At 48.7% G+C, this 57,671-nt stretch carries 53 protein-coding genes and 1 tRNA gene (1 of these 54 running past the window's edge); 22 read left to right on the top strand and 32 right to left on the bottom strand.

Features of this window, described 5'->3' with window-relative positions:
- The 10 genes from PK629_08695 to PK629_08650 all read right to left on the bottom strand — a co-directional run.
- A protein-coding gene (locus PK629_08695) for a methyltransferase (protein HOP11556.1) crosses the window boundary here: on the bottom strand, nt 1-72 show its beginning. Its footprint begins 522 nt before the window's first position; only the first 72 of its 594 coding nucleotides appear in the window; the start codon lies at nt 70-72; its stop codon lies off the left edge, out of view.
- Between the two features lie 319 nt (nt 73-391).
- Nucleotides 392-1,234 carry a YhfC family glutamic-type intramembrane protease gene (locus tag PK629_08690; GenBank protein HOP11555.1) on the bottom strand — a complete coding sequence of 281 codons (843 nt, stop codon included), beginning with the start codon at nt 1,232-1,234 and terminating at the stop codon, nt 392-394.
- Between the two features lie 20 nt (nt 1,235-1,254).
- On the bottom strand, nt 1,255-1,719 hold the full coding sequence (locus tag PK629_08685) for a cupin domain-containing protein (GenBank protein HOP11554.1): 465 nt from the start codon (nt 1,717-1,719) through the stop codon (nt 1,255-1,257).
- Entirely contained in the window at nt 1,706-2,338 is a 633-nt protein-coding gene (locus PK629_08680) for a methyltransferase domain-containing protein (protein ID HOP11553.1), read from the bottom strand. The genes PK629_08685 and PK629_08680 overlap by 14 nt, the downstream gene beginning before the upstream one ends.
- Nucleotides 2,339-2,377: 39 nt before the next feature.
- Nucleotides 2,378-2,980: an N-acetyltransferase family protein gene (locus tag PK629_08675; GenBank protein HOP11552.1), complete on the bottom strand. Its 603-nt coding sequence runs from the start codon at nt 2,978-2,980 to the stop codon at nt 2,378-2,380.
- Nucleotides 2,981-3,000: 20 nt separating this feature from the next.
- Entirely contained in the window at nt 3,001-5,112 is a 2,112-nt protein-coding gene (locus tag PK629_08670) for a hypothetical protein (protein ID HOP11551.1), read from the bottom strand.
- A gap of 2 nt (nt 5,113-5,114) precedes the next feature.
- Nucleotides 5,115-6,173 (bottom strand): uroporphyrinogen decarboxylase family protein, encoded by a 1,059-nt coding sequence (locus tag PK629_08665; GenBank protein ID HOP11550.1) that lies wholly within the window; start codon nt 6,171-6,173, stop codon nt 5,115-5,117.
- Between the two features lie 43 nt (nt 6,174-6,216).
- Nucleotides 6,217-8,211 carry a hypothetical protein gene (locus PK629_08660; GenBank protein ID HOP11549.1) on the bottom strand — a complete coding sequence of 665 codons (1,995 nt, stop codon included), beginning with the start codon at nt 8,209-8,211 and terminating at the stop codon, nt 6,217-6,219.
- 66 nt (nt 8,212-8,277) lie between these two features.
- The gene (locus tag PK629_08655) at nt 8,278-8,766 is read right to left on the bottom strand and encodes an HD domain-containing protein (GenBank protein HOP11548.1); all 489 of its coding nucleotides are present in this window, start codon (nt 8,764-8,766) and stop codon (nt 8,278-8,280) included.
- 73 nt (nt 8,767-8,839) lie between these two features.
- The gene (locus PK629_08650) at nt 8,840-10,279 is read right to left on the bottom strand and encodes a sulfatase-like hydrolase/transferase (protein HOP11547.1); all 1,440 of its coding nucleotides are present in this window, start codon (nt 10,277-10,279) and stop codon (nt 8,840-8,842) included.
- Nucleotides 10,280-10,546: 267 nt separating this feature from the next.
- Here PK629_08650 and PK629_08645 point away from each other — a divergent pair, with 267 nt between their 5' ends.
- On the top strand, nt 10,547-10,954 hold the full coding sequence (locus PK629_08645; protein HOP11546.1) for a hypothetical protein: 408 nt from the start codon (nt 10,547-10,549) through the stop codon (nt 10,952-10,954).
- On the top strand, nt 10,954-13,395 hold the full coding sequence (locus PK629_08640) for a hypothetical protein (GenBank protein ID HOP11545.1): 2,442 nt from the start codon (nt 10,954-10,956) through the stop codon (nt 13,393-13,395). The genes PK629_08645 and PK629_08640 overlap by 1 nt, the downstream gene beginning before the upstream one ends.
- A 112-nt stretch (nt 13,396-13,507) precedes the next feature.
- On the opposite strand, the gene PK629_08635 is transcribed toward PK629_08640, so the two are convergent.
- The 5 genes from PK629_08635 to PK629_08615 all read right to left on the bottom strand — a co-directional run bounded on the left by PK629_08635 (nt 13,508) and on the right by PK629_08615 (nt 18,230).
- Nucleotides 13,508-14,383: a hypothetical protein gene (locus PK629_08635; protein HOP11544.1), complete on the bottom strand. Its 876-nt coding sequence runs from the start codon at nt 14,381-14,383 to the stop codon at nt 13,508-13,510.
- A gap of 100 nt (nt 14,384-14,483) precedes the next feature.
- Nucleotides 14,484-15,383 (bottom strand): hypothetical protein, encoded by a 900-nt coding sequence (locus tag PK629_08630; GenBank protein HOP11543.1) that lies wholly within the window; start codon nt 15,381-15,383, stop codon nt 14,484-14,486.
- A 211-nt stretch (nt 15,384-15,594) separates the two neighbouring features.
- A tRNA-Ser gene (locus tag PK629_08625) sits at nt 15,595-15,686 on the bottom strand.
- A 94-nt stretch (nt 15,687-15,780) separates the two neighbouring features.
- The gene (locus PK629_08620; GenBank protein HOP11542.1) at nt 15,781-16,419 is read right to left on the bottom strand and encodes a TIGR03936 family radical SAM-associated protein; all 639 of its coding nucleotides are present in this window, start codon (nt 16,417-16,419) and stop codon (nt 15,781-15,783) included.
- Nucleotides 16,416-18,230 (bottom strand): TIGR03960 family B12-binding radical SAM protein, encoded by a 1,815-nt coding sequence (locus PK629_08615; GenBank protein ID HOP11541.1) that lies wholly within the window; start codon nt 18,228-18,230, stop codon nt 16,416-16,418. The genes PK629_08620 and PK629_08615 overlap by 4 nt, the downstream gene beginning before the upstream one ends.
- A 221-nt stretch (nt 18,231-18,451) precedes the next feature.
- On the opposite strand from PK629_08615, the gene PK629_08610 reads away from it, so the two are divergent.
- The 3 genes from PK629_08610 to recG are packed head-to-tail and all read left to right on the top strand — an operon-like array spanning nt 18,452 to nt 24,186.
- The gene (locus PK629_08610; protein HOP11540.1) at nt 18,452-20,629 is read left to right on the top strand and encodes a transglycosylase domain-containing protein; all 2,178 of its coding nucleotides are present in this window, start codon (nt 18,452-18,454) and stop codon (nt 20,627-20,629) included.
- Nucleotides 20,630-20,648: 19 nt separating this feature from the next.
- The gene (locus PK629_08605) at nt 20,649-22,148 is read left to right on the top strand and encodes an ABC transporter substrate-binding protein (protein ID HOP11539.1); all 1,500 of its coding nucleotides are present in this window, start codon (nt 20,649-20,651) and stop codon (nt 22,146-22,148) included.
- Complete coding sequence (gene recG, locus PK629_08600) at nt 22,138-24,186, top strand: ATP-dependent DNA helicase RecG (protein HOP11538.1); 2,049 nt, start codon at nt 22,138-22,140, stop codon at nt 24,184-24,186. Before PK629_08605 ends, recG begins: the two co-directional genes overlap by 11 nt.
- Before the next feature lie 265 nt (nt 24,187-24,451).
- Here recG and PK629_08595 read toward each other — a convergent pair whose 3' ends face one another.
- Genes PK629_08595 through PK629_08580 form a run of 4 tightly spaced genes read right to left on the bottom strand, consistent with a single transcriptional unit; the run spans nt 24,452 to nt 31,879 of the window.
- Complete coding sequence (locus PK629_08595; GenBank protein HOP11537.1) at nt 24,452-28,162, bottom strand: phosphoribosylformylglycinamidine synthase; 3,711 nt, start codon at nt 28,160-28,162, stop codon at nt 24,452-24,454.
- A gap of 17 nt (nt 28,163-28,179) precedes the next feature.
- Nucleotides 28,180-29,463, bottom strand: a complete 1,284-nt coding sequence (gene mtaB / locus PK629_08590) for a tRNA (N(6)-L-threonylcarbamoyladenosine(37)-C(2))-methylthiotransferase MtaB (protein ID HOP11536.1) — start codon at nt 29,461-29,463, stop codon at nt 28,180-28,182.
- Nucleotides 29,460-30,596, bottom strand: a complete 1,137-nt coding sequence (gene ytvI / locus PK629_08585) for a sporulation integral membrane protein YtvI (GenBank protein HOP11535.1) — start codon at nt 30,594-30,596, stop codon at nt 29,460-29,462. The genes mtaB and ytvI overlap by 4 nt, the downstream gene beginning before the upstream one ends.
- A 29-nt stretch (nt 30,597-30,625) precedes the next feature.
- On the bottom strand, nt 30,626-31,879 hold the full coding sequence (locus tag PK629_08580; GenBank protein ID HOP11534.1) for a Gfo/Idh/MocA family oxidoreductase: 1,254 nt from the start codon (nt 31,877-31,879) through the stop codon (nt 30,626-30,628).
- 428 nt (nt 31,880-32,307) lie between these two features.
- Between PK629_08580 and PK629_08575 the strand changes: the two genes are divergently transcribed.
- The 10 genes from PK629_08575 to PK629_08530 all read left to right on the top strand — a co-directional run bounded on the left by PK629_08575 (nt 32,308) and on the right by PK629_08530 (nt 39,333).
- The gene (locus PK629_08575) at nt 32,308-34,143 is read left to right on the top strand and encodes a polysaccharide biosynthesis protein (protein HOP11533.1); all 1,836 of its coding nucleotides are present in this window, start codon (nt 32,308-32,310) and stop codon (nt 34,141-34,143) included.
- 53 nt (nt 34,144-34,196) lie between these two features.
- The gene (locus PK629_08570; GenBank protein ID HOP11532.1) at nt 34,197-34,844 is read left to right on the top strand and encodes a MazG family protein; all 648 of its coding nucleotides are present in this window, start codon (nt 34,197-34,199) and stop codon (nt 34,842-34,844) included.
- Between the two features lie 124 nt (nt 34,845-34,968).
- Nucleotides 34,969-35,241 (top strand): HU family DNA-binding protein, encoded by a 273-nt coding sequence (locus PK629_08565; GenBank protein HOP11531.1) that lies wholly within the window; start codon nt 34,969-34,971, stop codon nt 35,239-35,241.
- A gap of 95 nt (nt 35,242-35,336) precedes the next feature.
- The gene (locus tag PK629_08560; protein ID HOP11530.1) at nt 35,337-35,585 is read left to right on the top strand and encodes an RNA-binding S4 domain-containing protein; all 249 of its coding nucleotides are present in this window, start codon (nt 35,337-35,339) and stop codon (nt 35,583-35,585) included.
- A gap of 79 nt (nt 35,586-35,664) precedes the next feature.
- Entirely contained in the window at nt 35,665-35,961 is a 297-nt protein-coding gene (gene yabP, locus PK629_08555) for a sporulation protein YabP (GenBank protein HOP11529.1), read from the top strand.
- On the top strand, nt 35,958-36,494 hold the full coding sequence (locus tag PK629_08550) for a spore cortex biosynthesis protein YabQ (GenBank protein ID HOP11528.1): 537 nt from the start codon (nt 35,958-35,960) through the stop codon (nt 36,492-36,494). Before yabP ends, PK629_08550 begins: the two co-directional genes overlap by 4 nt.
- A gap of 148 nt (nt 36,495-36,642) precedes the next feature.
- Nucleotides 36,643-36,870 carry a septum formation initiator family protein gene (locus PK629_08545; protein HOP11527.1) on the top strand — a complete coding sequence of 76 codons (228 nt, stop codon included), beginning with the start codon at nt 36,643-36,645 and terminating at the stop codon, nt 36,868-36,870.
- 36 nt (nt 36,871-36,906) lie between these two features.
- Nucleotides 36,907-37,332 carry a S1 RNA-binding domain-containing protein gene (locus PK629_08540; GenBank protein ID HOP11526.1) on the top strand — a complete coding sequence of 142 codons (426 nt, stop codon included), beginning with the start codon at nt 36,907-36,909 and terminating at the stop codon, nt 37,330-37,332.
- Nucleotides 37,333-37,336: 4 nt separating this feature from the next.
- Nucleotides 37,337-38,173, top strand: coding sequence for a fumarate hydratase (locus tag PK629_08535; GenBank protein HOP11525.1), 837 nt, complete (start codon nt 37,337-37,339; stop codon nt 38,171-38,173).
- 32 nt (nt 38,174-38,205) lie between these two features.
- Nucleotides 38,206-39,333 carry a class I SAM-dependent RNA methyltransferase gene (locus PK629_08530; protein HOP11524.1) on the top strand — a complete coding sequence of 376 codons (1,128 nt, stop codon included), beginning with the start codon at nt 38,206-38,208 and terminating at the stop codon, nt 39,331-39,333.
- Nucleotides 39,334-39,379: 46 nt separating this feature from the next.
- Here the strand turns inward: PK629_08530 and PK629_08525 are convergent, their stop codons facing one another.
- From PK629_08525 to PK629_08505, 5 genes are all read right to left on the bottom strand, one after another.
- Nucleotides 39,380-40,048: a DNA alkylation repair protein gene (locus tag PK629_08525; GenBank protein ID HOP11523.1), complete on the bottom strand. Its 669-nt coding sequence runs from the start codon at nt 40,046-40,048 to the stop codon at nt 39,380-39,382.
- On the bottom strand, nt 40,041-40,400 hold the full coding sequence (locus PK629_08520) for a glyoxalase/bleomycin resistance/dioxygenase family protein (GenBank protein ID HOP11522.1): 360 nt from the start codon (nt 40,398-40,400) through the stop codon (nt 40,041-40,043). Before PK629_08520 ends, PK629_08525 begins: the two co-directional genes overlap by 8 nt.
- A 184-nt stretch (nt 40,401-40,584) precedes the next feature.
- On the bottom strand, nt 40,585-41,757 hold the full coding sequence (locus PK629_08515; GenBank protein HOP11521.1) for a hypothetical protein: 1,173 nt from the start codon (nt 41,755-41,757) through the stop codon (nt 40,585-40,587).
- Nucleotides 41,758-41,886: 129 nt separating this feature from the next.
- Nucleotides 41,887-42,999 carry an aldo/keto reductase gene (locus PK629_08510; GenBank protein ID HOP11520.1) on the bottom strand — a complete coding sequence of 371 codons (1,113 nt, stop codon included), beginning with the start codon at nt 42,997-42,999 and terminating at the stop codon, nt 41,887-41,889.
- Nucleotides 43,000-43,101: 102 nt separating this feature from the next.
- Complete coding sequence (locus PK629_08505) at nt 43,102-43,653, bottom strand: GNAT family N-acetyltransferase (GenBank protein ID HOP11519.1); 552 nt, start codon at nt 43,651-43,653, stop codon at nt 43,102-43,104.
- A gap of 175 nt (nt 43,654-43,828) precedes the next feature.
- On the opposite strand from PK629_08505, the gene PK629_08500 reads away from it, so the two are divergent.
- The gene (locus PK629_08500; protein HOP11518.1) at nt 43,829-44,353 is read left to right on the top strand and encodes a GNAT family N-acetyltransferase; all 525 of its coding nucleotides are present in this window, start codon (nt 43,829-43,831) and stop codon (nt 44,351-44,353) included.
- A gap of 29 nt (nt 44,354-44,382) precedes the next feature.
- On the opposite strand, the gene PK629_08495 is transcribed toward PK629_08500, so the two are convergent.
- The 6 genes from PK629_08495 to PK629_08470 form a co-directional block, all read right to left on the bottom strand.
- Nucleotides 44,383-45,135, bottom strand: coding sequence for a nucleoside phosphorylase (locus PK629_08495; GenBank protein HOP11517.1), 753 nt, complete (start codon nt 45,133-45,135; stop codon nt 44,383-44,385).
- A 3-nt stretch (nt 45,136-45,138) separates the two neighbouring features.
- Complete coding sequence (locus PK629_08490; GenBank protein ID HOP11516.1) at nt 45,139-45,618, bottom strand: GNAT family N-acetyltransferase; 480 nt, start codon at nt 45,616-45,618, stop codon at nt 45,139-45,141.
- A 37-nt stretch (nt 45,619-45,655) separates the two neighbouring features.
- Complete coding sequence (locus tag PK629_08485) at nt 45,656-46,459, bottom strand: class I SAM-dependent methyltransferase (protein ID HOP11515.1); 804 nt, start codon at nt 46,457-46,459, stop codon at nt 45,656-45,658.
- A 355-nt stretch (nt 46,460-46,814) separates the two neighbouring features.
- The gene (locus PK629_08480) at nt 46,815-47,903 is read right to left on the bottom strand and encodes a 2-dehydropantoate 2-reductase N-terminal domain-containing protein (protein ID HOP11514.1); all 1,089 of its coding nucleotides are present in this window, start codon (nt 47,901-47,903) and stop codon (nt 46,815-46,817) included.
- 6 nt (nt 47,904-47,909) lie between these two features.
- The gene (locus PK629_08475) at nt 47,910-48,698 is read right to left on the bottom strand and encodes an MBL fold metallo-hydrolase (protein ID HOP11513.1); all 789 of its coding nucleotides are present in this window, start codon (nt 48,696-48,698) and stop codon (nt 47,910-47,912) included.
- A 220-nt stretch (nt 48,699-48,918) separates the two neighbouring features.
- On the bottom strand, nt 48,919-49,989 hold the full coding sequence (locus PK629_08470; GenBank protein ID HOP11512.1) for a uroporphyrinogen decarboxylase family protein: 1,071 nt from the start codon (nt 49,987-49,989) through the stop codon (nt 48,919-48,921).
- 259 nt (nt 49,990-50,248) lie between these two features.
- Between PK629_08470 and PK629_08465 the strand changes: the two genes are divergently transcribed.
- From PK629_08465 to PK629_08455, 3 genes are read left to right on the top strand one after another with little or no spacing between them, the layout of a single operon-like run.
- A complete protein-coding gene (locus PK629_08465) occupies nt 50,249-50,836 on the top strand; it encodes a hypothetical protein (protein HOP11511.1) in 588 nt (195 codons plus the stop codon).
- On the top strand, nt 50,826-51,386 hold the full coding sequence (locus PK629_08460; protein ID HOP11510.1) for a hypothetical protein: 561 nt from the start codon (nt 50,826-50,828) through the stop codon (nt 51,384-51,386). Before PK629_08465 ends, PK629_08460 begins: the two co-directional genes overlap by 11 nt.
- Before the next feature lie 16 nt (nt 51,387-51,402).
- Entirely contained in the window at nt 51,403-51,993 is a 591-nt protein-coding gene (locus PK629_08455) for a histidine phosphatase family protein (protein HOP11509.1), read from the top strand.
- Here the strand turns inward: PK629_08455 and PK629_08450 are convergent.
- On the bottom strand, nt 51,986-54,280 hold the full coding sequence (locus PK629_08450) for a CapA family protein (GenBank protein HOP11508.1): 2,295 nt from the start codon (nt 54,278-54,280) through the stop codon (nt 51,986-51,988). The genes PK629_08455 and PK629_08450 overlap by 8 nt on opposite strands.
- A 141-nt stretch (nt 54,281-54,421) precedes the next feature.
- Between PK629_08450 and PK629_08445 the strand changes: the two genes are divergently transcribed.
- From PK629_08445 to PK629_08435, 3 genes are read left to right on the top strand one after another with little or no spacing between them, the layout of a single operon-like run.
- Nucleotides 54,422-54,844 (top strand): GNAT family N-acetyltransferase, encoded by a 423-nt coding sequence (locus PK629_08445; GenBank protein ID HOP11507.1) that lies wholly within the window; start codon nt 54,422-54,424, stop codon nt 54,842-54,844.
- Nucleotides 54,845-54,903: 59 nt separating this feature from the next.
- Entirely contained in the window at nt 54,904-55,893 is a 990-nt protein-coding gene (locus PK629_08440; protein HOP11506.1) for a linear amide C-N hydrolase, read from the top strand.
- Nucleotides 55,894-55,948: 55 nt separating this feature from the next.
- Complete coding sequence (locus PK629_08435) at nt 55,949-56,815, top strand: serine hydrolase (protein HOP11505.1); 867 nt, start codon at nt 55,949-55,951, stop codon at nt 56,813-56,815.
- A gap of 57 nt (nt 56,816-56,872) precedes the next feature.
- Here PK629_08435 and PK629_08430 read toward each other — a convergent pair whose 3' ends face one another.
- The gene (locus tag PK629_08430; protein HOP11504.1) at nt 56,873-57,481 is read right to left on the bottom strand and encodes a DUF2202 domain-containing protein; all 609 of its coding nucleotides are present in this window, start codon (nt 57,479-57,481) and stop codon (nt 56,873-56,875) included.
- Nucleotides 57,482-57,671: the final 190 nt, after the last annotated feature.

Raw genomic sequence — 57,671 nt, 5'->3', positions numbered from 1 at the left:
TGAAAAGCAGCTTTCATCGGTACGGAAGGTGAATTTATCTCCGCAGATAAAAGCACAAATTAAGTTTTCCAAAACAGCAGCTTCCTTTCCGAAAGCCGCATAATTGAACCGACAAAACGAAAAGCGCTCCATTCCAAAAATCAAGGAATAAAGCGCTACGATACATGACATAAACGAGGCAAGATGCTTGCTTCATTTACGAAGGTCTGTTTATGCAGCTTTGCTTAATTTTTGAAATCCGCATAATCGAAACCAAAATAAGCGACAGACCAATGAAAGGTTGTCGGGAATTTGATTTGCTATGCGTTGATTAGAAAAATTAAGCGTTAGCCGGCATACGGTGACCTCCATTATGGAATTAAGTGGATTATATCACAGTGAGAAGACGAAATCAAGAGGGCAGGGCTTCTGCGGGCTGCGTCTCTGCAGGTTCGTCTTTTTTCGCGTTTTTATTCCAAACGATAATAGCGAGGATCACGAACAGTCCGGTGAACATATAAATCGCACCTTCGACAAGCCAGACGTTCAAGCCGGAACTCGCCAAAAGTACGGCGGCGAAGTTCAACAGCGCATGGATCACAATCGCCAGCGGAAAGAGCCAAAATTTCTTTGCTCTCTTTACTGCAAACCAAACCAGTACCGAGAACGACAAATGTGCCGCAACCGCCGCAATGCGTTCGACGACGCCTACGAAAAACGTCGCAGGCGGGGTGGTTGCAAGCGTCTCCAAACTGGATTTCAAGGCCGCAAGGGTGGCCTCGTCGGTAATGCCTGCGGAGAGTGAGTCATAATACCCGGCGTTCAGCATCAGAGAGATCACAATGTTGCTAACCATGCCGATATAAAGTATGTAAATCACTTCAACCCCGCCGTGGCCCGCACCGTACATCAGTGCGTTGCGGTCGTTGCCCATCTTCTTGTGCAAGACTGTATTAAACGCTACGAATCGGCCTGTCTCCTCAAAGATTCCCGCCATCAGTCCGGCGACCGCCGCATAAATCCAGAGATTGCTCTTGATGGCGGGACCGAGTGAAGAACTGAAAATCAACAGATTGATTCCGCCTTCAAGCAGCAGCGCAAAGACGATGAAAACCGCGCAGCCGATGAAGAACGGCATGATGTCCGCTTTGTATTTTTTGCGCAGCACCAAAAACAATACGAGCGGAATTGCGATGCCGAACAATGATGCGATGCCCATGGAGATTACGGATAAAATCGGAACGGTATAGTCCATCAAATCACTCCTTTGCTTTTTTATTTTTGATTGGGGTCGGACGTCCAGTTTTCAAGCAGAGATTGCTTTGAAAAGATATGACGCTCACCGTTTGATTTATGTAAATAGGCCCCCTCGTCGGGATAAAAGCAGGTATCTTCCGGCTCGTTGGTGCCGACATCGAGAATCACCATGACTTCACTGCCGGAGTTATAAAATTGGTGTGCGAGGTTTTGTCCGCCGGGCTTTGAAATGAAATCGCCTTTTCTGACCGGGTATTCCCTGCCGTCAAACCGCAGGGCACCGCTGCCCTCCAAAATCAAAAAGAACTCTTCCTGCTGAGAGTGACTGTGATATTTGGTGCTGTAAGCGTCTGGCTGGACCCGGTCGATGTTCACATAGAATTTTCGGCTTCCGGCGGCTGCGCCGAGCGACTGCGTGATCAGGCCGACCTGATCCTGCCAGACGAATTGTTCATCTAAATGATCGGTATTACTGATCATCATGCCATACCTCCGTTAATTCAATCTGTCCTTTTGCCCTTGCCAAAAACAGCGAATAGGGAATGAGTTTTCCGTCAACGGGCCTTTCTGCGGAAAAGACAGGCCGGACGGATACATTAGCGAATCCGCAGTTTTTCAGCGTTTTCTCGACCTCCGCCTCCGAAAATCCGTTGTGGCCGTTAAAATCGGGTTCGTTTTGATGAAAAGAACCGTCATCCTCATATAAATCAATCCAAATGAACAGCCCGCCGGGTGCGAGTTGTTTTTTTAGCGCTGCGATCTGCGTCTGAACATCGACGATGTGATGAAAGACCATCGAGCTGAAAATGACGTCGAATGTGTGATTTTTCAATTCATCAGCATCGATAAAATATACATTGCCGGTTTTAGAAAGCGCTGTTTTCTCTTCGAAGATTTTCCTCATTTCAACCGATGTGTCAAAACCGTAAATCCTGCCCGCAAAAGGGCTGAGCGCAAACGTCAGCAAGCCGGTTCCGCAGCCGAAATCGAGCACATCCCTCGGTTTTTCTCCCCAGCTTTTTCGAATCGCCTCTGCCAGAACCTTTGCGCGTTCAATCCGTCTCGGACCGTCCCAGGCCGCCGCCGCTCTGTCAAAATCCATTGCGATACTCCCCGCATGAAGCCCTTTCTAATTATTATATCAAAATTGTCCCGGCAGCACAAATGATATTTCGTTTCCGATTTGGGTGATGGGGATAAACGGCTCGGGTTTATCGGGGTGTTCGCCCAACATCTTCTCCATCCAGACCATATCGTACCAGTTGCCGAATTTGTAGCCGCATTTGGTGAAATGCGCGACTTTTTGATAACCGAAATATTCATGAAAACGAATGCTGGATTGATCGAGATGTTCGTCTTCTTTTTCGGTATAAGCGATACTGGCGTTCAGATTGATCACATGTTGGCGTTTCAAAATATCCTCAAGCGCCTGATACAGCGTTTTCCCGATGCCTTTGCCCCGGCAGTCCCGCTTGATATAGATCGAGGTCTCGACCGCCCAACTGTAAGCGATGCGCGCCTTGAACATCGACGCATACGCATATCCCGCGATCTGCCCGTTTTCTAACGCAACCAGATAAGGATATTTCATCAGCGTGTTTTCGATCCGCTTGGCGAATTCCTCGAGCGAGGGAACATCATATTCAAATGTGATTGCGGTGTTTTGCACATAGGGCGCGTAAATCCGAAGGATTTCCTCTGCGTCCTCTGTGGTGGCCATTCTGATGGTGATGTCTTTGTCCATTATCGTACCGGCTTTCTTTTTTATCCGATTTCTATTGAAATTTCGTGCGGCGCATCGATTATAGGCGGGTGGTTTTCTTTCAGTTCGCAGCGCAGCATTCCGAATGGCGTCGGCATAGTGATGTTCGCAAACTTCAGACCGAACAGATTCGGAGATAATGAGATTTTTTTGAATCCCGGTTCGAGCATCCGGAAACCGAGCAGTTTTGACGGCAGCTGATAGGTCGGCGTCGCGCCCCAGGCGTGGCTGAAATCGCAGCCGGGGCCGAGATCGTCTCCCCAGGCCTCCTTCATGCCCTTGCCGCACTCGTCGACTGCGGCTTTCCAGCGGCGGATTTGCTGCAGCCCGTATTTTTCGAAAAGCCCGGTCTTGTCGATGGCCTCCAATACAAAATGCAGGAAATAGGGCTGCGCGTCGATCAGAGAATCGTCGTTGACGACCTTTTCCATGATCTCGTTTTGCAGGTTTTCGGGACACAGGTCATATAGCACCGCCAAGGTGTTGGCGTGCTTGCCGTAATAGCGCTTTTTCGGGTTTTCCGGGAGCCAACGGTTGACTTCCGTCGGAGTGTTAAGGCCGCCGATATAAAGCCCTTTTTCCGCGTCGTAAAAGCAGCGGTGGAATGCGGTTTTAATGTCAACCGCACGCTGCTCAAAGATGGTCTTCCGTGCGGGTTCGCCGATGAGTTCGCAGATTTTTACTGCAGTGGTCAGGGCTTTGTAATAAAAAGCGGTCAGCGCTGACTGTCCGATGGCTTTCGGCGGGTGGTGCAGGGTATAACCGTCGATCAGAACCCAGTCGATGAACATATAGTTCGGCGGGATTTCGAGTACGCCCGTCTGGCCGACATACCCGTCAAATCGGTCGAGCAGAATGGTTAAAACATCGAAAACCTCATTTAAAACGGCGATATCGCCGGTAAACTGAACATAGTCATACAGCATCTGTACCCAGATTAAAGAGTAGCTCGTGTGGAACATATAGCCACCGGAAAGGCGTATATAATCCGCCGTTCGGATAAGGTCGAGACGGGTCAGACGGGCGTCGCCGAAGGTAAAGTAGTTGATTAAACTCTCGATAAAATAGTCGCCGGTGCAGCCCAGATTTTCCTGATGCAGCGGGCTGTCGAGTTCGATGGTCTGGCGGCAGATCTGCAGCGTCCATTTCCCGACTTCATAGATCTTATTCAACGTCTCGTCCGAGCAGGAAAAACTACCTTCCTGCGCCACGGGATAATGGGTAAACGCCAATGAAGCGTCGTTTATAACCACATCGCTTTGACTGTGATTGTTGATGGTGACCGTATAACCCCCGATGCTGTACATGCGCAGGGAACGGTGAGATGTAAAGCTGTTTGACTTGATAGAATCTTTTGAGCGGTAATGGCGGCCGTTTTCAAAAGTTTGTATCATGACTTCATATGCGCCGTCAGCAAGGATTTCCAGCATCGGATAGCCCGAATAGATTTTATCAAACTCGACAGAAAAGACCTTTTCCTCACCTGGTTTTACGACGACAGGTGAAAAGTCAATCGGCTTGACAGTTGTTTCTGCCGGCATGGGAATCGGCGATTTTTTCAGATTCCAGACCGATTCAATCGCTTCCGCTTTATGCCAGTCGTGCGGAGATAACATATAGTCGGTCTCGGCGGCATTGATAAATTGCGGCTCCAACCGCGCCGACCAGCTGCCATCCGTCATGAAAACTTGATCGGTGCCGTCTTCAAAAGTGACTTTGCAGGACAAAATAAACCCGCCTCTGCCGCAGGAGGTGTCGGCCTGTACTTCGGGGGACAGTTGAACGCGCGCATAAAAATTCAATGTGTTGCAGTTCAAATCCGACGAATAAAAATTATAATATTGTATGGGCATTTTTAATGTGCTTCCGTAATCGCCGCCCGAACAGACCGGCCCCATACCGACAAATTCATTGTTCATCCACAGCCAAAATTTCGTATCACCAAACACTTCGATTTCGGCTTTGACCGCTTTTTTGTTCAGTTGATAGGTTTTTTCAAATCCGGCGACGCAGAAATGATACCCGGTCTTGTCCGCGAATTGGGTACAGAATGTCTCTTGATATTCGGGATAAAGGGCTTTGTCAAGCCAAATCCATTTTGCGCTTTCCAACATCGTTATCTCCTGCTCAATTCCTCATAGACCTCGTTGTAATAAAGGGCGTTTTCGACCGGGGTATTCGCCGGAATGTGGTTGCCCACGGCCATAAAAAAGCCCGGGCAGTTTTTCCCGATATCCATACAGCGCTTGACCTCGTTTCGGATATCCTCTTTGCTACCCAACAGTAAAATGCGGGTGTCGGCGTTGCCGATAAAGGCGTGGGTTTTGCCGTATTTTTCGGCGATATACTTCATGTCGGTAGTCGGCTCCAGCACGAATCCGTGGACGCCGCAGCCCGCGATATCGTCGATAAATTCGGTGTAGCTGCCGTCTGAGGTATACATGATCTTTTTGCCGCTCTCGATCAAAGGCGAAAACATCTTTTTGTAATTCGGGAACATATATTTCCGATACCAGTCGGGGTGCAGAAACGCGCCTTCGGTCCAGACGATGTCGTCGTGAATCATCACGACCGGCGCGTCCGATTCGGCCAGCGCATCGAAAAACTGCTTGACCCAAACGCAGTAACGAGTTGTGAATTCACCGAATTTGCGAGGATCGAGACCCGCCGCGGACAGCAGCGTGTCCCAGCCGAGCATCGCGATCAGCCCCGACATGCAGGTGACATAGATGCCGGTCATATTGACCAGATCGGTATAATCACCGCACATTTTGGCGTATTGCTTGTTAAAATTTCCGATCCATTCGCGCTTGTCGATGGTTCCGTAGGCCTCCATCGGGTCGAACTTGAACACGTCCTCGGGGTCGGAGAACAGGGAAGTGAGTTTGTCGTCGTAGTCCACGCCGCCGGCGGCATAGACGGCGTGTCCCATTTTGGTTCTTTTATCGCCGAAAATATCCTCGCCGATTAAAATATTCCAGAAAAAATCATAATTCCACGCCTTGATAAAAGTTTGGCTCGCCCGGTTTTTCAATTCATCCGGGCTGTCGGAGCTGACATCAAGTCCGGTCACGGCCTTGATCAGATCCCAATGCCCGTGGGCGGAATATTCGGTGCGCGGTACGCGTGCCGGCATCTCCAGATTGATTGCGGCCATCCCGTCGGCAAGTGACATAGTCGTCATCCTTTCAAAAGAGCGTTTTATGACAGGGGGTTTATTACTGAATCACGCCGTATATCTTGATTGGCGAGAGATCCGCGCTGATTTTGATTTTGTTCTCTCCGAGGGTTTCGATTTTAACGGGCTGCTTTTCATCGCCTGTTTCGGGACTTAACAGATACGCGGTTTTCCAAATCGGGCAGGCGGTTTTTGAGAAATCAAGAATGTATTCGACATGGTGATCGGTGATATTTGATTGGATACTTTCAAGGATTTTTTCATTCATCATGGCGTTTTTCAGTTCTGAACTCGGAACGGCTTCCAACGCACGGTTCAACAGATGTAAAATCAAATTTCCCTGATGCTGGCGAACCCTGAGCGCCCAACGCGGATCGCCGCAAAACTGTGTGATGACGGGATTGATGAGACCTGTTTTGATCAGGTGCGGCAGCATTGTTTCTGCTTTGTCTTCCGCGATGATCAGATTTTGATACCCGGCGGTCAAAAGTTCGTCCGAAAGCGGCATTTCGCGTATGAAACCGTTCTCGTCATGCGTGCCGAACGGCAGACGGACAACGGCTTTTCCGCCTAAACGAAGAAATTCGCAGATGGCTTGATACTGCGCGTTCGAGACGCAGCCGACGCCGTCGAGAATCAACGGGGTGTCCTCCGACAGAAGGGTTTTCGTCTCGGTCAGCTCGTTGGCGCGCACAAAACGGTAACCGATGTTGTGTTCCACACAGGCGCGCGACCATTCGGAGATCTTGGTCCAGTGTTCCTCGCCGTTTTCGTCCCTGAAGCCGTTTTCGCGGCAAAGGATGTTACTTGCGATGCGCAGTTCGGGAATATCGCCGCCGAGGTCGAGTTCGCTGTGTTTTTGTTCCCAGATATTATAAGGTCGGATCAGATCATGTGTCGCAGCCGGTTCGTCGGGTTCTCTTTCCAGACGTCCGAACAGGGTGCTGCTCCAGTTGGCGACGCCCCAAAACCGGGATAATGCCCAACCCAAATAGGCACCCGGCTCAAAGATGAAATAGCTCAGAGCGATTGCGGGCGCATGTCCCATCTTCTCGGCGATATCTTTTTGCTGAAGGGCTTCGGCGTCCATCCGAACCCAGTTGACCGTTCCCGCGCCGGTGCCGCAGTTTTCCAGCATGACCAGATCGAGGTCACCGGAAATCCGCTCAAGGTTGAGGCCGATGGCGTTTAATCGGATCGGTCCGGTGCTGGAACAGCAGGTCATCAGCGGGATATCGCCGAGGGTTTCTTTCATCACTTTCAGGTGTTCGACCGGCGTATCCGCTTTAAATCGAATCCAGTCCCTGAAAACGGGGTTATCGTAATTGCCCCAAAGGGATGGGTGGGCGTCGGTATTGCCCCAGAAGGATTGATCCGAAAGCGGCGGGAGGTCGTGTCCGTAGGTTTTTCTGAATTTTTCGCGGCAGTATTCGCATCCGCAGGTCGCAAGAAAGGCGTAATCGCACATGTTGTCAATCATAATGCCGTCCATCGGGACGTCTTCGATCAGGCGTTTGAGATATCTGCGGTTCATCTCGATGAAATCGGGATTGTTGTGGCAGAAAATCTCTCCTTGATAGATATCGGTATAGCCGCGTGAACCGTCGCGGAGGTCCACTTCGCAGAGATCGCGGTAGAAAAAGCCCTCGTACTGCGCGAATGCGGCGGCTCTTTCATCCGGCGGCAGCAGGACATGATGCCTTTGAGCGGCGTGCAATTTATAAAATTCCGCTTTTGTGCGCGGGCGTTCGACGACATTGCAGGAGTAATGGCCCATATATCGGATGCCGTTTTGGTGAAGTTCTTCGCAGACGTCGTGATAATATCCGTGCAGGGAATCAAAATAGTTGGAAAAGTCGAAACGGTTGTGAAAGCCGAAATTGACCGCCGTATCAATGCCGGACTCGGCGAATTCCGCCGCCCGCCGTTTGATTTTTTCAATCACTTTGGTCTGCGGCCAATGCAGATCCTCCAGCGTGCACCACCAGCTGGCCATTCTTTTCGGTCTGATACCACGATATTCTCTGTTCGGCACGGGCGGTTCAACTCCTTTTTGCGGTTTTCAATATGATGTTTAAGACAGTGCGAAGCGTAATTAAATTTAAGGAAACATTTTTTGATACAGCGCCGAGCCGCTTTTTGTCCGAAAAACATTGTGAAAAGCGGCTTCCCGTGCGGATTTATTCATGTCGTCTTCGTAAAAATTCACAAGAAAATCCGCTTCGACGAGGATTTGATAATCCAAGCCGTTGATGGCGGAATAGGTGTGGTGGTGTCCCACCAGATAACAGACGCGCTCAATGACCGAGGTGTCATAGTTCAGGCGTTCCAGCAGTTCTTTCGCAACGGCGGGGCCTTCGGTTTCCTGCTGTTTTCCGTTACAGCTGCCGTATTTTTGTTCGCACAATTTGATGCCGATATCATGAACGACGGCGGCGGTTTCAAGAGTGAACAGGGTATGCGCATCTAAATTTTCAAGAGCGCCGATCAGCTTTGCAAAGCTGTGTACTTTGATAAAATGCTGAATGCGTTTCGGATCGCCTGCGTAATAACCGATCATCTCCGAAATCAATCTGTTTGTGTTTTCCATAACCGATCTCCTATAGTGTATCCCGTTTTGTCTTTTTGATGGGATTATCGTACATATTGTTTGTTCGAAAAACCTACGGACGCCCGTCCACAATCAGGCCGTCGGCGCATACGAATTGGTTGGAAAAAGGATATTCATGCTTGTGCGTCGGCATGATCGGCGTGCGTTTGAACCGGTCGAGTTGTTTGTCCGGTTCCCAAAATGCAATCACTTTTTCCCGGAATTCCGTTAACAAGTCCTCATGCGCTTTGCTTCGGCTTAAATTTTCATTTTCGTCCGGGTCTTTTTCCAGATCGTAAAGTTCCTGTTCGCCGTCCAGATAATAGCAATATTTCCATTTTCCTGTACGGAGCATGCATCCGGCGTGTTCCGGCCGGTCGATGACAACGCTCTCGCTGAAGATTTCTTCCCGCTCGGGGGTCTGTCCGTCCGAGAGATAGCCGGACAAATCGATTCCGTCACAGCTTTCGGGGATTTTGATTCCGGCGAAAGAACAGATTGTCGGCATCAGGTCTACGAGACCGGTCAAAAATTCGCTCTTCCGAGCGCCTGTAAACCGCTGCGGTGCGCGGAAGATCAGCGGCACTTTCGCGGACTGCTCGAAGAACACCGTCTTTTGCCAGAATCCCTTTTGATAGGCCATCTCGCCGTGATCGGACGCATAGATGACGATGGTATCCTCACCAAGCCCCAGATAATCCAAAACTTCGACAATGCGCCCGACCGCGTCGTCGACCCATTCCACGCAGCCGCAGTACGCTGCAAGCGTTTGAAGATGCAGTTCTTCATCCTTGCCGTAATGCTCCCAGACACCGTTGACTTCGGCTGCTTCCCGCACGAAAGGCGTTGCCTTTTCACGCACATAGTCGCAGGTTTGCTTCGGCAGCGAAACCCGATCCCGGTAACGGTCGTAATACTTCCGGGGCGGATTGATGGGGAAATGGGGTTTATCAAAGCCCACATACAGAAAAAACGGATTTTGGCAGTCGGTTCCTTTGTAGAGTTGAAGCCATCGGGCGGCCTCCGACACGCAGATTTCGGTCTGGGTCAATGCCGGCGGAATCCCACTCGGTCCCGATTCGGCCACGATATCGCCCAATCCGGTCTCTCCTTTTTCGGGGGTTCGCGCAGGGTCGGGCTGATGCGCCTGTCCCCACAAATCCCCGTAAGGCCGCTGGGAAAATCCCTGATACTGCTCGCCGTTGACATGGGTTTTGCCGATCGCACAGGTTTTATATCCGTGTTCGGTCAGGACACGCGCAATCGTCTGTGACTGGTGCGGTATAATATGCCTGTTTTCATACAGCCCGATGTTTTTGGAATATAAGCCGGTCATCATGGACGCTCTGCTGGGCACGCAGAGCGGATTTTGACAGTAGGTTTGATCAAAAAGAACCCCTTCGGCGGCCAATTTGTCCAGATTTGGGGTGGAGATCAGCGGATGACCCTGACACCCCAGATAGGCGGGATTGTGCTGATCCGAAAAGAGAAAAAGAAAATTGGGCTTTTTCATGGTGTGGGGTCCTTTCAAACAATTCATTTGGAAAGCGGCTTCAAGCACGGGTTATGAATTTCGGATTTATAAAAATAACCGTTTACCGAATTATTTATTGTGTTTTATTATAGTAAAACGGCTTGTTAAAGTCAAGGAATATCACACGGGCGGCAGCGGATTTCGGGCATGGCCGGATTTGTTTTTACAGCTTGAATTTTTTGCATTTCCTGATATACTGAAACTATGATTCGCAGGCATATGAAATAACAGGGAGGATGAGCCGTGATGTCCGATACCAAACAAGCGCGCACTTTTTTGCTAAAACTGATGTATGCGGTGACCATTGCCGTTGCGGGCGGCCTCGGGATCGCAATGCTGGCGGTACCCGGAACGGTGCAATGGATATTCGGCGTTGATTGCCCGAAAGTGATTTCCGGACTGGTCGGCAGTGTGTTTCTGGCGTTCGCGCTGTTATCGGTTCCGGGCTTGAGAGATCCGATGAAGTTTGTGCCTGTTTTATTGATGCAGCTGCTTTATAAGACGGTCTGGCTTTGCTTTGTCGCGCTTCCGCTTCTGATTGCCGGAGAAATTACGGTTGATCTGATACCGGTCATCGCGGTTTTTGCAGCGGTCATCATCGGCGACCTGTTCGCCATCCCGTTTAAAACAATTTTCAGCAGGAGGTCCGCATAATGTCCGATTTGAATCCCAAACGAAAAAATCCTTTGATCCCCATGGGCGCCATTACCGGAAAACCGGATCGGGCGCGCATGGAACAGGTGCTCAGAGATTACAAATCGGTGGGTATCGAGCAATTTTTGATCTATCCGCGCAGCGGATTGGAATATGACTACATGTCGCCGGATTGGATGAACCTATGCCGCAATACGGTTGAAATCGCAGCCGAGTTGGGGATGGATATCTGGCTTTACGACGAATACAACTGGCCGTCCGGCAACTGCCGCGGTCAGGTCACAAAAGGACACGAGGAATTTTACCCGCATGCCTTGGTGTTCGAAAGAACGGAAAGCGGCATCGAAAGCCGTGTCATCCGCAATAAAATCGGCGCGGATATTCTCAATCCGGATGCGGTCGCACGCTTTCTGGCACTGACGCATCAGCGTTATTACGACGAACTGCACCCCTATTTCGGTAATGTAATCAAGGGCATTTTTACTGATGAGCCCAGCTTCGGCTATTTCACGCGCAACAACGACGGAACCTTCTCCGGCTCTTTCGGAGAAGACACCTTTTTGCTTGCCTGGTATGACGACCTTGAGGAGGATTATCACGCGGTTCGCGGCAGCGATTTGAGAACGGACGTCGAGGCACACATGGCGAATCATACACCCGCGCATTTATGGGAGGATTATTACCGGTTGATGGGAAACCGCATGCGTACGGTGTATGTGGGCGGCATGAACAACTGGTGCGTGGCGCACGGCATTCTGCTGACGGGACACCTGATGTGGGAAGATGCGCCAAAAAGCGTTCGGTTTAACGGAGAGACCCTGAAGATGTTATCCGAATTTTCACTGCCCGGTATGGATGAGATTCCGACACGGGTGACACTGGACGGAGACGGTCACGGTATGGAGTTATCTGCGATGTCGCTGGTACAATATGCCGGACAAAACAAACCCGGTCAGCTGGCCGAATTGTTTGCGTTGGGCCCGACCGACATGACGATGAGCACCATGCGGCAGATGATCTGGATTACGGCATGTTTCGGTGTGGATCATTATGTACTGGCGGTGGCGGCGCTCGACCCGAAAGGCAATGTGGAAAAAGGCGTGTATTATTTCCCGACGAGCAAGACACAACCCTGGTTTGAGTATTATCCCATCTTGTCCGAATCGGCGATTCAAGCTGCGGAGACAGCCCGAAAGCTCTATCAGCCGGCGGTGCGGCTGCGTTACCCGGCGACATTATTCATGCGTGCGGCTTACACCGAACGGGAAAATCAAATCGGGAATCTGTATCGGGATTTGCTGGTTGCGCTGGTCAGGCATCAGATTCAATATCTCTATCTGGACGAGGGAGAAAAGACCGATTTGCCGGTTATCGCGCAGGATGAAGGCGGGCTGTTTTTAGAGGGCGAAGAAAAGCGCTTCGAAAACGCCGATGAAATGGCTGAATATGTGAATGCAAAAATTCCCCGGCGATGTGTGGTATATGACGAAAACGGCGCGGAGACGCGTGATGTGCTGACCCGCATCTGGGCCGACGATACGGTGACGCTGGTGGACCTGACAAAGGATAAACCGATGGATCGCCTGCTGACCGTCAAAATGGGCGACCGATACGGCAAAGTCCGGCTGTGCGGACAGGATGTGTTCTGCGGGACGATGGACGATATGGCCGAGTCGAAACCGCATCGGCTTGAAGATGTGAAGATGGGTGCCTTGTCCCTTGCGCTTGAACAGGACAATTTAATGCGCTGTCTGTATACCCGCGCCGATCCCGTGGTCAAGTTGAATATTGCGGAGCGGCTTGAAAATTTGCGTCTGATCGTCCGAAAAGACCCCGACCCGGTAGCGCTCAAGCTGGATGGGAAAACGGTCGTTGCACAAGAGCGGGATATTCGTCTGCCGGATGGATTTACTCAACTTTTCAACGCCACGGAGCCGTTTGCCTTGGAAAAAGGGGAACACACCTTGGAGATTATCAATCAAGCAGTCGATTATCGATTCCTGCCGGGCGTATTTTTGAGCGGCGATTTTTTGAAACGGGAAGACGGATTCCTGTATTCGTTTGACGGTGCGACCCAACTTGGCGAAGTGCCGGGTATAAAGGATTACGTCGGTTCTTTTCGGCTTTGTGCAGAGATAGAGATTCCCGCAGAACAGGGGTTGATTCTCTCGCTTGATACGAAAGGTGCGTGCACGCAGGTATCTCTCGACGGCGAACCGCTGGGAACACGCTGCCGGGTACCGTTCGAATGGGAGATACCCGAACAGTTCACGGGCGGGCGGCACGAGCTGTGTCTGCGCATCACCACGTCGGTTGCGCCCATGTTCGGCGATATGGAACGTTTGGATGAAGAGCAGCCCTATCCGGCCGGATTCAGCATCAAAAGTGGCGCTTATGCACATACAGGTTTGATGAAAACCCCCGTGTGGAAAGTTAAATAACAAACAGAATAAGCGGTATATTTCGATGTCCGGGTTGTCTATGAAACCTTTGTAAACAGCAAAGAAACTCTCGAAATCAGCAAGCACTTTCGGAGATGTGAAACAAATATTTTTAACGATTACAAACCAAAGCCAAAATGACCGTCATCAATATAAATATAAACAGAGTTGCAGTGTTGGCGGCAATTGTAAATATTACGATTTCCGATTTTGGGCTTGATTTATACAAAAATCGGTATGCAAAAAATTCTGAAACATAAAATAAAATTTCACCGAGGATCAAAGCAGTCAAAATCAATAAGCTTCTGAATCCGATAAATAAAATAATAATATAAATAAACTGCGTAATGATATTCACAACAGAAATTTTCCATATCGGGCGCAGTTTAAAAGGGATTGCGATAAGTGTCTCAATTCCGGCGGCAAGCACTATGCGGAGAAATATTGATAAATACAGAAAAGCAAATGGATGTTTCGTATAATGTTCAAATTCAATCGTTATATTATTTTCGGCGGCGTCATATGTAAGCTTATATGCAAATTCTGATTTTCTCGGCGTGGTGCTGATCGCTTCTGATATCTGCAAAATGTTCCCGTCTTTATCAAGCAAAACCGCTTTGATGGTCGGGCTTATCATATAAATCGAAAGATCGGAGTTATTGAAATAAAACCAAGATTTTGATATTTCCATACCCGCGGCTTCTATATTATTATAATGAAAAAACAAACTCATATAACCGTCTTTGTTATAAAGTGCGATCTCGGAATTAGCGGAGATGGTTGTTTCCCGGTTGTTAAACGACGAATATTCTTTATCCTGTGGAGTTAATTTAATTAAAATATCAATATATACGGTATCATCAGGCGCGTTTTGAATGATGCAGCTAAAATAATTATACGGAATAGAGGGGGGTGTTGCTGCGGAAACCGGAATTGCGGTGATGCATAACAAAAAGATGACATAACCGAATAAAAGGACTTTTTTCATCGAGGCAAACCTCCTTTGCAATACATTATCCAAATTATAACACAACGTTTGTAGAACGAGTATTCGCCGCTTTTGTTTTTTCGTCCGGTGGCTTAATAAACTAAACCAGTATATTATAAGCGTTCATCAATAAACCCATAGCCAGAGTCACAGTGTTCGCAACGACTGTATAGATTGCGATTTTCCACTTTGGGATTGATTTATACAGATAAATGTAAGCAACAAATTCCGCAATATAAACGAAAATTTCACCGATAATCAATGCGGTAATATAGGAGATACCACTGCATAAGACAAAGACAATGAGAATCAATTGGGTAACTGAATTCACAACGGGGACTTTCCATAAGGGGCGCATTTTAAAAGGGATTGCGATCAGCGTTTCAATCCCGACAGACAGCGCTAAGCGAATGATGACGAACAGTAAAAATATTAATAATTGATTTGGATACAGCAATTTTAAAAGATTTAAAGAACTCGAAGAACTCTCATCGGATTGAAAAAACTGCAGCGTTGCGATATTTCCGGCGGCATCATATGTTAGTTGATATGCATATGCATCAGTCGTTTCCGGTGCAGTGCTGATTGCCTCTGAAATTTGCAATATATTCCCGTTTTCATCAAGTATCACCGCTTTGATGGTCGGGCTTATCTGATCAATGGAAAGGTCAGAATCCTTTATTTCGAACGACGGAGACAGAATTTTGTTGTCTGCGTATTCGAGGTTCTTATAATGAAAAGTCAAACTCATATATCCGTTTTCATTATATGAAGCTATCGCCGAATCTACGGATTTAATATTACTTTCAGTTTCTTTATAAGTTGCGTCCTGTGGGGTGATTTCGATCAGAATATCAAAATACACAGCATTGTCGGGCGCGTTAAGAACCGTGCAGTAAAAATAATTGGGCAAAGGAGGCGGAGCTGAATTTGCGGAAACTGTCATGGCCGCAACAAATATTAAAAGCGTTGAAAACAAAAATAATAAAGTTTTTTTCAAAACAATAACCTCCTTTGCTGCAACCATCCAAATTATAGCACGGCATTCGTTTAAAAACAATGTTTGATAGAGAGGGATTTTATCGCGGTCGGCTTTGCCTCCCTTGGAGGGGCAAAAAACAGTCCACAGGACTGTTTTTACCTGGACGCCCCTGGTTCGAATCCCTTTCTTAAATTAAAACGGGCACCCCATGACGGGGTGCCTGTTTTAATGGCGGAGAGAGAGGGATTCGAACCCTCGATGGGGTATTAACCCATACACGATTTCCAGTCGTGCGCCTTAGACCAGCTCAGCCATCTCTCCGCATCACTGTGTCCAATTCGAAATCCTATTCAGGTGTTCCGGGTTGGGGCGCTCGAACATACTATCATAAAATGACCCGTCTGTCAAGAAAAAATCAGACAAATTTCTCGCCGTTTTTCATACGGACTTCCATGCGCGTGATGCGAACTTCGGCTTCGGGTGCGCACTGTTCGCGAAACGCGTCGGTCAACAGCATCGGGTTGACGTTTTCGGTCACACCGGTCGGCAGGATGGCTTCAAATTCGCATTTCCCGTTATCTCCGGAAATTTCGCCGATTTTCACCAACGGCTTCAAATCAAGTTCTTTACTGCCGGATTTGGTCTTTTTAGTCACCGTCACCGTTTCCGCATTCCAAAACTGTTCGAATTTCGGTTTCGCTTCGGGGCAGGTAAATGAAATCCGATAGGTCGCCTCCGCGATGAGTTTCGGGTCGTTTACAACCGGCGTACTGTTTATCATATGCAGTTCGCGCGGCAAAAACCGATTCAGCTTTTCCACGGTCTCTTCGCAGTTGATCTCATTTTCTGTGGTAATATCCATGCTCTCGCATTCGCTCTCGATGCCGAGTGACAAGGGTAGGGCAAACGTCAGCAGCGGGCGCGGATTGAATCCCTGCGAATAAACCATCGGCACCTCGGCATAACGCAGTGCGCGCATCATGGTGCGGTTGACGTCGAGGTGGGAGATAAAACGCAAAACGCCTTTTTTTACGAACCAAAAACGGTATTTCATACGCTTTTCTCACCTCCGCAGACCCCATAGACCGAGGCGCCGCAGCCGACGCATTTTGCACGGCAGTTCGGTGTGGTGACGCCTTCGAGCGCCCGTTTGTATTCACGCAGGAAATGCGCTTTGGTCACGCCGATATCAAGGTGTTCCCACGGCAAAATTTCGTTTTCACCCATGGTGCGCGTGGCAAAAAAGTCCATATCGATGCCGCAGGTCTTGAACGCGTCAAGCCACAGATCATATTTGAACCACTCGTTCCAGCCGTCGAGGCGGCATCCGCTTTTGAAAGCCGTTTCAATGACGTTCGAAAGCGACCGGTTTCCGCGTGCGAAAACCGCTTCGAGGCGGCTGGTCTGCATATCGTGATAGTTATATGTGATCTTGCGGCTTCTGATTGAAGAGGCAAGCAGTTTTTGTTTTCTCACAATCTCTTCTTCGCTGTCCTGACCGACCCACTGGAACGGGGTGAACGGTTTCGGGATAAAAGTCGAGACGCCGATGCTGACGTTTACGCCGCGGCCTTTCTGTTTACCCGCGCTTTGATAATACAGATCGACCGCGCGCTGTGCCATGTCGGCAATCGCAACAATATCCTCGTCGGTTTCGGTCGGCAGCCCGAGCATAAAATACAGTTTCAGCGACGTATAGCCGCTGCTGAAAACGATTTTGCAGGTCCGTATGAATTCCTCTTCGGTGACCTGCTTGTTGATAACGTCGCGAAGGCGCTGGCTGCCGGCTTCCGGGGCAAAGGTCAAGCCGCTTTTGCGCACCGCAGAGACCTTATCCAACACTTCGGACGAGAAATTATCGACCCGCAGCGACGGCAGTGAGAGGTTGATTTTCTTTTGGTCGGTTTCGGCTGTGAGATTTTCGAGCAGCGGCACGATTTCGGTATAATCACTGGTTGAGAGCGACGAAAGCGCCATTTCCTCATAACCCGAAACGGTGCATTCGTCGAGCAGAATGTCTTGTACGGTATCCGCTTTCCGTTCGCGCACCGGGCGGTAAATATAACCCGCCTGACAGAATCGGCAGCCGCGGATGCACCCGCGAAAGAGTTCCGTCGCGGCTCGGGACTGGACGACCTCGATATAGGGAACCGGTCCGGGCGGCGGCGCATACATCGTATCAAGGTCTTTGACAATACGCTTTTTTACGGTTTTCGGCGCGCCGTTTTTGGGTGTGACCGATTGAACCGTGCCGTCATGATTGTAAACTATATCATAAAACGACGGGACATAGACGCCCTCGATTTTGACGGCTTCCCGCAGCAGTTTTTCTTTATCCCAACCCTCGGCTTTGGCCTGCTTGCAGACGTTCATGACCTCTGGCAGCGTTTCTTCGCCGTCTCCGAATACGGCCAGATCGATGAAATCTGCGATCGGCTCCATGTTGCAGACGCAGGGGCCGCCGGTGATCACCAGCGGGAAGGCGTCTTTGCGGTCTTTTGCGCGCAGCGGCAAGCCTCCGAGATCAATGATATTCAGAATATTGGTATAGGATAATTCATATTGAAGCGTAAACCCGATCACATCGAATTCGGAAAGCGGGTCTCCGCTCTCGAGTCCGTAAAGCGGGAACTCGTGATCGCGCAGTACTTTCTCCATATCCGGCCAGGGCGCATAGGCTCGTTCACACCAAATTTCGGGGTCGTTATTGAGCAGGCCGTATAAAATCTTCTGGCCCAAATAGGACATGCCGATGTCGTAGATATCGGGAAAGCAGAAGCAAAAACGGAGTTTAACGTCCGCTTTGTTTTTGATGACACAGCCGGTTTCATGTCCGATATAACGCCCCGGTTTGGTGACGCCCATTAAATATTTCTCTATTTCAGGATACAAAAATAACCTCTCCAATCACAAAATCGTGACAATGCCCGTATATTATACCTCAAAAGGGCGCAGTCTTCAAGTACGTGACAAGCGGCAGAGGGCTATTACTTGTTCGCGTTGCAAAAAGCAGGTGGGTGTGCTATAATTGCGGAGACGACAATTTGAAGTCGTTTTCGAACAGTGAATTGACTTCGGAGGAGAATATGGCCGACAAAAAATCGGGAACCGATGTTAAGGGAATCGGCGGACTGACCGCGAAAATGAAGGCAAAAAGGGCGGAACAGAGACCGAATAACAAAGAAAAAACTACCGGCTGGGCAAAGTTCTGGAAATTTTGTGCCGGTTTTGTCATGATGCTGATTATCGCGGGCTGTGTATTCGGCGCCGTGATGACCGTCTATGTCATCAAATACGTCGATCCGACCGCAACCATCGACATTTCCGGCTTGAAATATACCACTTTAATGTTGGCGCAGGACCCGGATACCGGCGAATACATCGAAACAGCCAAAGTTTACAGTGACGAAAACCGCATCTGGGTTGATATCGGCGACGTGCCCAAATATGTGCAGCTTGCGGTGGTTGCTTCGGAAGATAAGCGTTTTTATGAACACAACGGTGTCGACTGGATCAGAACAGGCGGCGCGGTGGCAAATTTGGTTTTTCATTTTTGGGGCGGGAAACCGGGCGGTTCTACGATCACGCAGCAGCTGATTAAGAACGTCACGGGAGATAAGGAAGTTACCATCGAGCGTAAGGTTCAAGAGATTATGCGCGCGTTAAACCTCGAAAAAACGGTATCGAAGGACATTATTCTCGAGGCTTATATGAATACGATGTATCTCGGATACAGCTGCAACGGCATTCAGTCAGCCGCTAATTTCTATTTCGGCAAAGATGTCTCCGAATTGACGGTCGCTGAGGCGGCAAGCATCGTTGTCATCACGCGTTATCCGACCGCAAACAACCCGATTCTGCATCCGGAAAAGAATAAGACGGCCTATATGTATGTGCTTAAGGTCATGTACCAACAGGGTTGGCTGACCAAAGACGAATATGAAGAAGCAATCAATCAAGAGCTGGTATTCGTCGGCGAGGCCGGAACGGTTACAACGCAGCAAGTTTATTCCTGGTATGAGGATCAGGTTTATAACGACGTCTTAAGTGACCTGCAGACCGAACTCGGCTATACGGCGACAACGGCAAAATATATGCTGCAAAACGGCGGTCTTCGCATTTACATGGCGGTTGATCTGAATGTCCAGAAAGCGATGGAAGATCAATATTATAACGAGGCAAACTTCATCAAGGAATACCGCGATGAGCAGCCGCAGTCGGCCATGGTCATTATGGACTATAACGGCAGAGTGCTAGGACTTGTGGGCGGCAAGGGAGAAAAAACCGCGAATCTGCTGTGGAGCAGGGCGACCGATTCCACACGCTCACCCGGTTCCGCCATCAAACCGCTGTCTGTCTATGGCCCCGCGATTGAACTCAACCTTATCTACTGGTCGGAAAAGCTGCTTGATGAACCGATCCAGATGTACGACAATTACGGGGAGCCGTACGACTGGCCGAATAATTATTACAGCAGTTTTAAGGGATTGGTGACGCTCGATTATGCGATTCAGCGCTCTACCAACACCGTTGCGGCTCGTGTGCTGCAAATGGTTACGCCGGAGGTCAGCTTTAATTTCCTGTATAATAAACTGCATATGACGTCTCTTGTAAAGTCAACCCGGATTAACGGCGTTACCTTCTCAGACATGAACCTTGCGCCGCTCAGTGTCGGCTCTTTAACCAATGGTGTCACGGTATTGGAGATGGCGGCTGCCTATCAGATTTACGGCGGAGAGGGCGGTCTTTATACCGATCCGTATACCTATACACGTGTTGAAGATGCAAACGGAAATGTGATTTTATCCAATAATCCCACCGCAACCCGGGTGATGACTGAGGAGAGCGCTTTTATCATGAACCGGCTGATGCAGCGGGTTGTTGAAGGGCCGAACGGCACAGGCCGCAAAGCATCACAATTGGGGTATCCGGTGGCTGCTAAAACCGGTACCACTACCGATTACAACGACCGCTGGTTTGTCGGTCTCACACCGTATTACGTCGGTGTCGTCTGGACCGGTTACGATACGAAGCAGGAGATGGACGAAAGTTTGTCCAACCCGTCGCTTGACGCTTGGCTCAAGGTGATGAAAGTGATCCATGAGGGCAAAGAGGATATTGAATTCTTTGATTCGGATCTGGTTGAGCGGCGGCTTTACTGTACGGTCTCCGGACTGATGGCGGGTCCGGACTGTCAGAACACCGCTTACGGCTGGTATAAAAAATCGCAATACATCGAGACCTGCGATGTCTGCGGTAATTGATCAATCCGGGAGCAAGGTGATGAAAAGAGGGCTTGCGTGTCTGCTTGCGGTAATTCTGCTGTTTTTGCTGTGCGCCTGCGGAACCGAACCCGAACAGCTGCTCGGGTCCGATGACACGAATGACGGGAAAACAATCACGGTAGACGCCGACGAGCTCATCATGGCCTATCATTCCGCCTATTCACTCGACCCGTTCGGAGAGATCACCGATCTCAACCGCGAGATCTCTAAACTCTGCTTTGAGCCGCTTTTTGCACTGGACAACAACATGCTGACTTATGCGGTTTTGGCTTCTTCCATTCAAAAAAATTCCGATTTGGAATACCGAATTATATTAGATACCGAGCGTACCTTTTGGGACGGCTCTGCAATCACTGCAAAAGACGTTGTATTCTCATATTTAAAGGCTGTTGCAAGCACCAACTATGCCTATCTGTCTGCCATTATCGCCGATGTTCGGGAAAGCGGAAGCGATGTGATTGTCAAATTGGTTCAGGAAAATGTCAATTTTCCCAATGCGATGACTTTTCCGATCATTAAAAAAGCCAATTACGGCACCCCCACTTCCGAGCGAATTGATTATGTCGGAAGCGGTCTGTATATCCCCTCTTATAACGAAGGGGTCAAGTTGACTTTGAACGCCTTTCATCCGAGGGCCAATACGGCTAAAGTACACACGATTTTATTGAAAACGGTTCCGGACTTCGAGGCAATGAACGATTCTCTTACAGCGGATATTATTAACGCCGGTTACAGTGAGATGGTGGGCGATACGCTGCCTTCTGTCTCCGGTAATGTCTATCAGGTGCCGCTTAATCGGATGGTCTACGTCGGTTTTACCTCGGCAGGTGTCTGTACTGATCCCAACCTGCGGGCGGCGATTTCGTTGGCGATTGACCGCACCCGGGTCAATGCGTTTTTCGGCGGTTATTCAGAGGTCACGCAAACGCCGTTTAACCCCAATTATTCTAAAATCGAAACCGGCTGCACCAATTTGATTCAAAATGTCGAGGCGGCCAAAGCCAAGGCCCAGACGGCGGCTTTTTCGGGGACGCTTCGGCTTGCGGTAAACAAGAATAATGCATCCAAAGTCAGTCTGGCCGGCGAACTGCAGCGGGAACTCGAGGCGGTCGGTATTTCGGTGAAAGTTCTGTCTTTGGATTTTGACGCTTATAAAGATGCGGTGCTCTACGGCGGCTGCGATCTGTACATCGGGGAGATCAAGCTCTCATCCGATTATAACTTTTTTGAATTGATGGATTCCCTCACGCCGAAACAGGGGATTTTATGCTCGCAATATCTGTGCGACGCCCGCAGTGCCTTTCTGAGAACCGGCGACTGCACCCGGTTTCTTGCGGCGTTCGATGCGGAACTGCCGTTCATCCCGTTGGTCTATCGGGACGGCGTCGTCGCCTATTCTTCCAATCTCGTCGTGACCCAGTCGGACACCTTTGAAAATGCTTTTTATAATTTGGCATATACACAGGAGATAACGACGGTGAGTCAAAATGCTGAATAGTTTTTACTGCCCCAAAGCTAAGGAGACCGGTATCCAGTTTATGAAAGGTGTCGGCCCTGCAAGAGCTACGCAGTTTTCCAAACTGGGTATTAAAACAGCCGCCGATCTGATCGATTTTTACCCGCGCACGCACATGGATTTTTCCGCCGGCTCGACATTTGAAAACACGGTCAAAGGCGAGGTCTGTTCGGTCAACGCTACGGTGACCGGAAAAGCGATGCGGGTTCCGACGAAAAAAAAGAATATCACACTATATAACGTACGGGTGGTCGACGCTGACGGAGCGGTCGGTCGCTTGATCTTTTTCAATAATCAATATGCCGCCGAAGCGCTCAAAGATGGCAAGGAATATTGCTTTACGGGCAAAATCGATAAATACAGCGGCAGGGTGGAGATGACCTCGCCGAAATATGCGGCTTTGGAAGATAACGAAAATTTAATGGTTCCGGTTTATTCTCAGACAAAGGGATTAAACAGCACTGCCATCGCAAAAGTCGTCAAAGTAGCGCTGGATATGTTTTTGCCGTTGATCGAGGAACCGTTGACCGATGAAATCCGAAAAGAGTACGGGCTTTGCTCTTTGAGTTATGCACTTCGAAACATTCATTTTCCGATTGACTGTCAAGCATATGAGCTTGCCAAGCAGCGGCTGGTTTTCGGAGAACTGCTGACGTTTGATTTGATTATGGAGGCCATGAAAGCGAGTGCGCGGGAAGGGGAAGCGATCAAAATCCCGCGCTGCGATATGCATCCATTCGTCAACGCGCTGCCGTTTAAACTCACAGAGTGCCAAATCAATGCGGTCAAGCAGGCCTTTGAGGACATGGCAAGTGACAAACCGATGAGCCGTCTGCTGCAAGGCGATGTCGGCTCCGGGAAAACCGCTGTTTGCGCCGCGCTGTTGTACCGAACCGCACAAGCGGGTTATCAATCGGCTTTGATGGCGCCTACGGAACTGCTGGCAAATCAACATTACAATACGCTGAACGGTTTATTATCCGGTATTGGTGTTCGCTGCGAATTGCTGACCGGAGCGACCAAGCAAGCCGAACGCAAACGAATATTAGACACATTGGCATTAGGTGAAATTGATATTTTGATAGGCACCCACGCGCTCTTTTCCGACAACGTGATTTATAAAAACCTGGCTTTGGTAGTAGCCGACGAACAGCACCGATTCGGCGTCCGCCAGCGTTCCAAATTGGCTGCAAAGGGCCTATCACCGCACTTCTTCGTCATGTCTGCCACCCCGATTCCGCGCACGCTTGCGCTGATGCTCTACGGCGATCTGGATATTTCAATTTTGGACACGCTGCCCAAAGGCCGCCGAGAGATCAAGACCTACATTTACAAAGACAAAAACCGGATCCGGTTATTCGATTTCATTAAGAAAGAATTTAACGCGGGACGACAAGCCTATATCGTCTGTCCGGCCATCGACGACAACGAATCGGGTAAACTGGCTGCCGCAGTCTATTACGAAAAAGCGATTTTGCCCGAGTTCAAACAATACAAGACCGCGCTTCTGCATGGCCGCATGGCAGCTGCCGAGAAAAACGCGGTGATGGATGATTTTATCGCGGGGAATACGCAACTGTTAGTCTCAACGACGGTAATCGAGGTCGGCATCGATGTGCCGAATGCAACGGTTATGGTCATCGAGGATGCGGATTCATTCGGGTTGGCGCAGATGCACCAGCTGCGCGGCCGAGTCGGCCGTGGTACGCATGAGTCGTATTGCGTGCTGGTCGCACGGGCATGTTCCGACACGGCCTATGAGCGGTTGAATATCATGAAGGACAGCTCCAACGGTTTCGAAATTGCCGACAAGGATTTAAAACTGCGCGGCCCGGGTGATTTTCTTGGCGAAAGGCAGAGCGGTCTTCCGATTTTACGTTTAGCAGGTGGTTTAAGCGACTTTTCCGCTATCGCCGCAGCCAAAAACGCCGCCGTAAAGCTCTCCGAAAATATCCCGCCGATTTTAGAAAAGATGATCGCCGAAATCCGCAATGAGATTGCGGGCGGCGGGTTGAATTAAGTAGAGCAAGGGTTGGTATTCTCGATAACTCGGAGGGTGAATAGCCGTAATATCTGTAGGGGCGACCCCATGTGGTCGCCCGTCTGTATTTAAAAAGAAACGATAAAAACCACCCCGTCATGAACATCCGTATCGTTCATGCCACCCCTCCAAGGGAGGGGAATTTAAGCAGTTAAGTGCGAAGGGTTTTGCGGAGCGCCGGGGTCGTCGCTTCTTACGAGCGGGCGGCCACATGGGGCCGCCCCTACGGTATAGATATTAACGTTTATTTAAAGTAATCTACGCCGGCTCTGAACAGATCAATCGTGGAACCGCCGACATTGCGCAGCAGGTTTTTGCCGCAGCGCTCGTCATGTCCCATTTTCCCGAACACTCTGCCGTCAGGTGAGGTAATGCCCTCGACCGCCGCCATCGAGCCATTGGGGTTGTGGGGCATTTTCATGGTCGGATCGCTGTTTTCGTCGACATAAACTGTGGCGATCTGCCCGTTTTGCGCCAACTGCTCGATCAGCGCGGGATCGGCGACAAACCGACCCTCACCGTGCGAAACCGGAATCGTATAGACCTCACCGGGCGTTGCATATTTCATCCACGGCGACTTGACCGAGACGACTTTGAGGCGCACCGGAATCGACTGGTGGCGTCCGATGGCGTTAAAGGTCAGTGTCGGGCTTTCGGCAGTCATCGGGCGGATGTCGCCGAACGGTACAAGCCCGAGTTTAATCAACGCCTGAAAGCCGTTGCAGATGCCGAGTGCAAGCCCGTCGCGCTTGTAAAGCAGGCCGTTGATTGCTGAGGAAATATCGGGATTATTGAAAAACGCGGTGATGAATTTGCCGCTGCCGTCGGGTTCGTCGCCGCCCGAAAAGCCGCCGGGGATCATCAAAATTTGCGACTTTTCAAGGTGTTTCACCATGTTTTCCACGCTCTCGGCGACATCGGCAGCGCTGCGGTTTTTGATCACAAAGATGTCGGCTTTCGCGCCTGCCTCGTCAAAGCGGCGGGCAACGTCGTATTCGCAGTTGGTGCCGGGGAATACCGGGATAAACACGGTCGGCTGTGCGGTTTTGATTGCGGGTGCAGCGTTACCGCGTTCGGTATAAAGGGTGTATTTGCGGATTTCCGAAGGAGTGTTGACCTTGGTGCGATAGACCGATTCCAGCGGTTTTTCCCAAGCGCTGCGCAATTTACCGATTTCAATATTTCCGTCCGGCGTTTGAATGACGCCGTCGGCGGTCGTAGTGCCGATCAGCAGTTCGTCGAGTTCGCTTTCAGCCTCGACCAAAAATCCGCCGGGCAGGGGATCGAAGAAGAATTTTTGTTCGGGCACACAGGCGAGTTTGACGCCGATGTCGTTGCCGAATCCCATCTTGCAAAGCGCCTCGGCGGCGGAACAGTCGGTCAACGAATAAGCGGAGAGGATCTTCTTTTCGCCGATCAGTTTTTCAACTTTATTAAATGTCTCGGGGATGGACTCGGTCAGGTCGCTTCCGGCTTTCGGGGCGATCAGATACACCGGATGGTTAGCGTCTTTGAACTCGCAGCTGATGACCCGGTCTGCGGTGGTTTCGGAGACCGCGAACGAGATCAATGTCGGCGGGACGTCGATGTTTTCAAAACTGCCGGACATCGAGTCCTTGCCGCCGATGGCGGCGAATCCGAGCAAAACCTGCGCTTTTAAAGCACCCAACAGCGCACAGAACGGCAGCGCCCAGCGCTCCGGGTCTTTGCGCGGCGACGGGAAAAATTCCTGTAATGAGAGCCAGCAGTTTTCTGCATCTGTTTTGAGTGGAGCGCCCGCCGCGACGAGTTTGCCGACCGAGGACACCACCGAAGAAAACGCGCCGAAAAACGGGTTTTGTGCGCAGATGTCGGCGTTAAAACCGTAGGCCATCATCGAGCAGTCGTCGGTCTGTCCGCCGAGTACCGGCAGTAAAGCGACCATCGCTTGTTGGGGCGTGGTGCGGGTCTTGCCGCCGTACGGCATCAACACCGTACCCGCGCCGATGGTCCCGTCAAAACGCTCGCCGAGACCCTTTTGAGACGCGGCGTTCAGTGACGAAATCGCCGCATTGAACTGATCGGGCAGCCCGCCTTTTTTGGGTGCAAAACGGGGCTGTTCGAATTTTTTTACGCGCACGGAAGCGTTTTTGGAAGCGCCGTTGGAGTTGAGAAAATCTCTCGAAAGCGAAGCGACGGCTTGTCCTTTAGAAATCATCGTCATACGTGCGTCATCCGTGACAACCGCTACAAGAGTCGCGTCGAGATTCTCGGCGGCGGCGTATTCGATAAACTTGTCCATATCGGCTTGGGCAACGACTACCGCCATGCGCTCCTGCGATTCGGAGATCGCAAGCTCGGTGGCGTCGAGGCCCTCGTATTTTTTCGGAACCGCGTCGAGGTTGATGTTCAGCCCGTCGGCCAGTTCGCCGATGGCGACCGAAACGCCGCCTGCGCCGAAATCGTTGCAGCGTTTGATCATTGCGGTGACTTTCGGATCGCGGAACAGCCGCTGAATTTTACGCTCCTCGGGCGGGTTGCCTTTTTGCACCTCCGCACCGCAGGTCTGCAGCGATTCGACATTGTGGGCTTTCGATGAACCCGTAGCGCCGCCGCAGCCGTCGCGTCCGGTTTTTCCGCCGAGTAAAATAATCACATCGCCGGATACGGGCGTTTCGCGGCGGACGTTTTTCGCAGGTGCAGCGGCGATAATCGCACCGGTTTCAAGGCGTTTCGCGGCATATCCCGGGTGATAAATTTCCGAGACCATACCCGTTGCAAGGCCGATCTGATTGCCGTAGGAACTGAATCCCGCGGCGGCTTCAAGGCAGATTTTGCGCTGCGGCAGTTTATTGGGCAGCGTCTTTTCAAACGGCGTGTTGGGGTCGGCCGCGCCGGTCACGCGCATCGCCTGATGGCAGTAGGCGCGTCCCGAAAGCGGGTCGCGGATGGCGCCGCCCAAACAGGTCGCGGCACCGCCGAACGGTTCGATTTCGGTCGGGTGGTTATGGGTCTCGTTTTTAAACATCAGCAGCCAATCCTGCGGTTTGCCGTCGATTTTCGGCGTAATTTTCACGCTGCAGGCGTTGATCTCTTCGGAAGCGTCCAATCGGGTCAGTTTGCCGATCTTTTTTAAATATTTCGGAACGATCGTGGCGATGTCCATCAAGGTGATCGGGCGGGTTTTGGCCTTTTCGCCGTAGACGGTTTCGCGCATTTTTAAATATTGCTCAAACGCGGATTTGACTTCTTCATCCTCGATTTTGATGTCGTTTAATACCGTTAAAAACGTCGTATGGCGGCAGTGGTCGGACCAGTAGGTGTCGATGATCCGGATCTCGGTGATAGTCGGGTCGCGTTTTTCTTCCGACGAAAAATACTTTTGGCAGAATGCGATATCGTCAAAATCCATGGCCAGTCCGAGCTTTTTGCGCAGCGTTTCCAGCCCGGCTTGATTCAATTTGCAGAAGCCGGTCAGCGTTTCGGGCGGAGCAGGGGTGTCGAATTTTTCATCGAGCGTTTTGAACGGGTCGAGTGAGACCGCGCAGCTGTCCACCGGGTTAATCAGATAGTTTTGGATGGCCGTCTTATCGGCGTCGGAAAGCAAACCCGAAAAGATATAAATTTTCGCGCATTTCACTTTCGGGCGGAGGCCTTTGGTGATCAGCTGCACGCACTGTTCGCAGGAGTCGGCGCGCTGGTCGAACTGCCCGGGCAGATAGGCGACCGCAAGCACAAAATCGCCGTCGGTGAAATTGAGCTTGTCCGAAATGTCGTCGACAGCCGGTTCTCCGAACACCTTGGTGCGAACGGTTTCAAGCAGCGTTTCTTCAATGCCCTCAATATCGTAGCGGTTGACAATTCGAACCGTCTCGATGGTACGCAGAGACAATTCGTTTGCCAAATCGGCGTGCAGCCGCTCACAATCGGCGCGAAAACCGGGTTTCTTTTCGGTGTAGCTTCTGAAAACAGACATAATAATGGCCATCCTTTTTATAAAATTACCGTTCCGATACAGGTTTCGCCCTCGCTTACAGTAACAAACACGGGTAAAATCTGTTTTCGGAGGTCGTTTTTACTCTCAACCACAACGGGGGTATAATTTTCGGCTCTGCCGAAGTATTTGTTGTTTTTTACGGTTTCGAACAGCACCGAAAAGGTTTGTCCGATTTGTGAAGCGGCAAAATCGGCAGCCAGTTTGTCTCCGATTTCGGCCATATAAGTCGCACGCTGCTTTTTAATATCCGGCGCTATCTGCGGCATCTTTGCGGCGGGTGTACCGGGTCTTGCGGAATAGGCAAAGACGTGCAGCCTGGAAAAGCCGACCTTCTGCACAAAATGAATGCTCTCGGAAAATTCCTCGTCCGTTTCGCCGGGAAATCCGACCATGATATCGGTCGTAAACGAGGGGTTTTGAAACAACGTCTTAAGCTTTCGGGTGAGCTGATAATATTGCTCGGTCGTGTAATGGCGGTTCATGCGCGTAAGCACCGTGTCGCTGCCGCTTTGAAGCGACAGATGAAACTGCGGGCAGAACTGCGGAATATCCGCAAGCGTCTGTAAAAAATCGTCGCGCATCAAGTCAGCCTCGACCGAGCCCAGTCGGATCCGTTCGGTTCCGGCCTTGGCCGTTTCTTTTACGGCGTCGGCAAGCGTGCAGTCCAGATCCTGTCCGTAAGCCGCGAGATTGATTCCGGTCAAAACAATTTCCCGGTGTCCCGCAGCGATAAGATTTTTCACATGTTCGCTGATTTCATCAAGAGGCATCGAGCGGACCCGTCCGCGGGCATAGGGAATGATGCAGTAGGAGCAAAACCGATCGCATCCGTCCTCGATTTTTAAAAATGCACGGGTTTTATGCTCAAAACAGACAGGGGAGAGCGCTTCAAAAGCATCGTTCGGGAGATGCGGATTGATTTGAACGATTTTCTTTTTATCCTTTAAAAAGCGTTCGACAAGCACCGGAATCTCTTTGCGTCCCTTGGAACCGACAATGATGTCGGCGTCATAGGAAGCGGAGTTTTCTGCCACCTGCGGCATGCACCCGCATAATACAATGACGGCATTCGGATAAGTTCTGCGCATTTTGGAAAGCGCCTGACGGCTCTTATGCTCGCTTTCCATGGTGACGGCGCAGGAATTCACGATGCAGACGTCGGGTGTTGTTTTAGAATGCTGTGATAAAACCAAATGGCCGCCACGAGAGAATAGCTCCCCGACGGCCTGACTTTCACTCTGATTCACTTTACAGCCCAAAGTGGCAATTAAAATATTCATTGGTTTTTGTCACCGTCCTCCGGTTTAATCGGTGGCTTCTTCGTTCTCCTTTTGCCGATCTTTTCAAGTAGTGAATCGGATTTCGGCAACGGTTTCCACAGCGAGATATAACCGTTGTCCTGTAGATTTTTGATGATGACAATCGAGATCGGAAACACGAAAAATCCGATACCGCCCATGATCTTGGCGCCGATATACATTGCCATCAGCGTGACGATCGGGTGGACTTCGATGGACTGTCCGACCAGTTTGGGTTCAATGATTTGGCGTATAATTAAAATCACAAAGTAAAGAATCATCAGACCGAGTGCGAAAAGATATCGTCCGTTGATCAGTGAAATTACCGCCCACGGCCAGAGTATAAAGCCGGTGCCGAAGACGGGCAGAATATCGATAAATGCGGTGATTGCAGCGATGGCGATAGCATATGGTTCCCCGAGAATCGTCAATCCTATAGTCAGTTCGGTAAACGTAATCAGAATAATCAGCAGATAGGCGCGAAACAGCTTGCCCAGAGAGGTCTTCATCGATGTGTTGAGACCCGGTATGATCTGCTTGATCCGATCCGGCAGCTGCAGTTTGATAAAGTCGGTAACTCTTCCGTAATCACCGCTGAAAATAAATGAGGCAATAATGGTAATTACAGTTCCGAGGGAAATACCCGGTGCAGCACCGACCGCACTGGTGACAAATTTAGTCAGGGTAGAACCAAATCCCGAGACAAAACTGACAACCAGAGAATTGGCTGAGGATTGAAATTTCTCGGGGATTTTTGCGATCAGGTTGGAGAAGGTGAGTGTGATTTGACTGACCAAATCACCTTCGATGACCCGGTCGGTGATAAATTTTGCGATTTGTTTGTAGATCTCATATCCAAGCAGAGTCGTAATCGCCGCAAAGATAATCAGCACCAGCAACGTCACAATCGCAGAACCGAGTTTCAACGGTATTTTGACCAGTTTCAACAGTTTCTTTGCGAAAAAATTGGCGATCGAAGCCAACGAAAAGCCGATCAGAAACGGCAGAATCCATGGGAGGACATATTTGAACAGCACAAAGAGCATACCGATCACAACCGTCCAGAACAGACAGGTGAGAATAAAACTCTTTTTGCGTTCGTCGGTGAGACTCACCCAAATACCTCCTTTACCGTATATTGGTTTTAGATCTCACAGATTTCGTCGAGGCAATATTTCCAAAGAACCGGCGGTTCACGGTCGATCCATTGGCCGTTGGTGAAATCGGGAATCGGAACCTGGTGACCGCCCATGGCGATGGAATCCTCGGAAAGGCAGGTGATGGCCATCCAAGCTGCCATATCGTATATATCAATCGGGGTGTTGGTGCCGTTTTGAATGGATTCGACGAAGGCGCGCAGCACGAGATAATCCATGCCGCCGTGACCGGCTTTCTCGACGCCTCGTTCGTGGTACCAGTTCCAAAGCGGGTGACGGTAACGGCCGTAATAATCCTCGATGCTCTCCCATTTATGATCCCAGCCTTCTTTGGGGCTGATTCCATCGAAGAAGACGCCGTTTTTGTCTTCCATCCAAATGCCCTTGGTGCCCTGCAGGCGATTTCCCCGGGAATACGGGCGGGGCAGTGAGGTGTCATGCGTCAATACAATCGTCTCGCCGTGTGCGCATTTGATGACGGTGGTCACGACGTCGCCCAATGCAAAAGTATATTCGGCGTTTTCAAAATCATTTCCGCGATTTTTCTTAATCCATTCATTGATGCCGCGGGATTTGGAAGCAAAGGCGGCCAGCGAGACCATGCGGTTGCCGCGGTTGATTGAAAGCCATTTGGCGATCGGGCCGAGTTCATGGGTCGGATAGACCTCGCCGTTGCGGTTTTTGTAGTTGTTCAGGCGGTAGTGGCGCTGTTCATGTCCGAGCGCAACTTGTTCGCGCAAATCATGCTGATAACCGCCCTCGGCATGAATGAGCTCCCCGAACAGCCCCTTTTTTACCATATTCAAAACGGTCATCTCGGTCTCCCCGTAACAGCAGTTTTCGAGCAGCATGACCGGCACTTTGGTCTCTTCATAGGTTTTCACCAGATCCCAGCACTGCTGGATGGAATAAGCGCCGCCGACTTCGGTTGCAATGGGCTTTCCGGCTTTCATGGCGTCTAAACAAACAGGGATATGCGATTCCCAGTTGGACGGGGTGATGACCGCATCCACTTCGGGCAGTGCAAGCAGATCGCGATAATCCGTAAAGCCCTTAGGCGTATTGCCGCGTTTGGTAATAACATGGTTTTTGGCTTCTTCAACGCGGTCCATATATCTGTCGGAAAGGGCGACGATATTGATATCGGGCATGGTGTCGAGCATCAGGTCCATCAAACCGAGACCTCTGTGACCCAGACCTGCAAAAGCAATATTAAGAGATTTCTTGACTGATTCGGGCATAAATAAACACCTCAAAAACAATATGGCGAAACGCACGTTTCACCTGCGTTTATCTTACCAAAGCCTACCGCTATTGTCAAGGTGAAACGAAGTGTAAAACCAAAAGAAAAACGTAAAGAGATAGACACGTGACAGCGCAGGGGAAAGGTAAGTATGTAGGGCGTGACGACTCCGGCACGCCGCATGGATTCCCACAGGTCTGGATTGCCGCGGGGCAAAGGCCCCTCGCAATGACGGAAAGCATTTTAATGCGGAGCGACGAGGGCGTCGCTCCGTACGGGATAATTGCTTGTCGAAACCGAGTAAAATCTTTGACAACTGAGGTTGGAAATGGTATTATGAAGCGGTCACGGTTGTATAATAGTGGGTAAGTAAAAACGACGGATAAAAAGAGAGATAAAAATCGCAAAGAGAAGGGAGCGGTTCAGATCACACGCAAGGATACAAAGCAGAGCTTTTTAAGCGGCGCTTTCACGCTTGTGATTGCCACTGTAATCGTCAAGATCATCGGTGCGATCTATAAAATTCCGCTTTATAATATTCTGACGCCGCAGGGGACGGCGTATTTTTCAACGGCTTATAATGTCTACCTGCCGATCTATGTCCTGGCGACTGCGGGTCTTCCCGCTGCCGTTGCCCGAATGGTCTCGGCGCAGTATTCGACCGGCAATTACAAAAACATCCGGCGGATTTTAAAAATTGCATTGGCGTTTTTCCTGTGTACAGGTTTTGTCGGCATGCTCGTTATGTTTTTCTTCACCGACATGATGTCCGGCCTTTCCGGTGCGCTGACTTCGCTTTCAGCAAAGATCGCAGAGAATACCGGCTGGACGCCGACAACGGTGGAACTGTTCTCACCGAATGCCGTTTATGCCATTCGGGCACTGTCACCGACGCTGCTTTTCGTCTGCTTAATGTCGGCTTTCCGGGGATACTACGAGGGTTTGCGGGATATGCACCCGACGGCTTATTCCCAAGTCATAGAGACTGTCTGTAAACTCGGATTCGGCCTGTTTTTGGCCAACGCACCTATCAAACACGGGATCGCCGCTTTCGAGGCGGGTCTTCCGGTCTACGGGCAGGTTTGTGAAACGCTGCAGCAGGCCAAGGAGGCCTGCCTGCCTTATGCCGCCGCCGGCGGCATCGCCGGCGTTACCATCGGCGCTTTCATCGGGCTGTGTTATCTGGTATTGCATTATAAATTAAAGAGTGACGGAATAACGGCACAGCAGTTGGAAGATTCCCCGAACGCCGACAGCAATAAACGGATGCTGCGTGCATTGCTCAAAATCGCAATTCCGATCGGTGTCGGCGCCATTGCGCTCAATCTCTCGGGTCTGATCGACAATATCACCATCAATGCCCGCATGACCTCGCTGATTCAAAAGTTCCCCGACTATTTTCAAAACATGTATGCCGCCGTGATTAATAATCCCGACGTAGGTGCCGGAACGCTTGACAAACTGCCCAATTATCTGTGGGGATTGTACGGATACGGTCTGGTATTTTATAACCTCATTCCGATGATCACCCTCAATTTCGGCATCAGCGCACTGCCTGCGGTCACGCATTACTGGACTGTCGGCGACCATGAAAGGCTACATGAAAACATTGAGCGGGCGATCCGGGTGACGGCGCTGATCGCCTATCCGGGCGCACTGGGACTCGCGGTACTCGCCAAGCCGATTCTGACGATGTTCTATCAGGGCTCGATGGGGACGGCCGGGGTCGCGGTTGCCACACCGCTCTTGCAGATTCTGGCCATTACCTTGATTTTTGCAGCGCTCTGCACACCGCTCGGAAGCATTCTGCAGGGACTTGGCAGACCCGATTTGCAAGTTAAAATCGTGTTCGGCGGCATCGGCATTAAATTGCTGACCAACTTTATCTTAATCGGTATTCCGCAGTTCAACATCAACGGCGCACCGGTCGGCACGTTTATGTGTTACGCGTTCATCTTCTTCTGCGAACTGTGGTATACCTTCAGCATCAGCAAAATTCATCTTAATTTCAAAACCACTTTCTTCAAACCGCTCGCATGCGCAATTTTGTGTGCGGCGGCGGCTTTCGGCGGTTACCGGTTGCTGCATGGCGTTTTATCACTCTCTGTGCTTATTTCGACCGCAATTGCCATGATCGCGGCGGTCGTTGTGTATGTGGTTTCGCTGTTTTTGCTTCGGGCAATCAGCAAAGAGGACGTTTTGTCGCTTCCTAAGGGAAAAAATATCGCAAAAGTACTTGAAAAACATCATCTTATCGGTTAGAATAAAGACGCAGTTCAGAAGGCAAAGTATTCCACTTTGCATGGAGGCATATTTTGGTCAAGTTTGAAGAAAAATCAGATTATACAATTGACGATTTACTTGAGATCATGCGGATTTTACGCAGTCCCGAGGGTTGTCCGTGGGACAGGGAACAGACGCACGCAACCATCAAGAAGAACATGATTGAAGAGGCCTACGAGGCCGTTGAAGCGATCGAACAAAATGACAGCGCGGAATTGTGCGAAGAACTCGGAGATGTACTCTTACAGATCGTTTTTCACGCACAGATGGCTAAAGAGACTGATGAATTCGATTTTGACAAGGTTTGCGACGGGATTTGTAAAAAACTGATTCTGCGCCACCCGCATGTGTTCGGCGAAGTCAAGGCCGACACAGCCGATAAGGTTTTGGATAATTGGGCTGAAATCAAGAAAGTTGAAAAGGGACAAGCTGATACCGCAGATGTCATGAACGCGGTAGCACGTTCGCTGCCCGCATTAATGCGGGGGCAGAAAATTGCCAAAGCGGCGGTGAAAGGCGGCATCTTGGAGTCGGTCGAGACACAGGCGGATACAAGTAAAAAGATCAGTTCGTTGATTTGGGAAGCGGTTCGTCTTGCAGTCACCGAAAAAGTGGATGCCGAAGAGGTCTTTACCGATTTTCTCGACGATTATATCTCTCGGGAGAGAGGAAAAAGTTAAGGCTATTCCCGACGCCCGTTCCGGGTGTTAGCGCCGGGCAGCAAAGGATGGCAAATAACAATCAAAGTCTATTCCCGGCGCTATATGCCGGTGAATATAAAAAATCAATTGGGAGGAAATTTCTATGACAAAGCAGGAACTTATCAATTCCATCGCCGAAAAAACGGGCTTTACCAAAAAGGATTCCGACAAGGCGCTTGAGGCCTTTGTCGAGACAGTGACGGACGCTCTGAAAAAAGGCGATAAGGTTGCGCTGGCAGGTTTCGGTACATTCGAAGTCAGAGCCAGAAAAGCCAGAGTCGGCATCAACCCCCGCACAAAGGAGAAAATCTCGATTCCTGCAGCCAAAACACCGGCTTTCAAAGCGGGAAAAGCGCTTAAGGACGGCGTAAAGTAATTTTTATATGTCGAGGCCGTTCCGCACTTTGAGCGGGACGGCCTTTGTCATGACTTAGGGGATTTTGATACATATACTATGGAAAGGGACATCATATGAGATTAGACAAATATCTGAAAGTCAGCCGGCTGATAAAAAGGCGCACAGTGGCGAATCAGGCCTGTGACGGCGGTCGGATCAACGTCAACGGAAAGCCTGCCAAAGCATCTTACGACGTCAAGATCGGGGATAAAATCAGCATTGAAATCGGTGAACATGCCACGGTTGCAGAAGTTGTTTGCGTCATTGAGAACGCACGCAAAGAACAGGCGCAGGAAATGTTCCGAATCCTTGAGGAGAGATAAAAAGGTAACATTTTTCAGACCTCACCGGCATACCTTTTACAAAACAAAGCGGACCTGTTGTGAAAGGAAGGTTATAAGAATGCCGATGAAATTTGAGGAGCCGGTCCGGCAGCCCAAACCGCACCGTATCGTAATGGACGACCGCCGTTTACTGAGCATCACCGGAGTACTCGACGTGGACAACTTTGACGACGGAAAAATCGAGGCTAAGACCGAGCAAGGCGATATGATTATCGAGGGAAGCGAGCTGCACATCGTGCGTCTGATGGTTGAGAGCGGCGAACTCGTGGTCGAGGGCAACATCGGGGGTATTGCCTATATCAACGAGGTGGGCGAACAGCGCAGCGGGGGATTTTTAGGGCGGCTGTTTAAATGAACCCCATCATTGACTCTGAACCGGCTTATGCGCTGAGCGTGTTTTTGCTGTCCTGTCTGCTCGGTATAATACTCTCCGTTTTTTACGGTTTTTTTAAAATATTACGCATTGCGATCAAATTCAATGCCGTTGCAATTGCTTTTCAAGATTTTTTCTTTTGGTTTTTCAGCGGTACAGCTGTCTTTATGTTTGCGCTTTGGCAAAACGATGGTATCGTCCGGGGCTATGTGCTGATCGGCGTATTGGTCGGCGCTTTGGCATATTATCTGACGATCGGCGCGTTAATCACTCGATCGGCAACTGCGATTATCGGATTTTTTCAGCGTATTTCGGGTAAAATAAAATACAGTGTGCATCAAAGACGCGAAGCATTTGACCGAAAGTGGACGGCGGCGAAAACACGGAGAAAACACGAAAAAGAGCAAGCGCAGCTTAAAAAGGCTGCTGAACGCGAAAAAAGGCCGAAAAATCCGAAAAAACGGCGCAAAAAAAAGGGAAAAACACTTGAATTCGAATCGAGCGGTGTTGTATAATTTACACGGATATTTGTATCCATGGATATTTATATCTAAGGATATTTATATCCATGATTTCTGTGTCCGAAGCGAGGTGAATGGGTTGAAAAGCGGGAATGTTAAAAAGAAAAAAAGAAATAAATTTCTTTGGCGCGGACTTTTTTTAATGGCCGTGGTGTATGTCATTGTTTCCGTGATCAGCTTGCGGCTTCAAATCAATGAGGCTCAACAGAAACTGACGCTTTTAACCCAACAGCTTGAGCAACAGGAACTGCAGAATTCCGAACTTGACGATCTGCTCTCCGCCGATGAACAACAGCAGATTGAACAGACCGCCAGAGATAAACTCGGGCTCGTTTATCCAGACGAGCGGGTTTATATTGATATCTCATAAAATGGGCGAAAGGGATAGCGAAAGGAAAGTAAATCAATGGAACTGGAAGTCGGTGCAATCTACACAGGCAAGGTGACCGGGATTACAAAGTTCGGTGCTTTTATCGAACTCCAACCCGGCACGGTCGGAATGGTACATATCTCCGAAATTGCCAATTCTTATGTCGAGAAAGTGTCTGATTTTCTGACGTTGGGACAGGAGGTCAAGGTTAAATTGATCTCAATCGGCGATGGCAACAAGTTGGGATTGTCGATTAAAAAGGTCGATCCTCCGGCGCCGCCGCCCTCCCGTCCGCAGACGGTAAGGCCGCAAGCGAGACCGCAGGAAAAGAAGGCCGATCTCGATCCGTTCGAGGAAATGATGGCCAAGTTTAAGCAGAGCAGTGAAGAAAAAATTTCGGATCTGCGTAAATCCACTGAATCCCGGCGCGGGAGCGGCGGATACGCGCCGAGGAAAAGGTAGTGCGATGAGAACGATTCCCGCCGGGGAAATTACAAAAGCCGTCAAACGGCTCTATATTCAAGCCAGTACGCAGCTTCCGGCGGATATGGCCGGGAAATTGTTAACCTGTGAAAAAACGGAACAGGGACGGGCTGCGGTCATTTTGCATACGCTGAATCAAAATATCGCCCTTGCGCGGGAAAAGCACATCCCAATTTGTCAGGATACGGGCGCGGTGGTTGTATTCGCCGAAATCGGACAGGATGTACACATCGAGGGGTCGTTTGAACAGGCCGTCAACGACGGAGTCGCCGCGGCATGTAAGGACGGCTTTTTGCGCGCTTCGATGGTCTCCGACCCGATTCGCCGCAAGAATACCGGCGATAACACGCCTGCGATCATACACCTTCGGCTGGTTGAGGGCGATCAGATAAAATTAATGGTGGCACCGAAGGGTTTCGGCAGCGAAAATATGAGCAAAATAAAAATGTTCTCGCCCGCGGCAGACGAGTGGGATATCGCCGATTTTGTTATTCAGGCCGCAGAAGAAGCTGCGCCGAATGCCTGCGCGCCGCTTGTCGTCGGCGTGGGTTTGGGCGGTGATTTCGAACAGTCGGCGCTGTTGGCGAAAAAAGCCCTTTGCCGCAGTATCGATATCCGTAATCCCGATCCCGATTATGCGCTGCTTGAGAATATGATTCTTTCCGGCGTCAACGCGCTCGGCATCGGCCCACAGGGTTTCGGCGGGAGAATTACGGCGCTGGCGGTCAACGTCGAGTATGCGCCCACACACATCGCGGGACTTCCCGTAGCGGTGAATATCGGCTGTCACGTCAACCGGCATGCCGAGGCTATATTGTAAGAAGAAAACCGTCATTTGGCGAAAGGATCATCATGTCTTTAAAAAATATCCAAATTTCAATGCCCTGCCTGTTCGGCACCGAGGGCATTGCGGCCAACGAGATCAAATTTAAACTGGGAATCACCCCGACCTGTGAAAACGGCCGGGTTAGTTTTTGCGGAGAGCTTTCCGACGTCGTGAGAGCGAACATTCTGCTGTCCTGCGTCGAGCGGGTTCAGATTCTGCTCGGTACTTTCAAAGCCTCCACTTTCGACGAACTGTTCTGCGGTGTCAAGGCGCTGCCGCTTGCCGATTTCATCCCCAAAGATGGTGCGTTTCCGGTCAAGGGCTGGTCGCTGAACTCCAAACTCACTAGCATTCCCGACTGTCAGTCGATTGTGAAAAAAGCGGCTGTGGAGTGCCTGAAGCAGCGCTATCAGGTCGCCTGGTTCGAAGAGACCGGCGCAAGCTATCAACTGATGTTTTCAATCATGAACGACACGGCCTCGATCTATCTCGACACTTCGGGGCAGGGCTTGCACAAGCGCGGTTACAGGCAGGAGGGCGGAATCGCCCCCATCAAGGAAACGCTGGCTGCCACGATTGCCGATTGCGCACGGGTCAAGTTTTATCACCGGGTCATCGATCCCTGCTGCGGTTCAGGCACACTGTTGATTGAAGCCGCCCGTAAGGCCCTGAATATCGCCCCCGGTCTCGATCGGCATTTTGTCTGTGAGCGGTGGAATCTGATCCCGCAAAGAGTTTTTCATGAAATTCGAGATAAAGCGCGTTCTGAGATCCGCCAGAGCGACGAATTCGAGTGCTTTGGGTATGATATCGTTCCTGAAGCCGTTGAGCTGACGCTGCACAACGCCGAAAAAGCGGGAGTGGGGAAATACGTCAAAGTCGCACTGCGTTCGATTTCGGCATTTAAACTGCCCGAAGACGAAAAAAAGACCGTGGTTTTAGCGAATCCGCCCTACGGTGAGCGGCTTGCCGACATCGAAGAGGCCAAAAAAATCTATCACGAAATGGGCGAACGTTTTGTCCAGCGGCAGGGCGTCGGCTATTATATCATCAGCCCCGAAGCGGAGTTTGAGCGCATCTTTGGGCGTAAAGCCCAAAAACGCCGCAAGCTCTATAACGGGATGATCAAGTGCGATCTGTATATGTATTATTGATAACGATCTATAACAGTAATTTTTAAGAGCCGCTTATTAACATAAATTATCGCATGAGAATTTTCCTTTTTTCCGCACTCATTTTTTCTAACGCGTAACGATAAGACACTCTGGGCATCGTTGCTTTATTTTTTAATAAATAATCAAAAACAAGCTCCGGTTCTTTGACGGATAAGATTTTAAGCATCCATCCATATCCTTTGCGAACCAAATCATGTTCGTCCTGCATCAGGATATCCGCCACCTGTAATGGGTTAATCTCAGAATATTTGTCATGCCAAATGGAGGGGATCAGCACAACAGCGGCTGCGCGGCGCATCCAAAACTCATCTCGTTTTGTCCACAAAACAGTTTTCTTGGACAGCGCTGTATTTTGGCGGATCAGCTCTCCGAATGCGTGCGTACAGAAATCGTCGCAATCGCACCATCCTCGCACATATTGCTCAAGCCAGTTTTCAAAAACAGTGAATGTCGTTTCATCATACTGTTTCCTCATGCGATATGCGAAATCAAATGCAATAATACCCATAGGCCAATTGCGTTGTTTTAAAAGTTCATCGCAAACCGAAAAGATATCTTCTTTTAACTCGCCTCTCATCTCCTTGAAAAATCTTGAAGAAATTTTGCGAATATCGCCGGTCCTGAGATATTTGTTTAAAGGAGTATTTTTTGCCTTTTCAATCTCCGTTTTTACGCTTGAAATAAAATCATTCATCAAATTCACCAGCCTTGGGTGTATAGGATCCCGTTACTTCAATGACGTTACCATCCGGATCAGTCATTTGAAAATAATAATACGGGCTGACATTACAGACATATTTGATATTGGTAAGGGTTTCAGAGATGTTCAGGCTTTTTACTCTTTCATGCTCTCTGCGTAAATCTTCATCCCAAAAATTTAGAACAAATTTATGCGTGTTAGGCGCAAGTGCGATATTTTTCAAGTCATCAATGGAATTAGTATAATCGCCCTTATGGACGACTTTGTCGGGATGGTCAGTATCGAAATGACCGTTCATAATAGAAATATTGTGACCTTCAAAAACGAATTGAGCAAATCTGTTCATATTATTGCTTGTTACAGGTATCTCAAGTAACTTCTCATAGAAAGCAATTGATTTTTCAAAAATCATTTACTATCAGGTATATAGAACCTAAATGCATATCTTTCCCCCTTAAGTGTTTTTCATCTTCATGACTTCACTGTGTTTTCAAATTTAAACATAGAGAATGATCTCCATGACCATTTTCTCATTTCTCGAGAATGCTGATTGCGTCAAAAAACATCTGTCTTTCCCCATCGTTAAAACGGTCATTCATGCTGTGAAAGGTGATCGTCATTCCGCTTGATGTGGTTGCTATTCCAAAGGTCTGGTAGGTGTAAGAAATAACAGGCGGCACAAAGCTGAAATTTTCAATACGCAAGTTTCCGTATGCGTCCGCAATATCCAGTTTTGTCAGATTAGAAACCGATAAACCGTTTCTCCTGAAAGGCCCGTAACCCATCATGATCGCCGCTTTTTTACTGATCTTGTTATCAAAAACACCGTTAACGTTCATAAGGATGGAGTCGATAAAGGGCGGAGTAAACAGCTGAACAAAATGCAAAATAAAATAACGGGATGTCGGATTGTTGAGTTTTTTATAAATTCGCAGGTGCAGACGCCGTGCATTCTGAGCAAAGTTCAGTCGGTCGTTGTAGGTAAATCGGGTGGTAAAGCCGGTTGTTTGATTTGACATCGTACGGTTTTTGTCTGTTCGGGCGTCAACCGAAAGCCCGACGTTTTTATATCGCCTGTTTGCTTTCATGAAAGCAGTTAAAATCCAACTGTTCACGGATACATTTGCGGCTTTTGCATTCGCATGGATTTTATCGGCACATTCGGGGGAGAGCTGCTTGCTCAAAATAACAGATTCTCGATCTTTCCAATAAGTATCATGCAGTTTGTCCATGTCGTCCCAATCAAAAACTCTGCCCGACTTCGCCCATGACGGTTTATAACTGTTTATCATCAGCGAATATAAGCGTGAGATGTGGCTGTCACTCGGCAAGTTGTCTTCGTTGAGCAGTTTAAGAGGCATATATTCGCCCTGTTCACCGATGTATTCTTTCATCATGCGTTCAATGAAATAAACGATTGATTTTCCGTCACCCGCAAGATGGTGAGACATGACAAGAACACGCACTTTGTCAGAGGTTTGCCGGAAAAATACCTTCACCAGTTCGCCATTTTCAATCGCAAACCGCTGCCTCTCAAGCGTTCTGATTAAATCGTTAAAATCCGATTGCGTGGATTGCACCGTACAACCGCTCGACAGCATTCTCTCATAATAAGCTCTTCCGGTATCTGTTAAAACAATTTTAGACATTGGGGACTCAAAACGGGTAAAAGCGCGTTTTGCCGCTTCAATCAGCAGTTGCACGTCTGCCCCTCCGACGATATCGAATGTCATCAAGACATAAATATTAGGGTCGAACAATTCGGCACGTTCAGAAAGAATTTCCTTTCTCAATCGTAACACCTCAAGTTTCGGATAGATATGAAATAGGAGTCAATCAAATAACTCGGTGGCTTTTTTGAGTTGATTGATGATGTCGATGTGCTGCGGGCATTGTGCCTCACATTGGCCGCATTCCATACAGTCGGACGCTTTGCCGGACTCGTTCGTGACCCATTGATAATGGCCTTTTTCCCGGACAGCGTTTTGATAAAGCGCATGCTCGTTGAGAACGCCCAGAATACCGGGGATGTTGATGTTGCTCGGACAGCCAGAAACGCAGTATTTACAACGGGTGCAGGGGATGGTCGGGATTTCTGCAAGCATTTTTCTGACGGTGTCGATAACCGTTTTTTCCTTGTCCGAGAGCGGCTTGAAGTCGTCGAAGGTGGCGAGGTTGTCCTTTACTTGCGAGAGGTCGGACATGCCGCTCAGCATCACGAGAACGCCCTCGAGCGAGGCGGCAAACCGTACCGCCCATGAAGCGACGGACTTGTCGGGTGCGGCGTCGGTAAAGACCTTTCGGATCTCGTCGTTCATACCTGCCAGATTGCCGCCCTTGACCGGCTCCATGATGATGACCGGTTTGTTGTGCTTTCGGGCAACCTCGTAACACAGCCGCGACTGGACTTTCGGATCGTCCCAGTCGGCGTAATTGATCTGCAATTGAACGAATTCGACTTCCGGATGCGCGGTCAGAACTTCGTCGAGCATTTCGGGGCTGTCGTGAAACGAAAATCCAGCATGCATAATCAGTCCCTCGCGCTTTTTTTGCTGCATAAATTCCCACGCGCCCATTTTGTCAAAGGTCTCGATATTGCCGCGCCCGATGGAGTGCAGCAAATAAAAGTCGAAATACCCGGCTTTGGTGCGCGTAAGCTGCAAATTGAACGCCGTCTCTAAATCTTCGGGTGCGTTCAATACTTTAGACGGCATCTTGGTTGCCAGATAAAACGACTCGCGCGGATACCGGGAAGAAAGCAGTTCGCCGATCATCTCCTCGGAGCCGCCATCGTCATAGACATAAGCGGTGTCGAAATATTTGTAGCCGCGCGCAAGGAACTCATCAACCATTAAACGAAGTTCGTCTTTATCGATTTTACCGTCCTTTCGCGGAAAGCGCATCATACCGAAGCCGAGTTTTTTCAAGTTTTCTAAATCTTTCATTTTTAACCTCCAAAATAGTACCGAATCAATAGAACCTATTTCAGTATACCATAATTTCAATTTAAAAATAAAGCCCCGAAACGGGGCGAAGAAAATAGCCGATTATTTTTTTGTTTTCCATTCCTCGTCGAGGATGCCGTAATAAAACTCGTCATGCCAGACCTTTTCACTGTCCACCCGTCCGAAGCAATTCTTTATGAAATGCGCTTCTCGTCGCATGCCTAGCCGCTCCATTACGCGGTACGAAGCGGTGTTGTCAGCATTGCAGGTAGCATAAATACGGTGCAGGCCGAGCGTCTCGAAACCGCACTTCATCATGGCGTTTGCAGCTTCGGTCATATAGCCGCAGTGCCAAAAATCACGATGCAGAATCCATCCCAGCATACCGGTATTGCGCTCTTTGTTCAGATAGATGCCGCAGCCGCCGATGACATGACCGCCCTTTAATGAAATGGCAAATTCATATTCCATGATCGGATCGGCTTTCCATTTCTCCTCAGCTTCACGCAGAAAATTCCGGGTGTCCTCCTCGGTGTTCGGGCCCCAGACCATGAATCTCACGTTTTCGGGGACGCTTGAGTAGGCGTGAACGCCTTCAAAGTCCTCCATGCAGGGCGGGCGTAGAGTCAGCCTTTCGGTTTCCAGTTTCAACATAAGTAACGCTCCTTTATTAAGTATTATCGGTATTTTGGACAAGGACTCCGTATAAAACTTGTAATTGTGCTAGTGATGTGGGATAATGAGTTCACGGACAACGCCGGTAGAACACATTTGATTTAGTGAATGAACAGAGCGACAAGAGTCGCTAAGAACCAAAGGAAATAAGTAAATGATTATTGAAACGAACAGGCTCTTTTTACGTGAACTAACAATGGATGATCTTGAAAACTTACATGAAATACTTTCTGATCCGGATTCGATGATACATTATCCACAACCATTTTCTCATGAAAAGTCAATACATTGGATACAATGGAATTTAGAAAACTATGCAACTTATGGTTTTGGCCTTTGGGCGGTCGTGTTAAAAAATGAGAACAGGTTTATTGGCGACTGCGGGATAACGATGCAAAATATTAACGGTAAACTCGAACCGGAGATAGGCTATCATATCAATAAAAATTATACAGGTAAGGGATATGCAACCGAAGCGGCGAGGGCATGCAGAAACTATGCTTTTGATATCTTAAAGTTCCAAGAGGTTTATTCCTATATGAACTATACAAATATTGCCTCCCAAAAAGTTGCGAAGAAAAACGGGATGAGGCTTGTTGCCGAATTGGATGATGAGAAAAACAAAATTACAAAAGTGTACGCCATTACCCTAGAGGAATATTTAAACCTTAAAACCTGAGCTTTGTTTTCGAATTTACAGGGCTGGTTTTAAAGCCTGCGGGCGACTTCAAGCGCTAGCCGCAGGTATTTTTCGTGTGCGCCCTCGGGCATCTGTCCGAGGATACGCGGGTCCCAGTCGTCGCCGTCTAAGCAGTCGGCGGCGTATAGGAATTGATAACATTCGACTCCGCGAAACTGCGCGGCTGCCATGACGGAGGCGCATTCCATCTCAACGGTGATGCAGCCGTCTCTCTTGCGCTTATCGGCGTTATCCCTCGTCTCGCGGTAGATGGCGTCGGTCGTCCAGGTCTTTCCCGCCGCAAAGGGAATGTTCAGCGCCGTCAGGATTTCGGAGGTCTTTTTCGCGGTTTTCACCACAACCCAATCGCCCGCGGGAAGGTAGTGATAGCTCGTGCCTTCGTCGCGGTAGGCCTCGGTCGGCACAATAACATGTCCGGCACAGAGCGTCTTGTCGAGTGCGCCGCAGGAGCCGAAAAACAGAATTTTCTTCGCACCCATCACAATCGCTTCTTCAAGCAGTCCCGCCGAAGCGCTTCCGCCGAGAACCGTCATATAAAGGCCGATGCGCTTGTCACGGTAATCGACCGCATAGATCGGCAGCTTTACTCCGGCCATGAAGTACCCGATCTCCTCGGCGGGGAAGAGGGTTGTTGCAAGCGCTCGGATGTGTTCCGAAAAGGTGACAATGACCGTCTCGGGGAAGTTTTCAATCGGTGCGACCATGTGTGTGGGTTTTAAAATTTCCTCCGAAATTGGGTCAAAGGTGTTGATAAGGCTCATAAATTACAGCTCCATTTCCATATTAACGGTCAAAAAAGGCGTGCCGGAAATTCGATCTGACGAAATCTCGGTGAACCCGTTTTCGATATACCAGTTTTTTAACCGCATATCATAATTGAGCATACTGAAGACCAATTTCTTTGCACTTAGAACGGCGGCTGCCGCTTTTGCATGGCCGAGCAGGGCGGTTCCGTAACCCCTGTACCGATATTCGGGCAGAACCACGAGATATCTGATTCCGTATTCAAGGCCGGGCCTTTGTGTAATCGACAGAAATCCCACATATTTACCGCCTGCAACGTACACAAACATCAAATCGCCCAGTAAGAATTCTGCTTCCAGTGTTTCATATGAAAGATCGGCATCGCCCCGACCCGGGCAATTCTCTTTTGTCAGACCGAATTCTTCCGTCACGCTTTCGAATCCTTTTTGAATGATGGAAAGGCAGATTTTAAGGTCATTTCGTTCAACCGGTTTGATCATTTTTTATCATCCCTTTCGTGATTTACAAATCAGAAGTTTAAAGTTTTTCCCCCACATACATCAGGTGTTCCGACCATGAAAGAAGTTCTTCACGCTCACAGGTCAGTTCGGTGAAATCCATCCATTGGTCGATGATTTCCTTCGGCTGCGACATGATGTTGCTTTCGCACGGTGAGGTCATGCCCTCCTGACCGAAGAAATGGAGTTTTTGCAGCGGGAATTGTGCCATAAACGGTAAAACTTCTTTTTGGGCGATGAAATATGCCTGTGTAAACGCTTCACCTGAGAAGCTGTTTCCGTCAAGGAACGCGTTATAAAAGCCTTTTTCGTTGGGATCGGCAATGACGTCAGGGGCGCATTTCATGGCGTAAACCATGCCCGCGTTCATGCTGATGAATGAGACGAATAGCTTGCCGCCGGGTTTAAGTGCATTGAGCGCCTGATTGACCGCCGTAATACGTTCTTCTTCCTCAAGCAGATGATATAACGGCCCCATCAACAGCACATGATCATACTGCTCGCTGATGAGCTTGTCGAGTTCGAGCGCATTGCAGGCAAACCCGTTGAGCTTCAAATCCGCTTCCTTGGCCTTTTGCAGTGCGAATTTGACGTTTTCCTCAGAGAGGTCAACCAATGTCACCTTACAGCTCTTTTCGGCCAAATACAGCGAATACCGCCCCGGGCCGCCGCCGATATCCAACACCTTGTCACCGGGTTTGATATAGCGATCCAAGAAGCGGCAAGTTAATAAAAATTCCGGCCTTCCATTTATCCGCCGCCATTCGCCTTCGCAGCCCTCGTTGTAATAAGCCCTCACGGTCTCGATGCTCTCTCTGCTCATGTTAATCATCACCTTTTTTTTAATGCGGGACGTTTGATCTTTCGGTTTTACCAAAAGATCAAACTCCTGAGTTAGAAAAATTATGTTTTTCTAACTTTAAAAAGACGGTACGGAGTTGATGTTTCCGTACCGCCTGAATTCCGAATAGGAGATTATCCTTTGGAAAACGGAGGTACGGCAAAATAATCCGGATTCATACCGAACGCGGATTTCGCGGAATTTTTGAATTGATAATAACGCTTCATGCCGGGACCTCCTCTGAAAGAAATTTTTAACAGAATACCATATGATCCTGAATTTGTCAACACTTTTTTTGATTTTATCAATTTGTTACACGGCCGGGAGTAATGATATCTTATATTTTTTTCAGATTTCCATATTCATAATTAATCATTTCTGTCATGGATTTATCATTGATTTTACTTATCATAGAGAATACCATGCCCGCTTGGCCGATTCCGAATCGTTTCACCCAATCCGATTCGTTTTGTTCGCCGTATAAAATAGCTGCGGCAGCCGTTTTACAAAGCGGCTGCGTATTGAAATTATTTTCAAGCAGCAGTTTCATGGGGAAAGCGATTCGTTCGTCGGGACCGAGCTTTTTTAACGGCTGCCGGGCATTGCGTTCAATACTGTCCACAATATTCGGGTTTGAAAATTTTTTCAGCGAATTCTTTGCAAATTCACGTTGTATATCGGACGAAATCCCGTATTTTGAGCAAATAGCATTATTGATGGCTGAATAATAATTACGGAGCAGCATTTGAATAGTGGGATCGCTGGCTGCTTCCGCAAGGATCGAATAGCCCAGATTCCAGCCGACATAGGTAATAATCGCACTCGCCGCATTGTAGGTACATAATTTGCGCATGAGTAAAAGGGGGAAATTGAGCTCGGGCTCAAAAAAAGGCGCTTTAAAGAACGGATTTTTAACTTTGCCCGCATCAAAAGGCAGTTTATGATATTCCTCCGAGAGAATGTCAGCCGGATCATTCCGTGCTTTTATGGTAGTGCAGAAAATTGCCGTATCAACAAAATTGACAGCGGAAATATTGATTTCTTTTTTAAAAATATCGTGAACAACCCGAGAGGGAGTAATTGCATTTTCACATAAAATGATGTTCTTCGCACATACTTTGTTTTCAAGTAAGTAACGGGCGGCAGCTTCAAGGTTTTCGGAACCGACGCTGATAAAAATATTCTTTGCATTCTGAATTGCTTCCGACGCCTGCGGTGAATACGCGTAGTAAGCTTCGATGTCGTTGACCCGTATCGGATTTTTCGAAGAGAAGAAGCTGATACTGTAACTGCCTTTTTGATTTAAGGCATTGATCAAGTTCGGGTTTTTATCCAAAAAGACAAACGGGATGCCGCTTTCGTAAAGCAGACGTCCGATAAAACCGCGGCCGGTCTGCCCGCCTCCCAAAATCACTGTTTCGGTCATTTAAATTCACCTTCGTCTGATTAAAGAATAACTTCCCGGCTGCATGATATTCAAATTTTGATTCGGATACCTTTTTATCAAATCGTTTTTTAATGCGGAAGGGTCTTCGGCGTTGGTGTCATAAAGATCAAAATGTGCCGGTATCAGTGTTCCGGCTTTCATTTGAGCCGATAGATCAGCAGCTTCCCGATAGGTGAGATTCCCGACGATATCCAGTTTCCTGCGGGTTTCGCTTCTGCCGTTGATGGGTAAAACGGTGACAGTCACCGGCTTCGGAATCTTCTCAACAAGACCGGGATATAAACACATGTCCCCGCCGAAAAACACCGAAATGCCGTTTTCGAATGCGAGGACGAAACTCAGTTCCCGGATATGTCCTTCAGAGTCATAGTGCAAATCCTCGTGAGCTGCGGCGATTGCAGTAATCGTTTGATTTTGAAAATCCAGCCGCTGCATGTCTTCCAGCGCAATCAGCCGATCATCGGAAAACCCCCAACGTTTTAATTGAGAAATCACTTCATACGGTCCGGCAAAAACGGTCTTACCCGCTGCATAAAGGGGAATCATTGTATCCGGATCGGTGTGGTCGTAATGGATGTGCGATAACAGCACAAGGTCGGTATCCGCAAGTTCCGACGGATCACAGGGTGGCGGATAATTCCGTTTCCACCGGATATTTATCACATTTTTGTCGACGTAATCGGAGAGGTAAGGATCTGTCATGATTGTAATATCGCCCATCCGGAAAACAAATCCCATTTGCCCGAGATAGCGTACCTCAACATGGTTTTCCATTTAATTCATCCTCTGTAATCATTTCTGTCAAGCAGGAAACCGAGCTTTTGAATTCCTTGCAGTAGCCGGCCGTTTCCGCAATCCAGCTCAGTTTATATCCGGAAATGCGAGATGGATTTTTAATCGATGAATTTAAGAACATCGGTACAGACAGCAGGGGTCATGATTAATATTGAATCCTATCTTGATTCAAGTTATAATTTCAATCGGTCTTTTCCGATCAATAACGGCCGTATTTTTCGACTGCTTCGAAGAAAGCCAAAAGGTTTTCCCACGGAACTTCCGGCTCGATCATATGGGAGGGCCCGATCAAAAATCCGCCGTCTTTGCCGATGGTCTCCATGCGCAGTTTTACTTCGTTTTTTACATCCTCAGGAGTGCCGAACGGGAGCGTCTGCTGAACGCTGATGCTCCCCCAAAAAGCCAGTTTGTCGCCGTAAAGCCGTTTGATCTCTGCGGGGTCCATACACTCCGGCTGCACCGGATTCAATACTGTGACGCCGATTTCAATCAAGTCGGGAATGACCTCGCGGATGTCGCCGTCGGAGTGATAAAATACGGGGATGTCGGGGTTGATTATTCTTGCCGTTTTAATCAGTTTTGCCATCCGGGGTTTGAAGAATGTGCGCCATAAATTCGGACTCAGCATCATGCCGGTCTGCATGCCGATGTCGTCGCCGAACATCATAACGTCTGCTCCCGCATGGACATAGGCCTTAATCTGTTTCTCCCGAATCGCCATAATGCGGTCGATCAAACATTCGCTCAGTTCGTTTTCATCTAACAAATCCATGATGAGCTCTTCAAATCCGCGAATTTGCCAAGCCGTTTCAAAGAGGGTGCAGGCCAACGGCGCAGAGGCTGCAAGTGATTTTTGATGGATGTCTTCGACATTGCCTTGCACAGCGGAAAGGCGGTAGTCGGCATCTAAATCGGGCAGGGGATAATCGAGAATTTCATTGAGCGTTTCGGCGTTTTTCAACGGCGAGACAATGTGGGAAAAATGGCCGCCGTTTGGTGTTTTCTGATGTCCGATTCCCCATTCATCATGTGAAAACAGAGCGTCTTCAACCTGTTTCCCGAAATAAGATGAATAATCATTCGGCTTTTTGGAGTTCGCGGAATTGGCAAATTCCGTATCGACGCCGAAATAACGCATATAGTCGGTCTGTCCGGTTTTTTGAAAAAATAATTCTCGATACGGTGCGGAAAATCCCCAGCTCAAATCGACCGGCACCCTGTCGGGAATACCGCGCTTTAATACGGTGACAACTCGTTCCCTGCTGTTCATGAAAACCCCTCGATTATATAAAATAGATCAATACGAAAAGACGAAATGATTTCGAATATAATAAATATAATACGCCAACAAACTTTGTGTCAATAGGGTTCAGGAATTATTCTTTTTGTTTTTGACGAGAGGATAGAGATATGATATAATCAAAATATCAGAAAGGGCGCTATCGAGGGATGCCCTTATGCCGAAGATCTGAAGTCCAACCATAATAAACAGTTTTATGCTTATCTGTACCAATCCGACGCAGCTCCGCATGGTCCCTGCCGGTCTGACAGGCTGTATTCGGCTACGATTGAAAATATCATTCTCAAAAATCAAATTTGATCGAGGTGTGGGAATGGCGAAAACAAAAACCAAGACGAAGAATAAATTCTGGCGCATATGTATTTCGGCAGTGGGTGCGGCTTTAATCCTGATGGGCGTAATTAACCTTCTGCTTTTCATTTTCGGAACTACCGCCGCGGTTAATGTGACCACCCGCAGATATGGAGGAGCCGATGACGGCAAACCGTCCAACCAACGTTATGAATGGTATTTGGATTATACATTTACTGATGACGAAGGCATTGTTCGCCAAGGACACACCACAAGACGCGGAAGCGACACCGCTGTAACGATTGATAAGCAAGTTTATTATTTTGCGTTTGCGCCGTTTATACATACATTGGAAAGCGATGCGACTCCCGGTTTTTCACAACCCCTTTATATTGCTTTGGGTGTGCTCCTGATTGTTGTAATGAACCGAAAAAAGAAACCTGTAAAGCGAAAACCGATCAAATCCCCGGCTGAATTGACCGATTATGATGACAGCGTAGAGGAGCAATTTCACAATGACAATTGAAAAAAATCCAACTGTTGCGAACGACGTCATTTGGCAAATCCGCGTTCCGATTTTTAAAGACCCGTTAATTTTAAAACAGCTTGGTTTGGCCATTGGCATTCCGTTCGGAATCCTGTTATTAATTTTATTCATTGCAAAGGCCTGGTACGGGCTTCTGATCGTCGCAGCAACATTGGCGCTGGCTTTTTTACTCGTATTTCTAATTTTCAGAGGGACTTACGATGTGGAATATTCGATAGATGTCAAAGGGATCGAGTGCAAAAACCAAGAAAAGCAACAGGCGCGCGTCAAAAAACTCTCTGCGGCGACGTTTTGGCTGGGCCTGTTCAGTGGGAATCCAACCGCTGCCGGCGCCGGAATGCTCGGAGGCGCCAGAACGGATATTAAAGTACCATGGAAACGAATCCGGAAAGTCAAATTCAATGACAGAAGAAAAACCGTCATGATTTTTGCGGGTTTCGGAGAAAATATCGCATTGTTTTGTACGGAAGAAAATTATGAATCGGTAAAGCAAATCATCATCTCAAAAACGAATATCAAGAATCATTAAAAATGGAGGCACCGACATGATTGCAAACACAACCGTTTATTTCATCAGGCATTGTATGTCCGACACTTCCGAATGCGACACCATGAAAAGGCCGCTCACCGAAAGAGGAATGGCGGACCGGCTCTCCGTCACGCGTTTTTTGTGGGACAAACACATCAGTGCGGTATTTTCCAGCCCTTATAAAAGAGCGACCGATTCCATTTCCGATTTTGCTTCGAAAGCCGGTTTAAAGATTCAAATTGTGGATGAATTCCGAGAACGTGAATGCGACAGCGACTGGGATAAAAAGAACGATTTTTATTCTTTATTCCAACGCCAGTGGGCAAACTTCGACTATACGATTTCGGACGGTGAATCTCTTCGCACCGTTCAAAACCGCAATATCCAAGCGCTGTCGAATATTTTAAAGCAAAATATAGGCGAAAACATCGTGATCGGAACGCACGGACTGGCGCTCTCAACGATCATCAACTATTACGATAAAAGTTACGGCTATGAAGATTTTGTAAAAATGCTTCCGATCTGCCCGTATGCCGTAAAAATGGTCTTTGACGGACAACGGTGCATTGAAATCAAACAATTCGACATATTAAAGACGATTATTTAACCGAATCGAGAAAATTTAGATATAAATTCCAGTCGTAACCGGTCAGATTGTGTTCTCCGATGCGGATATGATGTCCGACTCGTTCGGATATGATTTGCTGTTCGGGCTCGGGCAACGTCGGCGGGAACTTGGCGTCGTAACCGTATACTTTATAAGCTTCACTTGCAAGATAGAGAGATTTGTATTCCGATTTCGGGTCGGACCAGTCATCATAGGAAGCGCTCGCCACATAGAGCGGCCTCGGTGTGATCAAAGCCAACAGCATATGCTGGTCAAACGGCATCTCCCGTTCCCGTCCGTTGTAGGACTTATAGTTTTCATTGAACCAAAACGGCATTGCCGTGTTGATATTCAGCAGATGTTCTCCGATTTTTCCGCGCGTCAAAGCGGCGCCGGAACAACCGGAGTCATTGCTGTATACGCTGTAAAACCGCTCGTCGTTTGCGCCCGCCCAAAGCGCGGTTTTTCCGCCGCGGGAATGCCCGACAATCGAAATACGCTTTGAATCGATCATTTCATCCGAAACCAGATAATCGAGGATGCGGCTTGCGCCGAACGCCCATGCCGCAATGGTCGCCCATGCGTCTGCAGAACGGTTTTTCAGGTCTTTTTCAAAGATACGGATGATGCCGTTCTCGAATCCGTCGTCCACATCGGTGTCAACCGTTTGCGTATGAAAAGCCGCAGCCGCATAACCCCGCTTGATAATTTCTTCTGCGGGCCAAAATTCGCTGATGACTTTTCGGTCAGGGTCGATTTGGTCGGGTTCACGGTTGTTGATAAACAGCGTCGCAGGGCATTTCCCTTTTGCGTTTTTCGGGATAAACAGCACAAACGGGAAGGTAAAATCGCCGTATTCAGCCGAGACTGTGACGTGAATCATTTTACGAGTGGCCATGCCGTCCATGCTCTCACAATCGGGACTTGCTTTTGCAAACGAGACCTTATACTGTTCCGAAGTCGGGCAGAAACCGTAGACGTTTTCCGCAATCAAATGCAATAATTCCGGACGCCGTTCTGCTTCCCAGTCCTTCACGGTTGTTTTACCGGTTAAAATCGGAGGAATAGACGGATCAAAAGTCAATTGATTGTCTTGAACTGTCGGCACGGGTATTTTTTGCGACCAAATCACATGCCCGAGCTTTTTTCGCGCTTGTGCCTCGGTACCCTCGGCGACCATGAGATTCAATTCCCGCATCAATTCATTGTGTGCCTCACAGGTCCAGAGGTTGCGTAGGCCTAAAATCTTTTCGTTATGGCATGCTGACGGGTCGTAAAGGTTTTTTTCATCAAAACGCAGGAACCAGTTCGCGTAGGGAATCCCGGCATGCAGGCACCAAGCCATAAAAAGCAGTTTATGCTCTTCGGGATTGTTCAGACATTCCGAATTTCGTTTTAAGTAGTCAATAAATTTTTCCTTATCGGTGTTTTCAAGCGGAGAAATCTGCGTGCATTCCGGGTCAAAACGATAGGGTACAATCTCAAAAGAAACGCCGCCGCCTTTTTTCAGCGATAAAACCGGTAGATACCCGAAATACCATCCTTCGTCGGCGGGGCAGTAATCCCGCTGAAAAAAGAAATTGCCGGTGCTGTAAAAAATCGGTTTTCCCTCATAAACTTCATATCCCTGCGGGCAATGCGGGTGCATGCCGATGACCGCATCCGCACCGAAATCCGCAATCAACCGATACCGCTTTTTCACATCCGGACTGGGGAAGGGATTGAGTTCGTTGCCGCCGTGAATCACGACGATGACGAAATCGACCTCTTTTTTCAGGGCATTGATCTGATGAAACAGTTTTTGCAGATTGATGGAAGCAGAACCGGGCTTTTCGCCGGAAGCGGTCCCGAATTCATATTCGGCCTGTGCAATCACGGCAAACTTGATGCCGCCTTTTTCGGCAATCCAGGGCTTTCTCGCTTCGTCTTCAGTCATGCCGGCGCCGGTGTGGGCGATGTTGCGCCCGTCAAGCCCTTTCAGTGTGGACGCGATGCCTTCCGAACCGTAATCCCCGATGTGGTTATTCGCCAAAATCGCGCAGTCAAACCCGCCGTCGGAGAGCAGGCAGAGGTCAATCGGATTTGCCCTAAGCGGCGGGCCGGATTTATCAATCGGTTTTCCGCCTTCAATCACGGGGTTTTCAAGATTGACCAAGCGAAAGTCCGCAGATGAAAAAACCGGGCGTAATTTTTCATAGAGTTTGCCCGTATATGCTTTTTCGCCGGTAATCTTCTGATTTCTGGTGCAAAGGTCTCCGGCAAACAGTAATTTGAGGTATTGATCCATAACGCCATACGCTTTCTCCGATAAACGGCTGTTTTATTAAATTATAATATCTTATATCGAAAAGTCAATCCGAAATTGACGGTACCTCGAAATCATGGTATAATCGCATTCGGCAAAATTCCGAAAAGATCGGAGCTTTATATGATAATCAGACAGATGAAATTAACCGATTATGACCCTGTCATACAGCTTTGGAAAAATACCGCCGGAATGGGGTTGAATGACGTTGATGATTCTCCGGCGGGCATTGAAAAATTCCTCTCCCGAAACCCGAATACCTGCTTTGTCGCGGAGGACGAAAGCGGAATTATCGGAACCGTTTTATGCGGTCACGACGGTAGGCGTGCAATGATCTATCACGCGGCGGTCGCTGAAAACAAGCGTAATTTCGGGGTCGGCAAGGCCTTGATCAACGCCGTAACGGACGCGCTCAAACGCGAGGGAATTCAAAAAGTATCGCTGGTTGTCATGCGAAAAAACGAACTCGGAAACGCCTTTTGGACGCATATGGGCTTTCCGGAGCGAATCGATCTCGTTTTCAGAAGCAAGAGTTTGATGGATTAAAAGATTCGCAAATAAGATTTCTGCCGATTTTTTCGGTTTTATTTGAAAGGATTAATTTTATGTGTACCTCAATTTTCTATTCCTCATCCGACGGAGATTTATTCTTGGGCAGAACCATGGATTTGACCCGTGTATTGAATTGCCATGTCTGTTCGGTTCCGAAAGGAACAACGTGGCATGACAGCGTAAATCGACCAATAAAGAATAAATATTCGTTTATCGGTGCAGGGGATATTACCGATAAATTATACTTTATAGACGGCGTCAATCAGGCGGGACTCGGCGGGGCGGCATTATATTCCAATCATGTCGAACGGTATAAAGCGCCCGAAAGCAACGGAAAACTTCAAATTTCCTCTTTGGAGTTCATCCCTTATGTCTTGGGAAATTACAACAGTATTGCTGAATTGAAAAAGGGCTTTTCCGATTTTGATCTGGTCGGCGTGATAGAGCCGATGACCGAGAAAATTCACCCGCTTCACTATATTTTTGCGGATAAAGCGGGGGAATGCGCCGTGGTGGAATATGCTGCGGACGGGTTGAAGATTTATAACAATCCGGTAGGTGTGATGACCAATCAGCCCGAATTCCCTGTGCAATTGGCCAATTTGGAGACCTATTCTCAAATCCATATGAAAAACATGCCGTTTAAAAACATCGACCGAAACGCTGTCGCTTCCAAGCGTGAAAAAATGAAATCCGAATCACTGCCGATTCCAGGAGACGGACACTCTACCTCACGTTTCATCAAAGCGGCCGTATTGACCACCTTTATCCACGGGCAGCATCCCTCGGACGAAGCATTGGTCGCGGGAATGCGCGTGTTAAATTCCGTATCGGTGATTCGCAACGGCGCATACCCCGATTCGCCCAACACCTATACGCAATACAGCGCTTTAATGTGCTTGACCAAACAGCAGTATGCAGCGCAGTCCTATTATAATTTCGATTTGATGCGCTTGGATCTGAAAAAATATTCAAAAGCGAAAAAGCCGCAGACCCGATGGAATCTTTATCCGGCCGCAACGATCCATCCCGTAGAAGATTAAAATTCTTGAACGCTCATTCCTGATTCATTTCAAAGCAATAAAAGGAGCAGAAAAAATGTTTGAGCAATTTGAAGAGATGTTAACGCAGTCCGGCGCAAACGTGTTCCGTTACTACATGTACCGCGACGGCGAGATCACGTCGCATGAGCGCCTTGCCTCCTATCCATGTTCCAACTGTTATTCCATTTCGAAAAATTTTACCGCAACGGCGGTCGGATTGGCATATGACATGGGCTTGCTCGGCCTCGACGATCTTGTCGTTGATCTTTTCAAAGAGGAATTGCCCAAACAGTACGATGAAAACCTGAAGCGCGTCAGAGTATGGAATTTACTGACCCAGACAATGGGATTGGAAAAGGGCTGCCTGTTTGAACCGGACCGCTATTCCCACGGAACGGACGATTTTATTCAGGTCGCGCTTTCTCAGCCGCTGCCGAACGCACCCGGAACTAAATTTACTTACAGCAACTCCACTTTTTATCTGCTGGCCTGCATCGTGGAGAAGCTCTCCGGCATGCCGTTAGATCTGTTTATTCGCAAATATCTGTTTTCAAAACTCGGCATCAACGAATTCACATGGGAACGCTGCCCGAAAGGCCATGTGATGGGCGCCACGGGGTTGTACCTGTCGACTGCCGACCTTTTAAAACTCGGCATTTTATATTGCAATAACGGCTTTTGGGAAGGCGAACGCCTGTTGAGCGAAAAATGGGTCAATCTGGCCACGGCAAAACGCCCGGAATACGAAGGCCTGCCGACCGCACTCAGCTTTTGGTTTATCGACGGCGGGTTTCAGGGCAGCGGTGCATACAGGCAGTGCCTGATCGTCTATCCGGAGCGCAAAATCGTCTTCGCCGCACATTCGTTTGAGACAAAAATTGATGTCGGTCGGTTGATACAGGATTATATTCAAGAAATTTAAAACGTTAAATAATTAAAAGGAGCCGTTCGGCTCCTTTTTAATAGTAAAATTAATGTATTATGATAGCTTGTCAACCTGTGTTTGGAATGCTTTTAAATGGCTTTCTGATGCGGTTTTTAACGACTCAAAAACAGCTTTCACATTGTCGGGAAGTTCATAGGTTAAAAAGCGTTCATACATGGCGATATTATCGATTTCCGCCTGGACGCCCGTCTGAGCCGCTTCCAGCAACGTTTCAGAAATGATGATATGGTCGGCGGAGGTGTCTTCGGGGAATGTCATACCAAGTGCGTCATATACCTCTCTGAGCGCGTTCAAATGGGTTTCTTCTGCTTCCATGATATTCGTATAGGGGTTTTGATCTCCGAATTTTTCAATAATGGCGGTATATTCTCCATGTGCGAGATACTCGTCCTGCACCGCATACAACAGCATTTTCTCCGTTGTGAGATCGGTATCGGCAAGAGCACCCACGGCGCCGTATCCTACCATTGTCGTCTCATCAGCAGTGGGTGCGGATGATGATATTTCTGGCTGTGTTTGTTCGGATGAGGAAACGGCGGAACTCAATTCTTCGGAAACCGAAGAAGAAGCGCATGCGTTGAATAGAAGGGCAACTGCCAAAATGAGCGTAAAAGTTAATTTTGTTATTATAGTTTTCGACATTTTACGACCCCTTTCTGTTACACGTTCGCCTGTTCGGAAGCGAGATAAATGCGGTGAAAATTTGGAACGGCTGAATTTATTATAACAGATGAACAAAGAGTAATCAAGTACTCATTCGTTTTCGCCGTGATGTATATGTAGGATTACAATTGATGTGTTACAAAAGGGAGGAGGAAAAAAAGAGTAGCGA

This window comes from Oscillospiraceae bacterium (assembly GCA_035380125.1).
In the GTDB taxonomy this organism is placed as follows: Bacteria; Bacillota; Clostridia; order Oscillospirales; family JAKOTC01; genus DAOPZJ01.
Note: the sequence above shows the minus strand (reverse complement) of the source record. Positions and strands in the feature narration are given on the sequence as shown.

Bases quoted from the DNA above. Each gene is read 5' to 3' on its own strand.
- PK629_08645 (HOP11546.1), top strand. From the start codon at position 10,547: ATGTCCGATACCAAACAAGCGCGCACTTTTTTGCTAAAACTGATGTAT.
- PK629_08430 (HOP11504.1), bottom strand. From the start codon at position 57,481: ATGTCGAAAACTATAATAACAAAATTAACTTTTACGCTCATTTTGGCA.
- PK629_08465 (HOP11511.1), top strand. From the start codon at position 50,249: ATGGTCCCTGCCGGTCTGACAGGCTGTATTCGGCTACGATTGAAAATA.
- PK629_08470 (HOP11512.1), bottom strand. From the start codon at position 49,989: ATGAACAGCAGGGAACGAGTTGTCACCGTATTAAAGCGCGGTATTCCC.
- PK629_08510 (HOP11520.1), bottom strand. From the start codon at position 42,999: ATGAAAGATTTAGAAAACTTGAAAAAACTCGGCTTCGGTATGATGCGC.
- PK629_08565 (HOP11531.1), top strand. From the start codon at position 34,969: ATGACAAAGCAGGAACTTATCAATTCCATCGCCGAAAAAACGGGCTTT.
- PK629_08535 (HOP11525.1), top strand. From the start codon at position 37,337: ATGAGAACGATTCCCGCCGGGGAAATTACAAAAGCCGTCAAACGGCTC.
- PK629_08460 (HOP11510.1), top strand. From the start codon at position 50,826: ATGACAATTGAAAAAAATCCAACTGTTGCGAACGACGTCATTTGGCAA.
- PK629_08605 (HOP11539.1), top strand. From the start codon at position 20,649: ATGAAAAGAGGGCTTGCGTGTCTGCTTGCGGTAATTCTGCTGTTTTTG.
- PK629_08545 (HOP11527.1), top strand. From the start codon at position 36,643: ATGGCCGTGGTGTATGTCATTGTTTCCGTGATCAGCTTGCGGCTTCAA.
- PK629_08655 (HOP11548.1), bottom strand. From the start codon at position 8,766: ATGGAAAACACAAACAGATTGATTTCGGAGATGATCGGTTATTACGCA.
- PK629_08580 (HOP11534.1), bottom strand. From the start codon at position 31,879: ATGCCCGAATCAGTCAAGAAATCTCTTAATATTGCTTTTGCAGGTCTG.
- PK629_08455 (HOP11509.1), top strand. From the start codon at position 51,403: ATGATTGCAAACACAACCGTTTATTTCATCAGGCATTGTATGTCCGAC.
- recG (HOP11538.1), top strand. From the start codon at position 22,138: ATGCTGAATAGTTTTTACTGCCCCAAAGCTAAGGAGACCGGTATCCAG.
- PK629_08595 (HOP11537.1), bottom strand. From the start codon at position 28,162: ATGTCTGTTTTCAGAAGCTACACCGAAAAGAAACCCGGTTTTCGCGCC.
- PK629_08665 (HOP11550.1), bottom strand. From the start codon at position 6,173: ATGTCACTTGCCGACGGGATGGCCGCAATCAATCTGGAGATGCCGGCA.
- PK629_08540 (HOP11526.1), top strand. From the start codon at position 36,907: ATGGAACTGGAAGTCGGTGCAATCTACACAGGCAAGGTGACCGGGATT.
- mtaB (HOP11536.1), bottom strand. From the start codon at position 29,463: ATGAATATTTTAATTGCCACTTTGGGCTGTAAAGTGAATCAGAGTGAA.
- PK629_08620 (HOP11542.1), bottom strand. From the start codon at position 16,419: ATGAAATACCGTTTTTGGTTCGTAAAAAAAGGCGTTTTGCGTTTTATC.
- PK629_08450 (HOP11508.1), bottom strand. From the start codon at position 54,280: ATGGATCAATACCTCAAATTACTGTTTGCCGGAGACCTTTGCACCAGA.
- PK629_08440 (HOP11506.1), top strand. From the start codon at position 54,904: ATGTGTACCTCAATTTTCTATTCCTCATCCGACGGAGATTTATTCTTG.
- PK629_08610 (HOP11540.1), top strand. From the start codon at position 18,452: ATGGCCGACAAAAAATCGGGAACCGATGTTAAGGGAATCGGCGGACTG.
- PK629_08640 (HOP11545.1), top strand. From the start codon at position 10,954: ATGTCCGATTTGAATCCCAAACGAAAAAATCCTTTGATCCCCATGGGC.
- PK629_08675 (HOP11552.1), bottom strand. From the start codon at position 2,980: ATGGACAAAGACATCACCATCAGAATGGCCACCACAGAGGACGCAGAG.
- PK629_08520 (HOP11522.1), bottom strand. From the start codon at position 40,400: ATGAACAGATTTGCTCAATTCGTTTTTGAAGGTCACAATATTTCTATT.
- PK629_08530 (HOP11524.1), top strand. From the start codon at position 38,206: ATGTCTTTAAAAAATATCCAAATTTCAATGCCCTGCCTGTTCGGCACC.
- PK629_08500 (HOP11518.1), top strand. From the start codon at position 43,829: ATGATTATTGAAACGAACAGGCTCTTTTTACGTGAACTAACAATGGAT.
- PK629_08680 (HOP11553.1), bottom strand. From the start codon at position 2,338: ATGGATTTTGACAGAGCGGCGGCGGCCTGGGACGGTCCGAGACGGATT.
- PK629_08550 (HOP11528.1), top strand. From the start codon at position 35,958: ATGAACCCCATCATTGACTCTGAACCGGCTTATGCGCTGAGCGTGTTT.
- PK629_08485 (HOP11515.1), bottom strand. From the start codon at position 46,459: ATGAGCAGAGAGAGCATCGAGACCGTGAGGGCTTATTACAACGAGGGC.
- PK629_08525 (HOP11523.1), bottom strand. From the start codon at position 40,048: ATGAATGATTTTATTTCAAGCGTAAAAACGGAGATTGAAAAGGCAAAA.
- PK629_08490 (HOP11516.1), bottom strand. From the start codon at position 45,618: ATGATCAAACCGGTTGAACGAAATGACCTTAAAATCTGCCTTTCCATC.
- PK629_08670 (HOP11551.1), bottom strand. From the start codon at position 5,112: ATGTTGGAAAGCGCAAAATGGATTTGGCTTGACAAAGCCCTTTATCCC.
- PK629_08495 (HOP11517.1), bottom strand. From the start codon at position 45,135: ATGAGCCTTATCAACACCTTTGACCCAATTTCGGAGGAAATTTTAAAA.
- PK629_08685 (HOP11554.1), bottom strand. From the start codon at position 1,719: ATGATGATCAGTAATACCGATCATTTAGATGAACAATTCGTCTGGCAG.
- PK629_08690 (HOP11555.1), bottom strand. From the start codon at position 1,234: ATGGACTATACCGTTCCGATTTTATCCGTAATCTCCATGGGCATCGCA.
- PK629_08480 (HOP11514.1), bottom strand. From the start codon at position 47,903: ATGACCGAAACAGTGATTTTGGGAGGCGGGCAGACCGGCCGCGGTTTT.
- PK629_08650 (HOP11547.1), bottom strand. From the start codon at position 10,279: ATGAAAAAGCCCAATTTTCTTTTTCTCTTTTCGGATCAGCACAATCCC.
- PK629_08615 (HOP11541.1), bottom strand. From the start codon at position 18,230: ATGGGCGTCACCAAACCGGGGCGTTATATCGGACATGAAACCGGCTGT.
- yabP (HOP11529.1), top strand. From the start codon at position 35,665: ATGCCGATGAAATTTGAGGAGCCGGTCCGGCAGCCCAAACCGCACCGT.
- PK629_08435 (HOP11505.1), top strand. From the start codon at position 55,949: ATGTTTGAGCAATTTGAAGAGATGTTAACGCAGTCCGGCGCAAACGTG.
- PK629_08505 (HOP11519.1), bottom strand. From the start codon at position 43,653: ATGTTGAAACTGGAAACCGAAAGGCTGACTCTACGCCCGCCCTGCATG.
- PK629_08635 (HOP11544.1), bottom strand. From the start codon at position 14,383: ATGAAAAAAGTCCTTTTATTCGGTTATGTCATCTTTTTGTTATGCATC.
- PK629_08475 (HOP11513.1), bottom strand. From the start codon at position 48,698: ATGGAAAACCATGTTGAGGTACGCTATCTCGGGCAAATGGGATTTGTT.
- PK629_08445 (HOP11507.1), top strand. From the start codon at position 54,422: ATGATAATCAGACAGATGAAATTAACCGATTATGACCCTGTCATACAG.
- PK629_08560 (HOP11530.1), top strand. From the start codon at position 35,337: ATGAGATTAGACAAATATCTGAAAGTCAGCCGGCTGATAAAAAGGCGC.